Source organism: Flavobacterium gelidicaeli (assembly GCF_013294005.1).
Taxonomy (GTDB): domain Bacteria; phylum Bacteroidota; class Bacteroidia; order Flavobacteriales; family Flavobacteriaceae; genus Flavobacterium.
Map to the genome: position 1 here is coordinate 57,672 of NZ_JABSNK010000012.1, position 46,199 is coordinate 103,870.

At 33.1% G+C, this 46,199-nt stretch carries 40 protein-coding genes and 1 tRNA gene; 19 read left to right on the forward strand and 22 right to left on the reverse strand.

Features of this window, described 5'->3' with window-relative positions:
• Window positions 1-20 precede the first annotated feature (20 nt).
• Together HNP99_RS14845 and HNP99_RS14850 are read left to right on the forward strand one after the other, a co-directional pair.
• Window positions 21-1,319: an amidohydrolase family protein gene (locus HNP99_RS14845; protein WP_173854177.1), complete on the forward strand. Its 1,299-nt coding sequence runs from the start codon at window positions 21-23 to the stop codon at window positions 1,317-1,319.
• A gap of 278 nt (window positions 1,320-1,597) precedes the next feature.
• Window positions 1,598-2,905 carry an ammonium transporter gene (locus tag HNP99_RS14850; protein ID WP_173854178.1) on the forward strand — a complete coding sequence of 436 codons (1,308 nt, stop codon included), beginning with the start codon at window positions 1,598-1,600 and terminating at the stop codon, window positions 2,903-2,905.
• A 68-nt stretch (window positions 2,906-2,973) separates the two neighbouring features.
• Here the strand turns inward: HNP99_RS14850 and HNP99_RS14855 are convergent, their stop codons facing one another.
• From HNP99_RS14855 to HNP99_RS14865, 3 genes are read right to left on the reverse strand one after another with little or no spacing between them, the layout of a single operon-like run.
• A complete protein-coding gene (locus HNP99_RS14855) occupies window positions 2,974-5,022 on the reverse strand; it encodes a protein-disulfide reductase DsbD family protein (protein WP_173854179.1) in 2,049 nt (682 codons plus the stop codon).
• A 36-nt stretch (window positions 5,023-5,058) separates the two neighbouring features.
• Window positions 5,059-6,378 (reverse strand): tRNA lysidine(34) synthetase TilS, encoded by a 1,320-nt coding sequence (tilS, locus tag HNP99_RS14860; RefSeq protein WP_173854180.1) that lies wholly within the window; start codon window positions 6,376-6,378, stop codon window positions 5,059-5,061.
• A 45-nt stretch (window positions 6,379-6,423) separates the two neighbouring features.
• On the reverse strand, window positions 6,424-7,710 hold the full coding sequence (locus tag HNP99_RS14865) for an anthranilate synthase component I family protein (RefSeq protein WP_173854181.1): 1,287 nt from the start codon (window positions 7,708-7,710) through the stop codon (window positions 6,424-6,426).
• 185 nt (window positions 7,711-7,895) lie between these two features.
• Between HNP99_RS14865 and HNP99_RS14870 the strand changes: the two genes are divergently transcribed.
• Window positions 7,896-8,795 (forward strand): DUF4349 domain-containing protein, encoded by a 900-nt coding sequence (locus tag HNP99_RS14870; protein WP_173854182.1) that lies wholly within the window; start codon window positions 7,896-7,898, stop codon window positions 8,793-8,795.
• Between the two features lie 258 nt (window positions 8,796-9,053).
• The gene (locus HNP99_RS14875) at window positions 9,054-9,431 is read left to right on the forward strand and encodes a DoxX family membrane protein (RefSeq protein ID WP_173854183.1); all 378 of its coding nucleotides are present in this window, start codon (window positions 9,054-9,056) and stop codon (window positions 9,429-9,431) included.
• Between the two features lie 57 nt (window positions 9,432-9,488).
• On the opposite strand, the gene HNP99_RS14880 is transcribed toward HNP99_RS14875, so the two are convergent.
• From HNP99_RS14880 to HNP99_RS14890, 3 genes are all read right to left on the reverse strand, one after another.
• Window positions 9,489-10,025 carry a lipocalin family protein gene (locus HNP99_RS14880; protein ID WP_173854184.1) on the reverse strand — a complete coding sequence of 179 codons (537 nt, stop codon included), beginning with the start codon at window positions 10,023-10,025 and terminating at the stop codon, window positions 9,489-9,491.
• A 144-nt stretch (window positions 10,026-10,169) separates the two neighbouring features.
• The gene (gene lpdA / locus HNP99_RS14885) at window positions 10,170-11,573 is read right to left on the reverse strand and encodes a dihydrolipoyl dehydrogenase (RefSeq protein WP_173854185.1); all 1,404 of its coding nucleotides are present in this window, start codon (window positions 11,571-11,573) and stop codon (window positions 10,170-10,172) included.
• A 149-nt stretch (window positions 11,574-11,722) separates the two neighbouring features.
• A complete protein-coding gene (locus tag HNP99_RS14890) occupies window positions 11,723-12,181 on the reverse strand; it encodes an Lrp/AsnC family transcriptional regulator (RefSeq protein ID WP_173854186.1) in 459 nt (152 codons plus the stop codon).
• Window positions 12,182-12,505: 324 nt separating this feature from the next.
• Between HNP99_RS14890 and HNP99_RS14895 the strand changes: the two genes are divergently transcribed.
• The gene (locus tag HNP99_RS14895) at window positions 12,506-13,708 is read left to right on the forward strand and encodes an aminotransferase class I/II-fold pyridoxal phosphate-dependent enzyme (protein ID WP_173854187.1); all 1,203 of its coding nucleotides are present in this window, start codon (window positions 12,506-12,508) and stop codon (window positions 13,706-13,708) included.
• A gap of 708 nt (window positions 13,709-14,416) precedes the next feature.
• Here the strand turns inward: HNP99_RS14895 and HNP99_RS14900 are convergent.
• From HNP99_RS14900 to HNP99_RS14970, 15 genes are all read right to left on the reverse strand, one after another.
• The gene (locus HNP99_RS14900; RefSeq protein WP_173854188.1) at window positions 14,417-14,740 is read right to left on the reverse strand and encodes a LytR/AlgR family response regulator transcription factor; all 324 of its coding nucleotides are present in this window, start codon (window positions 14,738-14,740) and stop codon (window positions 14,417-14,419) included.
• 25 nt (window positions 14,741-14,765) lie between these two features.
• Window positions 14,766-15,182: a hypothetical protein gene (locus HNP99_RS14905; protein WP_173854189.1), complete on the reverse strand. Its 417-nt coding sequence runs from the start codon at window positions 15,180-15,182 to the stop codon at window positions 14,766-14,768.
• 203 nt (window positions 15,183-15,385) lie between these two features.
• Window positions 15,386-16,066 (reverse strand): Lipl32 family lipoprotein, encoded by a 681-nt coding sequence (locus HNP99_RS14910; RefSeq protein WP_173854190.1) that lies wholly within the window; start codon window positions 16,064-16,066, stop codon window positions 15,386-15,388.
• A 42-nt stretch (window positions 16,067-16,108) separates the two neighbouring features.
• Window positions 16,109-16,729: an SIMPL domain-containing protein gene (locus HNP99_RS14915; protein ID WP_173854191.1), complete on the reverse strand. Its 621-nt coding sequence runs from the start codon at window positions 16,727-16,729 to the stop codon at window positions 16,109-16,111.
• A 29-nt stretch (window positions 16,730-16,758) separates the two neighbouring features.
• Window positions 16,759-17,178: a hypothetical protein gene (locus HNP99_RS14920; RefSeq protein ID WP_173854192.1), complete on the reverse strand. Its 420-nt coding sequence runs from the start codon at window positions 17,176-17,178 to the stop codon at window positions 16,759-16,761.
• A 340-nt stretch (window positions 17,179-17,518) separates the two neighbouring features.
• On the reverse strand, window positions 17,519-18,163 hold the full coding sequence (locus HNP99_RS14925) for a response regulator transcription factor (protein WP_173854193.1): 645 nt from the start codon (window positions 18,161-18,163) through the stop codon (window positions 17,519-17,521).
• A gap of 3 nt (window positions 18,164-18,166) precedes the next feature.
• Window positions 18,167-20,200, reverse strand: coding sequence for an ATP-binding protein (locus HNP99_RS14930; protein WP_173854194.1), 2,034 nt, complete (start codon window positions 20,198-20,200; stop codon window positions 18,167-18,169).
• A 175-nt stretch (window positions 20,201-20,375) separates the two neighbouring features.
• Window positions 20,376-20,825 carry a hypothetical protein gene (locus tag HNP99_RS14935; RefSeq protein ID WP_173854195.1) on the reverse strand — a complete coding sequence of 150 codons (450 nt, stop codon included), beginning with the start codon at window positions 20,823-20,825 and terminating at the stop codon, window positions 20,376-20,378.
• A gap of 70 nt (window positions 20,826-20,895) precedes the next feature.
• A complete protein-coding gene (locus tag HNP99_RS14940) occupies window positions 20,896-21,459 on the reverse strand; it encodes a hypothetical protein (RefSeq protein ID WP_173854196.1) in 564 nt (187 codons plus the stop codon).
• A gap of 62 nt (window positions 21,460-21,521) precedes the next feature.
• On the reverse strand, window positions 21,522-22,130 hold the full coding sequence (locus HNP99_RS14945; protein WP_173854197.1) for a hypothetical protein: 609 nt from the start codon (window positions 22,128-22,130) through the stop codon (window positions 21,522-21,524).
• Window positions 22,131-22,346: 216 nt separating this feature from the next.
• Window positions 22,347-22,904, reverse strand: a complete 558-nt coding sequence (locus HNP99_RS14950; protein ID WP_173854198.1) for a hypothetical protein — start codon at window positions 22,902-22,904, stop codon at window positions 22,347-22,349.
• Between the two features lie 436 nt (window positions 22,905-23,340).
• Entirely contained in the window at window positions 23,341-23,721 is a 381-nt protein-coding gene (locus HNP99_RS14955; protein WP_173854199.1) for a YbbC/YhhH family protein, read from the reverse strand.
• A 15-nt stretch (window positions 23,722-23,736) separates the two neighbouring features.
• On the reverse strand, window positions 23,737-24,180 hold the full coding sequence (locus tag HNP99_RS14960; protein ID WP_173854200.1) for a hypothetical protein: 444 nt from the start codon (window positions 24,178-24,180) through the stop codon (window positions 23,737-23,739).
• A gap of 159 nt (window positions 24,181-24,339) precedes the next feature.
• Window positions 24,340-26,271 carry an amino acid permease gene (locus HNP99_RS14965; protein ID WP_173854216.1) on the reverse strand — a complete coding sequence of 644 codons (1,932 nt, stop codon included), beginning with the start codon at window positions 26,269-26,271 and terminating at the stop codon, window positions 24,340-24,342.
• A gap of 269 nt (window positions 26,272-26,540) precedes the next feature.
• Entirely contained in the window at window positions 26,541-29,450 is a 2,910-nt protein-coding gene (locus tag HNP99_RS14970) for an FAD-binding and (Fe-S)-binding domain-containing protein (protein ID WP_173854201.1), read from the reverse strand.
• Between the two features lie 373 nt (window positions 29,451-29,823).
• On the opposite strand from HNP99_RS14970, the gene HNP99_RS14975 reads away from it, so the two are divergent.
• From HNP99_RS14975 to HNP99_RS15040, 14 genes are all read left to right on the forward strand, one after another.
• Window positions 29,824-31,395 carry a glycoside hydrolase family 10-like protein gene (locus HNP99_RS14975; RefSeq protein WP_173854202.1) on the forward strand — a complete coding sequence of 524 codons (1,572 nt, stop codon included), beginning with the start codon at window positions 29,824-29,826 and terminating at the stop codon, window positions 31,393-31,395.
• On the forward strand, window positions 31,388-32,665 hold the full coding sequence (locus HNP99_RS14980) for an MFS transporter (RefSeq protein ID WP_173854203.1): 1,278 nt from the start codon (window positions 31,388-31,390) through the stop codon (window positions 32,663-32,665). The genes HNP99_RS14975 and HNP99_RS14980 overlap by 8 nt, the downstream gene beginning before the upstream one ends.
• Before the next feature lie 115 nt (window positions 32,666-32,780).
• Window positions 32,781-34,379: a glycoside hydrolase family 3 protein gene (locus HNP99_RS14985; protein ID WP_173854204.1), complete on the forward strand. Its 1,599-nt coding sequence runs from the start codon at window positions 32,781-32,783 to the stop codon at window positions 34,377-34,379.
• A gap of 238 nt (window positions 34,380-34,617) precedes the next feature.
• Window positions 34,618-36,078, forward strand: a complete 1,461-nt coding sequence (gene nhaC / locus HNP99_RS14990; protein ID WP_173854205.1) for a Na+/H+ antiporter NhaC — start codon at window positions 34,618-34,620, stop codon at window positions 36,076-36,078.
• Between the two features lie 191 nt (window positions 36,079-36,269).
• Window positions 36,270-36,908 (forward strand): peroxiredoxin, encoded by a 639-nt coding sequence (locus HNP99_RS14995; RefSeq protein WP_173854206.1) that lies wholly within the window; start codon window positions 36,270-36,272, stop codon window positions 36,906-36,908.
• Between the two features lie 159 nt (window positions 36,909-37,067).
• On the forward strand, window positions 37,068-37,376 hold the full coding sequence (locus tag HNP99_RS15000) for a thioredoxin family protein (protein WP_173854207.1): 309 nt from the start codon (window positions 37,068-37,070) through the stop codon (window positions 37,374-37,376).
• 126 nt (window positions 37,377-37,502) lie between these two features.
• Window positions 37,503-37,760, forward strand: a complete 258-nt coding sequence (locus HNP99_RS15005; RefSeq protein ID WP_173854208.1) for a DUF6952 family protein — start codon at window positions 37,503-37,505, stop codon at window positions 37,758-37,760.
• A 185-nt stretch (window positions 37,761-37,945) separates the two neighbouring features.
• Window positions 37,946-38,443: a thiol peroxidase gene (gene tpx, locus HNP99_RS15010; protein ID WP_173854209.1), complete on the forward strand. Its 498-nt coding sequence runs from the start codon at window positions 37,946-37,948 to the stop codon at window positions 38,441-38,443.
• 10 nt (window positions 38,444-38,453) lie between these two features.
• A complete protein-coding gene (locus HNP99_RS15015) occupies window positions 38,454-38,828 on the forward strand; it encodes a diacylglycerol kinase family protein (RefSeq protein WP_173854210.1) in 375 nt (124 codons plus the stop codon).
• 18 nt (window positions 38,829-38,846) lie between these two features.
• Window positions 38,847-41,294 (forward strand): DNA translocase FtsK, encoded by a 2,448-nt coding sequence (locus HNP99_RS15020; RefSeq protein WP_173854211.1) that lies wholly within the window; start codon window positions 38,847-38,849, stop codon window positions 41,292-41,294.
• Between the two features lie 4 nt (window positions 41,295-41,298).
• Entirely contained in the window at window positions 41,299-41,940 is a 642-nt protein-coding gene (gene lolA1 / locus HNP99_RS15025) for an outer membrane lipoprotein periplasmic chaperone LolA1 (RefSeq protein ID WP_173854212.1), read from the forward strand.
• Window positions 41,941-41,948: 8 nt separating this feature from the next.
• Window positions 41,949-43,403 carry an LptF/LptG family permease gene (locus HNP99_RS15030; protein WP_173854213.1) on the forward strand — a complete coding sequence of 485 codons (1,455 nt, stop codon included), beginning with the start codon at window positions 41,949-41,951 and terminating at the stop codon, window positions 43,401-43,403.
• 1 nt (window position 43,404) lies between these two features.
• Window positions 43,405-44,538, forward strand: a complete 1,134-nt coding sequence (ribB, locus tag HNP99_RS15035; protein ID WP_173854214.1) for a 3,4-dihydroxy-2-butanone-4-phosphate synthase — start codon at window positions 43,405-43,407, stop codon at window positions 44,536-44,538.
• Window positions 44,539-44,704: 166 nt separating this feature from the next.
• Window positions 44,705-44,789 (forward strand) — tRNA-Ser (locus tag HNP99_RS15040).
• A 382-nt stretch (window positions 44,790-45,171) separates the two neighbouring features.
• On the opposite strand, the gene HNP99_RS15045 is transcribed toward HNP99_RS15040, so the two are convergent.
• A complete protein-coding gene (locus HNP99_RS15045) occupies window positions 45,172-46,155 on the reverse strand; it encodes an ISAon1 family transposase (RefSeq protein ID WP_173854217.1) in 984 nt (327 codons plus the stop codon).
• Between the last annotated feature and the right edge of the window lie 44 nt (window positions 46,156-46,199).

The following is a 46,199-nucleotide window of genomic DNA, read 5'->3' on the forward strand; positions in this document are numbered from 1 at the left end:
AAAATATAACTCAAAAAAACATGAGCAAATACACTTATATTCTCACTTTGCTTTTTAGTGCATCGCTATTTGCACAGCACGCTCCTGCAAAAAAACAAACAAAATCTATCCTGATTTTGAACGGAACGGCACATTTAGGTAACGGGAAAATTATCGATAATAGCGCAATTGGATTTAAAGATGGGAAATTAACTTTAGTAGCCGATGCTTCTTTAATTAGATTAGCAACTGGAGCTTATGATGAAACAATTGACGCTACAGGAAAACACATCTATCCTGGCTTTATTGCTCCCAATTCTACGTTAGGTTTGGTCGAAATTGACGCTGTAAAATCATCTGATGATCAGAGTGAAATAGGCGAAATGAATCCTAATGTGCGTAGTTTAATTGCTTATAATGCCGAATCAAAAGTTATTGAAACCGTGCGACCTAACGGAATTTTAATGGCACAAATCACTCCTCGTGGCGGAACTATCTCTGGAACATCATCTATAGTGCAATTAGATTCATGGAGCTATCAAGATGGCGTAATCAAAGAAAATGATGGTATCCACTTGAACTTTCCATCTATTTACAACAGCAGTGGTTGGTGGGCTGAGCCTGGAAGTGCTTCCTTAAACAAAGATTACGCAAAAGAAATCAATGAAATTCGTACTTTTTTATCGAATGCAAAAGCATACCAACTAGCTACTGCAAATGAGAGAAACCTTGTATTTGAGTCTACAAAAGGCTTATTTGATGGCACACAAACCTTATTTCTTCATGCAGATCATGAATTACAAATCATTGATGGAATTAAAATGGCTAAAGAAATTGGTATTTCTAAAGTTGTAATAGTTGGTGGTTTTGAAGCGTATAAATGTGCTGAATTATTAAAAAGTAATTCCATTGGTGTTTTATTAAGACGCGTACACGACATGCCTGAGTTTGATGATCAAGATGTAAACTTACCTTATAAAATGGCTAAAATGCTAACTGAGAAAGGTATTGTTGTAGGCCTTGAAAATAGTGGTGATATGGAACGCATGAATACGCGTAACCTCCCTTTTCTTGCAGGTACATGCGCTGCTTATGGATTAGACAAAGAGCAGGCACTGCAGTTAATTACATCAAATACTGCACAATTACTTGGAATTGATTCTTTCTGTGGAACTTTAGAACAAGGAAAAGATGCTACATTATTCATTTCAGAAGGGGACGCATTAGACATGCGAACTAACAAATTGTCAAAAGCTTATATTCAGGGTAGATTATTATCATTAGAAAATCATCAATCAAAATTGAATGACATTTATAAAGAAAAATACAACCAAAAGTAAATCATAAACAAGCAGTTAGGTTTATTATTAATTAAAATAGACAATTTATCTCCTGATAAGTTGTCTATTTTTTTGTTTTATATCTAAAAAAAGCAAAAAATGAGAATACTTTATTTTAGAATAAGCCATAAAAATAGGTTTTAAAACATCCCTAACAAGCATACCCGCAAAAAAATAGGGGTCAAAATGAAAAATACATAAAAATAATGACATTGTAATTAATATCATCAGGGGTGTTGAATCATTTTATACTTTTGTTTAAAAAAACGAACCAACCTATGAGAAAAATTGTTTTAAGTGTTATTCTAATAACTCTTTTGGTACTAACTGTATGTACCAATTTTTTAATGACCAGCAATCCTATTCCTTCTGAACCTATAAAATTTGATACTGGGGATACAGCATGGATGATTGTAGCAACTGCTTTAGTTTTAATAATGACTCCTGGCCTAGGTTTCTTTTACGGAGGAATGGTAGGAAAGAAAAATGTTATTAGTACGATGTTACAAAGTTACATGGCAATGATAATCGTTACTGTTTTATGGGTAATTGTTGGATTCAGTTTATCATTTGGAACTTCAATTGGAGGTATCATTGGTAATCCGTTAGATTATTTTATGTTTAAAAACGTAGGAATAAAAACAGCATGGGGTACCATTCCATTCATGCTTTTTGCATTATTTCAAGCAAAATTTGCAATTATCACTCCTGCACTTATTACAGGTGCTTTTGCAGAGCGTATTCGTTTTTGGGCTTATATGTTATTTATGGTTTTATTTATCCTAGTAATCTACACTCCTCTTTGTCACATGACTTGGCATGAAGATGGGTTATTCTATAAAATGGGTGTATTAGATTTTGCTGGAGGAACCGTAGTTCACATGAGTGCTGGTTGGGCTGCATTAGCAGGAGCTATGTTTTTAGGAAAAAGAAAAGGACAAAAACCAAATCCTGCACGTATTACTTACGTATTATTAGGGACTGGATTATTATGGTTTGGATGGTTTGGTTTCAACGCTGGATCTGCTCTTGCTGCAAATGGTTTAGCTGTACAAGCCTTAGGAACAACTACGGTTGCTGCTGCGGGAGCTGGAATGGCTTGGGTTTTCTTTGATAAAATTCTGGGGCATAAAGTATCTGCAATGGGAGCTTGTATTGGTGCCGTTGTAGGTCTTGTTGCGATTACTCCTGCTGCCGGATTTGTAAGCATACCAAACGCACTTTTTATAGGTATCTTCAGTAGTATTGTAAGTAATATTATGGTTGGTAAATTTCATAAAAGAGATAAAATTGATGATGCATTAGATGTTTTTGCTTGTCATGGTGTAGGCGGAATGACTGGAATGCTATTAACAGGTGTATTTGCTTCAAAAGAAATAAACCCAGCAGTAACTGATCAAGGGCTTATCTTTGGAGAAACCACCTTATTCATCAATCAATTAACAGCTTTAGTGATTGTATCTGTATTTGCATTTACTGCTTCTTATTTCCTTTTCTTTATTGTGAACAAAATCACACCACTAAGAGTAAGTGAAGACAAAGAAGAATTAGGTTTAGACATCTCACAACATGGAGAATACCTATAAAAATTATAATTATACAGCTCCTTTGTAAAACCAAAAAATCCAATCATAATTATATGATTGGATTTTTTTTATTTTTTAAAATTTGCTATTCCTGATTTTAGCCAAGATTCATATTCTGTTACTCCTACGTAACTTATAGTAGGTTTTTCTTGGTTTAAACTATTCCCTTCTAAATCTGTTAAAACGTATAAAGGCTGTGTATTGGTTTTATACGTACTAATCATAAAATCTGTCCACTTATCTCCTATTGTTTCAATTTCTGATCCTGTTTTCTTAGAAACAAATTGCTGTTCTTTAGGCAACTCCCGCTTATCATCTACATACAATGAAATCACTACCACCTCATTTTTTAATAGCTTTAAAACATCAATATCAGACCATACATTGTTTTCCATCTTACGGCAATTTACGCATGCATACCCAGTAAAATCTAGCATGATTGGTTTACTTATTGTTTTGGCGTAAGCCAAACCTTTTTCATAATCATCAAAAACTACAATTCCGTGTGGACCACTTTTTGCTCCTTCTGGTAAAATAACCGCTGAGTTACTCCGAGAAGAATTACCTATTCCAAAAGGGCTTTCGCTGTATTCCATTGGTGGTGGAAAAGCACTTATAATTTTTAAAGGTGCTCCCCAAAGTCCCGGAATTAAATACACCGTAAATGTAAGCACAAGTAATCCCATCATTAATCTTCCTACTGAAATATGTGGTAATGGACTATCGTGTGGTAATGTTATTTTTCCAAATAAATACAATGCTAAAACTCCAAATATAGCAATCCAAATGGCTAGAAAAACTTCTCTTTCTAACAAGTGCAATTGCAGTACTAAGTCGGCATTTGATAAAAATTTAAAAGCTAAAGCCAATTCTAAAAATCCTAAAAACACTTTAACGGTATTTAACCATCCACCTGATTTAGGTAAAGAATTCAACCAGCCTGGAAACATTGCAAAAAGCATGAACGGTAAGGCTAGAGCCAAAGAAAAACCAAACATTCCAACTACAGGAGCTATTCCGCCGTTAGAAGCTGCTTCAACTAATAACGTCCCTACAATAGGACCAGTACAAGAAAAAGATACTATAGCAAGCGCCAATGCCATAAATAAAATCCCGATTATCCCGCCTCTATCTGCCTGATTGTCTACTTTATTTGCCCATGAATTAGGCAACATAATTTCAAAAGCACCCAAAAATGAAGCCGCAAAAACTACTAATAAAACAAAGAAAATAACATTAAACCACACATTAGTTGATAATGCATTTAAAGCATCGGCACCAAAAACCCAGGTTACTAGGAATCCTAGCATCACATAAATTAAAATAATAGCAACACCATAAATGATGGCGTTACTAATTCCTTTTGCTTTTGTTTTACTTTGCTTGGTAAAGAAGCTTACCGTCATGGGAATCATTGGAAAAACACAAGGTGTCATTAATGCTGCTAAACCTCCTAAAAAAGCAAGAAAAAATATTGACAATAACCCTCTTTTTTCACTTTTATTAGCTGTTTTTTCAATTGCTGCTGGAGTATCTGCAATGACTACATTACTCGTTCCTAAACTAGGTTGTAGGGAATCTTTTTTTAATGTGTCTAAAACTGCTGTTTCAGCTATTATTGTTTCAGTTGTTTTTGTATCAGGATTTAAAGCCGAAGATAATGTGTTTACTGGCAAAACAAAAGTGAATTTCTTCTCCATATTAATACACACATCCTTACAAACTTGGTAGTTCAACTCTACTTCTACTTTTGTAAAATTTGGGTTGGTTACTTTAATTTCTTGTGTAATTTGGGCTTTCTTTTCAAAAAACGTTTCGTTAACTTCAAAAATATCGTTGAAAGCAGTTCTCGTTTTACTTTCTTTTGCTTTTCCAACTAAGGTAAAATTCCCCTTTGCATTCTTAAAAATCACTTCAAGAGGCAGCGGTCCACCATCTGGAGTAAATTGAGAATACAAATGCCATTCCTTTTCAATTGTACCATCAAAAGTTAGTAGAAAAGTATTGGCTGATTTTTTTTCAATTTTAGTAGTCCATTTAGCTGGGTCTAACATTTGAGCATTCACATTGGCGAAAGCCAACAACGCTAGGAGCAAAAAATATAGTTTTTTATTCATAAAGCAAGTACTTATTTTATTTGTTATTCAGGAACATTAGCTTTCTGTTTCTAATGCTATTTTTAATTTATTTTGTGTTGTAGTATATATTTTAAAACGTTCGTCTTGGCGTAAGCCTATAATCCAAACAATTTTTTCTCCAGACCATAAAATCCAAAGTTGTTCTTTTTCTATCAGTGATAATTTTTCGTCTTTAAAAAATTTACTAAGTTTTTTCGACTTTCCGTTCATACCAAATGGCTGAAAAGAATCGCCTTCTTGCCAACGTTTTATTTCTAAAGGGAACGTCAATTTATCTGAATCAACAAATATAATTCTATTTGAATCAAAGGCAGTTGCATCTACTTTAGAAAAGGTCATTTTTAAGGGAATATTAACTTCTTGCAGATCCTCATGGATAAAATAACCTTCGGTTGCTGCATCTTCATTAATTTTACTCAAAATTAAAACACCTCTATTTTTTAATAATCTATAATCAGACGCAAAAACTTGTTTTCCTGACAAACTATCTACTAAATTATACACATCATCCCAAGCGGTGAATCCAAATTCATGAAGCCATTGGTATAAATATGACTTGTAGTTAGGTAGTTTTAATAATTCCTTTAAATTAATATGAAAATCATCCTCTTGCTGCGACACTACTTGTTGGTATACCATAATTGACGCATCTTCAACTAACTCAGAAGCTTCCTGTAAATACATTTGTGTTTTTTGAAAAGCCTCCATAAATTGTGGATTGATTTCTTTTAATAACGGAACAACATGGTGGCGAATTTTATTACGTAAATATTTATCTGAGGCATTACTGCTATCTTCTCTCCATTCGATTTTGTTGTCTTTAGCAAATTTCAAAATTTCATTACGCGAAAAAAGTAATAACGGGCGAATAATACTTCCGTTTTCTTCTGGAATTCCTGTTAACCCTTCTAAACCGGTTCCGCGACTTAAATTAATTAAAAAAGTTTCTAGATTATCATCTGCGTGGTGTGCTGTAAGGATATAATCAAAACCTTCCGTGTCTAAAAGTTCATAAAACCAATTGTATCGCAAATCTCTCGCGGCAACTTGTGTTGAAACTTTGTAATCTTTGGCGAAAGCCACTGTATCAAATTGGGTAATTAAAACTGGAATTTGATTACCATCAGCATATTCTTGGACAAATTTTTGATCTTCAAAACTATCTACACCGCGCAACTGAAAATTACAGTGTGCAATAGCAATATCTAAATCCAATTGTTGTAACATGTGCACCATAACCATACTGTCTAAGCCACCACTGGTTGCTAAAAGCAATTTTTTATTGGCTAAAAAAGGAAAATTATGAGCGATATGTTTATTAAGTTTATCTAACATTTTTTATATTTAAAGATTAAAAATGAATCTAATAACTTGAATGTTTTATTGCAAGACTTCATGCATTGCTTTTGCTTTAAGCAGGCATTCCTCATACTCCTTTTCAGGAATCGAAAGCGCTGTAATGGCACTCCCTACTGAAAAAGAAACATATTTATTTTTTTTATTATACAAAATACTACGGATAACTACATTAAAATCAAAGTCTCCTTGAGGAGTAAAATAGCCTACAGCGCCACTGTATAACCCGCGTTTTGTAACCTCAAGCTCTTCAATTATTTTCATAACCGAAACCTTAGGTGCGCCAGTCATACTGCCCATTGGGAACGTTGTTTTTAAAGCATCTACAGCAGTATATTGAAAATCTAATTTAGAGGTAATGGTAGAAATCATTTGATGTACTTGCATAAAGGAATGCATCCCGCACAACTCCGTAACGCTTACTGATCCCTTTTGTGCAGTATGTGATAAATCGTTTCTTACCAAGTCAGTGATCATAATATTTTCGGCACGCTCTTTTGGATCTTCTGAAAGTTCTTTTTTAGATTTCTCATCTTCTTTAATATCAGTAAAACGTTTTGCAGTTCCTTTTATAGGTTGCGAAATCAATACTTCACCTTCTTTTTTAAGATACCTTTCTGGAGATGCTGAAAGTAAAAAATTATGGTGATTTTTAAAAAACACCGCAAATGGAGGTTTCGAAATTTCGTTAAGTTTAAAATAACTATCTAGCGGTTCAATAGTAGCATTTTTGGCATAAAATTCCATGCAAAAATTAGCTTCGTAGCAATCTCCATGATTTATATGTTTGAGCAATTTAGTAATTTTATCTAAATATTCCTCTTTAGAAACGCGGGCAGTAATATTGACTTTATCTACTGTTAGGGTTTCATAAATTGTGGTATTTTGAATGGTTAAAAAATCCTCATCAACCTCATCATCACACATATTTAGGTAAACCATTTCTACAGTTTGTCCCTTGATTAGGAATACTTTTTTAGGTTGAAAAAAAAACAACTCTGGAAAATCGAGTCCGTCAAAATTATTAGATTGTAATTGCTCTACGTCATTTTTTAAATCATAGGACAAGTAACCAAAAATCCAATCCTTAGTGGTTTGTTGGTATTGTTTTAAATCATCAAAGGCGTTGTATGAGTCGGTTTTTATAGCAGTAAAAGCATCAACTGCTAAGACACAGTCGTAACTAGAATAATCTTGCTGGTAATCATTACTGTCTAAAAAACTAACTTCTTGAAACTGTTGTGCCCATATTAAAAGTTGTTTTTTGAAGTTGGCTAAGTGCGCTATGTCTTGTATAAAGGATGTTCTCAAGGTACTATTTTAAAAAAAGTAAAATTACAATAAAAAAAATGGCTTCTCAAGAAGAGTGTACATAAAACTAGTTTATAGTTAAATAATTACCAAAAAAGATTTTTCCTACTAAAACTTAGTAGTATATTTGGTAAATAATTCTCTTAGAAACAAAACAAACATTCCTGTTAAATCCCCAAAAAACCATGACCAAAATCGCAAAATGTAGCTTTTTATTATTAGCAACAATTAGCTTAATGACTAGTTGTAAAAAAAATGAGTCCAGAGAAGAATATGCTGAAGAACAAGCAAGTTCATCAGTGTCTGCTGATAGTATCTCATCATCAGCAGCGGTAGAAAAACCAGGAAGCGATAGGAAATTCATTCGTACTGCCGATATTAAATTTAAAGTAAAAAATGTTCCTCAGTCAACTTATGTAATTGAAAACATCACTAATAAATTTGATGGATTTGTTATTTACACTAATTTACAAAGTAATATTATTAATGAAACTGCCTCTAAAGTTAGTCAAGACAGTACGCTAGAAACCATTCGATATAATGTAATCAACAACATAACTATTAGAGTTCCCAATACACGCCTTGATACTGTTATAAAAAGTATTGCCAAGCAAATTGATTTTTTAGATTATCGTCTTATAAAAGCTGATGATGTTTCACTAAAAATACTTTCGAATAAACTAGCACAAAACCGTGGAAGCAGCACCGAAAAAAGAGTTGAAAACGCAATTGCTACGAAAGGGGCAAAAATCAATGACGTCATGAACGCTGAGGAGACCTTAGCTGACAAAAAAGAACAGAATGACAATGCTAAATTGAATAACTTATCAATGCAGGATCAAGTTAATTTTAGCACACTTACTCTTGAAATATACCAGCGTGAAACGGTGAAGCAAACTATGGTAGCAAATAGTAAAGATTATAATGATTACAAACCTAACATTGGGATTCGACTATTCGATTCGGTTAAAACAGGATGGAATGTTTTATTAGATATATTAGTGTTTTTAATTCAAATATGGTGGTTGATTCTATTGGCTTTAGGTGGTTTTTTTCTTTATAAAAAGTATTTAAAAAAGGAATAGTACAACTTAAAAATAATTACACGGAAATAGATTCCGTGTAATTATTATAATGTACCAAATTGATAATTGACTGATACTCTTAAAAATCAGTTCTTTTTTTGTAAATTTACAATAAGCTACTATATAACAACACGTTATAAATAGATCGTTCCAAGTAGTTTTATTGATTGACACTTTTATAATAGGGTTAATAGTTTGGGTGCCAATTAAAATAGAATAGCATTCGTTTTAGTTAAGTAACCTAAAAACCTATATATTATGAAAATTGCCATTATTATTATCCGAACGTTGTTAGGACTTTTATTCTTATTCACTTCTGTCAGCTACTTTTTCCATTTAAGCCCAGAGCCCGCATCTACAGGAGAGTTTAAAGCCTTTCAGGTTGGACTTATCGCCTCTACTTATTTAATGCCTTTGGCGAAAGCCGTAGAATTATTATGTGGATTATCTTTTGTCACAGGAAAATTTACAACTCTAGCTAATCTTGTTATTTTTCCGGTTACTCTAAATATTTTATTGATTAATTATTTCCTGACACCTGAGAATTTGCCACTAGCAATTTTTGTATTTGTGGGAAATATTTTTTTGATATTTACTCATTGGGAGAATTACAAAGGTCTTTTTAAAATGGAATAATTAATACCTAAAAAAAAAACGACTCTAATTAAGAGTCGGTTTTTTATTTATCCCATATTAAGTATGTTGCACCCACACTAGATCATCTGTTTGATATCCTATTTCTTTTGCTATTTGCAAATACTCCGCGGTAATTTCTAGTGGAATTGATTTTTCACGAGATAAAATCCATAGGTACTTTAGACTATCACCAGATACAAGTGCGTATTTGTAATCCATATCAATTGCAAGCACGTTATACCCCGCATAGAAAGGACCAAAGAATGATACTTTAAGCATCGCTACATTTTCATCGCCTACAAATTTAGCTTTACCAGTGCTTTCTTGCCATTTTTCTTTTTTTAAATTATAACCTCTATTCACCACTTTTATCATTCCGTTATCCTTTAATGAATATTCGGCTGTGGTGTTATTTAATCCTTTTTCAAATTTAAAATCCAGTCTGGCAATTTCATACCATTTACCCAAGTATTTCTCTTTATCAAAATTTTGAACTGCTACTGCTTTTTCAGGAATGGTTTTGCTTGCGCAAGAATTAAGAAGAAGTCCAACTCCAACTAAAGCCAAAGTACCTGCTACATATCTCTTTTTCATAGTGTTTGTTTTTAGTAAAGGTAGTAACTGATCCTAATTAAGTATTTATAGAATTTAATTTGAAGTTTATATAATTTAATCCTAAAGCATAAAAAAACCGCCAAATACAATTTGGCGGTTTCTAATATATAATGATCGTTTAACCTATACGTGTATTGGTCTGTTATCTGTTGCTGCTAATGCCGCTTCTTTTACTGCTTCCGCAAAAGTAGGGTGAGCGTGTGACATTCTAGAAATATCTTCAGCAGATGCTTTGTATTCCATTGCCACTACAGCCTCAGCAATTAAATCAGCACAACGAGCTCCAATCATGTGAACTCCTAGCACCTCATCTGTTTTTGCATCAGCAAGAATTTTTACAAATCCATCTAAATCAGCACTTGCTCTCGCACGTCCTAATGCTTTGAAAGGGAAACTTCCAGATTTATAAGCAATACCAGCTGCTTTTAACTGCTCTTCCGTTTGTCCTACAGCAGCCACTTCTGGCCAAGTATATACAACACCAGGAATCAAGTTATAATCAATATGTGGTTTTTGCCCTGCTAATAATTCAGCAACCATTGTTCCTTCTTCTTCTGATTTGTGTGCCAACATAGCTCCACGAACTACATCACCAATTGCGTAGATATTAGGTACATTAGTTTGTAAATGATCGTTAACTTCTACTTGCCCCCTATCAGTTAATTTTACACCAGCTTTGTCTGCATTTAATCCAGCAGTATAAGGACTACGTCCAACAGCTACTAAAGCGTAATCTCCTTCAAGAGTGATTGTTTCTCCTTTAGCATTTTCGGCTTGAACAGTAACAATGTCACCCGCTCTTTCAACGGATTTTACCTTGTGAGAAACGTAGAATTTCATTCCCTGCTTCTTTAATACTTTTGTCAACTCTTTAGACAATGAACTATCCATTCCAGGAATGATACGGTCCATATATTCCACTACAGAAACTTGCGCTCCTAAACGTAGGTATACTTGTCCTAATTCAATACCAATAACTCCACCACCAATGATGATAAGGTGCTTAGGTACTTCAGGTAATTTTAATGCTTCAGTAGAAGTAATCACTCTTTCTTTATCAATGGTAATAAAAGGCAAAGAAGATGGTTTAGAACCTGTAGCAATAATAATATTTTTAGCTTCAATTGTTTCTGATGTTCCGTCAGCTTTTGCAATAGCAACATGAGTGGCATCTACAAAAGAACCCAACCCTTCAAAAACAGTGATTTTGTTTTTATCCATTAGGTATTTTACACCACCAGATGTTTGGTCAACGACTGCTTGCTTGCGCTCAATCATTTTAGCCAAGTTAACCTTTACTTCACCAGTAAGTTCGATTCCGTGGTCTTCAAAATGCTTAATTTCGGCATAATGATGCGAAGACGATAACAACGCTTTTGAAGGAATACATCCTACATTAAGACATGTTCCACCTAGAGCAGAATATTTTTCTACAATTGCTGTTTTGAAGCCTAGTTGTGCACAACGAATAGCTGACACATATCCGCCTGGACCAGAACCTATAATGACTACGTCAAATGAACTCATAGTATATTTTTTTATGTAAATTAATTTTCGAGATACAAAATTAAGGAATTAAGTTTTGTTTAAAGTTTAAAGTCATGCTTTTTTGTTACGAATTTACTCAAATAGTAATTATTTTTCATTTGGATTCCTATTTAGCAGTCTTATAATTCTCAAATCGTAACTATTGTTGTGTTTTTCACTTCATTAATCATAAAGGTACTTTGAGTACTCCCAATATGATGTAAGGTGGTTAGTTTAGTGACTAAAAACTCGCGATACGCTTTCATGTCTTTAACAACTATTTTTAAAATATAATCGTAATCACCACTTACATGATAGCACTCTAAAACTTCAGGAAGCTGGGTGACCTGACTCTCAAATATGGTTAAAAAATCTTTTGTGTGCTGGATGAGTTTTAAATGACAAAAAACGATAAAACCTTTGTCAACTTTTTCCTTATCGAGTAATACTACATATTTATCGATAATGCCTTCCCGTTCTAATTTCTTGATGCGTTCATAAACAGCAGTAACCGAAAGATTCAGTTTTATCGAAAGTTCCTTTGTGGTTCTTTTACTATCCGTTTGTAGCAAAAGCAGTAATTTCTTATCGGTTGGATCTAAAGTCATTGCGTTCGTTTTATAATAATAGAAATATAATCTATTATAATCTCACTGAGTATTCTTAAATAGAAAATATAATTACAAAAATACACATAAGTAGTTTAAAAATCTATATTTAACACTACTCATTGATTATTAATCTACAAATTCCTTAATTTGATATAAGTTTCTTGATCACACAAGATCCCTAGCCCAGATTGAAGCGGCATCTCCCGATGTAGAAAAACAAAGCTTTTTTTAAGCTGTAGTTTTTATTTATCAGGAATATAGCGTCCCGAAAGCTTTCGGGAGCTGGAAATAGCTACTAAAAACTAATTTAAAAAATAATATATGAGCAATTTTAATCCCGCAGACAACATTCAGGATTTACAGTATTTTGGTGAATTTGGTGGTGTAAACCCATCCATTTCTGACTCATCGACCTATACTTTTTTATCAGCAAAAACAATGTTTGATACTTTTGAAGGGAACATGGAAGGCTGTTACTTGTACTCCCGCCACTCCTCGCCTAGTAACTTGTACCTTGACAAAGCCTTGGCAGCAATGGAAGGAACAGAAACTGCCAATGTTTCGGCTTCAGGAATGGGAGCGATCACGCCTACGCTATTGCAATTGTGCGGTACTGGCGATCACATCGTATCAAGCAGAACCATTTATGGAGGTACATACGCTTTCTTGAAGAATTTTGCTCCTAGAATGGGGATCAAAACAGCGTTTGTAGACATTACAAAACTAGATGTAGTTGAAGCTGCAATTACGCCAGATACTAAAGTGCTCTATTGCGAAACGGTGAGTAACCCATTACTGGAAGTTGCTGATATTGCTGGATTGTCTAAAATTGCCAAAAAACACAATTTAACTTTAGTGGTAGACAATACGTTCTCTCCATTATCAGTAACACCTACTAAATTAGGTGCTGATATTGTGATCCATTCTTTAACAAAATACATCAACGGAAGTAGCGATACTGTGGGTGGTGTCACTTGTGCGTCACAAGAATTCATCAACAGTTTGAAAGATGTAAATAGTGGTGCAAGTATGCTACTAGGTCCTACAATGGACAGTATGCGCTCAGCGAGTGTGATGAAAAACATGCGCACATTGCACTTGAGAATTAAACAGCACAGTTACAATGCGGCTTACCTAGCAGAACGTTTTGAGAAAGACGGACTAAAAACTGTTTATCCAGGTTTAGCAAGTCACCCGAGTCATAAAATATATGCATCGATGATTAATCATGAGTATGGTTTTGGAGGGATGATGACGTTAGATGTAGGTTCTCTGGCTAAGGCCAATGCTTTGATGGAGTTAATGCAGTCTAAAAACCTAGGGTACTTAGCAGTAAGTTTAGGATTTTATAAAACGTTGTTTAGCGCTCCTGGAACTTCTACATCAAGTGAAATTCCGATGGAAGAACAAGCCGAAATGGGATTAACAGATGGTTTGATTCGTTTTTCTATAGGACTTGACAATGATATTGAACGTACGTACCAAATGATGAAAACTTGCATGCAAGAACTTGCTATCCTATAATTTTTTAGTTGTTTTACTGTAGAAAATCCGCTTGGGAGTAATCTTGAGCGGATTTTTTTTATTTTAAAGTTACAGCTTGCCTTGAACGTTTGCGGAATCTTATTTCTCTCAGTTTCCTTATCAAAAACTAAAGATATAATTTCCCATTTGTTATTAGCATAAAAAAGTTGCAAACTGTTTATTCCTCGTCTTACTACCTCTCCTCCTTTTTCTAATCTGGTTTCGTAGGTACTCCAAACATTAGCTATATTACCAAAAATTTTTACTTCTCTATTAATTTCATTTTCATAAAAAGGGGTTTCTAAAACCATTAAATCTGTTTCTTTTTGAAAGTCTTTTAGTGATAATGTTAGCTGTTTAGACTCTCCATTAATCATTGAATAATAAGAATAAATGGCTTTTGAATTATGAAGAGAAGCATCTCTTTTCCATTGTCTAACTTCACCCGCTTCACCTGAGACTACTTCGTAAAAAGCCTTCATTAGTCCTTCAATCGTTGAAACATCCTCAATCAAAGGAAATAAATTATCAGTATTGGGTTGTTCGGTATTCATTTTTTTATTTGGCATAATTAGTATCATTAGTTAAAAATTGTTCTTTTATAAAACTATCTGAGAACAAACTAATGCCATTTAATTCAGTCTGAAAAAAATTTTATTTACTTGGTTTGATTTTTTATTTAGATGACACTACCATTTATGTATCATGTCAAAGCATTAACTTATTAATTCTAAGTGTAAGGCATTCTCGATAACTCTTAGCTACAGTAATCTTACTACCAGATAATAATAAATGATTGTCTTGAAAAGAATCAATAGTAGTAAGATTAACAATATAAGAATTATGCACCCTCATGAATTCATCGGGCAATGTATCAATCAACTCTTTTAAAGATTTGTAATAACTATATTTCTTATTTGTGGTAGTGATAATTTCAACATAATTCCCCAAACCTTTAATGACTTTTATTTCATTAAAATTAAGTTTAATCAATTTTTTATCGGACTTAATGAACGCAAAATTAGTTGCCATTTGTAATTGTTTTTGGTTAGTAAAATTACTGCTTTTTAGTCCAGGTTATTTTATAATTGGGAAACTGCTTTACTAATCGTTCCTTTATTTTTTTTAATGAACTAGAATCAAAATTTTCATATTCGATCTCAATTCCCACCAGATGATCGCTCAGACACCAAGCTTTAAAAATCAACCTCTGATTGGTTTTGGAGGAATAAAAAACACTTTTCTCGCCAAATTCAGTTCCATAATTCATTAAGTTGAGTTCAGTCAGTGCTTTTTGGATTTTAAGTTTAATACGTTTTTCAATTTTTAACTTAATACTATCAGGACTTATTTCATGAAATGACTGAATTTCAAAATCGTTATTTGATAAATTATCTTGTAACTCTATTGAATACTCTTTAGACCAAGAATAATTTCTATCATAAGTGATGAATTTATAAAATAGAAAAACCATTATTAATAATAGTATCAGAAAAATCAACAACTGCTTTATGTACCTTTTTTTCAAGAGAATAAATTTTAAATCATCAATTTAATATTACTAGCTAATTACAAATATATTTTCTTTTACTTTCCCACTACAAACAATATCAAAAAAAAACGCCTCTTTATTTGCATAAAGAGGCGTTCAACTAAAATACGAATGTCTGTTTTATATTATAGTCCTTTTTTTAATTCTTCAATGGTTTTAGCCATTACAACGCCAGGTAATTTTACTGGAGCAGCAACTTCTGCTAAAAATGTTCCTTTAACTTCTCCTGTTTTGTAAGTTGTAAAACCAATACGGTACAAACCAACAGTTAAAGCTTTTGTAGGACTCCCCATTTCGCTTTTGTATCTTAATAAAGAATTGTAGCTTCTTCCACTAGGTTGTTTCGGCATTTCACTACTATCATCATTACTAGCAAGCTTTGTCCAAGTAGCGTTTTTAGCAGCGTCAGCTGTGATATCTTCTTTCTTGAAAATAGTAGAACGCTCTAGAGTAATGTAAGTATCAAAATAATCGTCAGATGAAGCGTTTTCTGTGTAAGCAGCAGCTGTAATTGCATCTTTAACTTTTGTCTTGGCTACTGGAGAAAGCATTCTTACTCCAAGTTCTGGTGCAACAGCAGGAACCCATAGGTAGATATAATAGAATTTTTTGTTGTCTACTATTTCATCTTCATTACCTGCAGCTGCATATCCTAAATAAGAAATAACATCTGTGTAAGGAACTTTAATTGTCTTTGGTCCCACTTTTTTCTCAATTGAACTTCCAAACTTTTTTAATTTTTGTGCTTCTGCGTTAAACATACTGCAGAAAGCAAATACTGATAATACTACTAATTTAATTTTCATGTTTGTTTTAGTGAATTTGTTAATTTATAGACATTCTTGTTTTTATTTTAATTCGTAGGCTACAGTTACTGTATGGGCTTGTTTTGCCGTAGTTCCATAGCCATGTATGAACTGTGCATTGGTGTTTAAATCTGAAATTTTAACGATTTCTCCAATATTTTTATTTAGTTTTTTAGCTATAGTTTCTGCTTTTTCTTTTGCATTAGCAATCGCTTTTGTTGACAGTTCAATTAATTGTTTGTCTGTTAGTTTTGCTGCTTCTATCTCAGTATTACTAATAGACATTCCTGGTGATTTTAATTGTGTCAATTTTCTAAATTCGTCTTTGTCAGAAGTTCTTAAAAAATAATATTCTGACAATTCCTTATTTTGCGAATAAACCATAGCAAACTCGTAATAGCTATTTCTTTTAAACCTGCTAAAATCTATTCCAATTTTTTCTAATTCTTTTATGAAATTTTTCTTAACCACATCAAGTGAAGTTGCTTCTACATCTAGTTGCCCTTCATACGCAAGTATTTGCTGTAAGGCAATTACAAGGGTATAACTATCATCCCCCACTACTTTTTCTGTTTCTCCAACTACTTCAATTGTACTTTTATTTTCCTGTGCAATTGATGGTAATGCAACCAACAATGCGATTAAGCAAACTATTTTTTTCATAATTATTCAAATTAAATTTTAGCTTTTTTTTAAAAGAAAAGAATGTTGGCTACAATCATCCATGCACCTACAAACAACCCAATGATACCTAGTTTACCTTGTTTTGGAGCTAACTTTTCTCTTAGAACCATTGCTTTTTCTTTAGCAGCTTCATTTTTAGATAAAACGTATTTATTAATAAGGCTAAACCCTAACATAAATCCTAAAATAGATTGGATGATGTTTCCTGCTAATAAAGATGCCCACCAAATTGGAAATGAAGTAATCCAACCTAAGTTTAGAATAGAAAAAACAATACCCCAAACACCGTAGAAACATAAAACAAGTCCAATCCAACCTTGGTAAGGCTCTATCTTTTCTAAAAGTTCTTTAGCGTCAGGTTTTTTTGATAATAATAAAGAAGGTACTGCAATGATGCTTAATAAGATTAATGTAATTCCGAAAATCATAATTTTTGTTTTTAATGGTTAAAATTTGTTTGTTTTTACAATTGAAACACCCTAAGTTTTTTATTTTTATCTAGTGGTGTTTCTTATTCTCTTCTGCAAATTTAGACCAATAGTTCCCCTGCTGTAACCCCTTATTTAGTGAAAATGAATACCCTGAATTCAGGGGGCATAAACATAAATAACTCATAATCAATAACTAAAAAAAATAAGATCGTTTTTTTTTAATAATAAACAATGCTAATTATTTTTTTGGGTTAAAACCGCTTACTTAAAATTTGACAAAAAAAAAGCTCTATTATAAAATAGAGCCTTGGTGTATTATTGATTTAGGATAGCTAAGCTATGAAGATACATATCCCTTTTTAATGGCATATTTAGTAAGCCCTGCTAAATTTCTAACGTTAAGTTTAGTGATAAGATTTTTACGGTAACTTTCAATAGTATGTTTACTTAAAAAGAGTTTATCAGCGATTTCCTGTGTTGTAAACTCCTCTGCTATTAGTGAGATCACTTCAATTTCACGTTTTGTAAGTTTAATTTCTTGGTCTTTATTCTTTTCAAATTTATTTTGAAGGTAAATATCTTTTATTTCTTTCGAAAAATATTTCTCCCCTGCTAAAATAGTTGCTATAGCCTCTAGAAATTCTTCCTTTTGAGCATTTTTTTGAAGATAACCATCTACATTGCTTTCTATCAGTTCATCAATAATTCCAGGTGTATTGTGCATACTAACTACTAGCGTTTTTATATCCTTAGCGGTTTCCTTTATCCATTTGTTGAGCATAATACCGTCTACTTCCGGCATAGTAACATCTGTAATTACAAGGTCAATTTTTTCTTCTGTATTTATCGAAATATACTTTTGAACATGACCACCATGCTTTGCTGTATAAAGAATATTATAATTACTCTCTGTTTTAAGAATGCTTAATAAACCATCCAAAAACATTTTGTGGTCGTCAGCTATAATGAGATTATAGTTCATGTGTTATGCTTTTAAAGGGATTTCTATATTGATGCTGGTTCCTCTCTCGAGTTTAGAATCGATATGTAATGTGCCATTATAATTTTCTACTCTATTTTTTATATTCGTTAAGCCTATGCCTAATGTTGTTTTAGACAAATCAAACCCTACACCATCATCCTCATATACAAAGAAGATGCAATCATTTAAAAGATCGAACTGAATGTCTATGGTGGTGGCTTTAGCATATTTTAGGGTATTGGTTGTTAATTCTTGAAAAATTGAGAATAATTCGTTCTGCAGTACCTTGTCTAATGAATTAATATTTTTTTCGTCATAAAATGAAACATTTGTACTTAATTCACTAGCCTCTTCAACAGTATTCATGTATTCTTGAATTAAAAACACAAAATCGTTTTCTCTAATATTTTTAGGTAATAAATTATGTGATAAGTTCCTTACTTGCTCATAAGTATCGTCTAATTGTCTATAAATTAATTTTAGTTTATCAGGATGGTTAGATAGTTGGCTGAACTGTAATTTTATAGCGGCTAGGTTACCTCCTACACTATCATGCATTTCTTGTGCTATTTTTTTACGTTCTTGATCTTGCCCGCTAACAGCTGCTTTAATCAGCTTTAATTCTTGATCTTTTTTTAACGAATTCAGGCGTTGTTCATTAATTTCTTTTTCTTTTAAGTTTAGTAAACCTTGCGCTTGTAGTTTTTGATAATAAATAATTAAAAGAGCAATCGTGGTTACTAATAAAATGAAAAAAGCCACTAGAACAATGTATTTAATTGTCTTTTCTCTATCTAGCTCTAAGGCTTTTAAAACTTCTTTTTCTTTTAGTAGTGCAATTTCATTTTTACGTTTTTGAACGCCGTTTTGTAACAGCAGCACTTGATTTTCATTCTGTTTTGCAATTATGGCTTTTTGAAGTTTGTACTTTTCTATATCAATATCTTTATTCTTAATATTCAAAGTCTTATTAAGGTTTTCGATACTTAAAAATTTTATTTTTTTTTCTTTCTCAAAAGTTTCAAATTTAATTTCTAAACTATCAATCGCTCTTTCCTTTTGAGAACTAGCTATAGAATCCTTTATTTCATGATATCTAATTCCATAGATATAAGCACTATTAAAATCTTTTTTTCGAGCATAAATTTTCTCTAACATAAGATAACTATGCATCAAGATATCTAGCGCTCCCAATTTCATTGCTTTAGGAAAAGCGCTGGTAAATATCAATAAGGCGTCTCCGTCTCTATTTTCATTGTATAATAATGTTCCTATTTTATCTGTAGTCTTAAGTTCTAAACTATAGAACCTGTTTTTAAAACTTAACCTTTTTGCTTCATAATACGATAAAAGAGCTTTATCTATTTCATTATTATCCAAATAATTATCCCCTATATTATCAATAACACTTGCTAAAGCATATATTTTGTTAGCATCCTTCTCACAAATTTCTTTGGCTTTTTGTAAATAATCATTTGATATCTTGTATTTTGAAAGAGAGGAATAGATTGAGCCTAAATTGATGTAGCTGCCTAAAATAATATCTTCATCCTTGGAGTATTTTATACATTTTTCAAAAATAGCTAAAGCTTCTTTATTCTTATTTAGTGCAATATAAGTACTTCCCAAACCATGTAAATGGGAATAATACAAGTTCATTTCTTTTAACTTTTCACTAAGTTCAGCGCCTTTAAGATGCCATTTTTTACTCTCATGATACAAACCTTTATTTTTATTATTTAAGGCCAGCAGCTGGTAAGCTAATATAGTCAATCGGTTGCCTAAAGAATCGTTTACATTCCCTTTACGTGCAAGCGCTTGTTGGGTATAATAAATAGAAGAGTCTATAGCTGCATATTTATTATGATAGTACGCTAGTAATAGATTAGTGTTTGTTAAAGCCTTATTTGTTTTGAACCTGTGTAAGGAAATATGGGCTTCCTTGTATGCTTTTTTATCAGACCCATTATTAAAATCGTAAAAGAGCGCATCGACTTTCTTATCTTCTCTTGCTATAGAAGTCGCCGTTTGTGCCAAACAAAGAGAACTGTAACACCAAAAAAAAAGTGTGAATATTTTTTTAAATTTAAAAAGCATGCGCAAATGTAAGAATTGTAGAAGCGATAACCACCCCCGAAAACAGTGATTTACTATTTTAAAAAAGTAAAATTAATTATGGCCAAACCATAAGATGCAAACCTTAAAGATTATTTTAAACAGCAGTAGTGCTTAATTTTTCAATAAGAGTTAGTAATTCTTGGGGTTTTCGGGTTGCAATAATTATCGTTTTACCATTTAATAACACTATTTCAATACCGTATTTAATTGTAGAGATCTTGTTACTGTTGTAATATTTGTAAAGAGCTAAAAATTTAGTTTCAAAAAAGACTTCGAATTCAATTAATTTGAAAGACTTAATCTGTTTTAATATGATATTTTGATTGCTCTTTATAAGGTTACTATGTTTTATTTTATCCAAATCTACTTTAGTGTCAATTGCCTTAAATGCAACATACCTCATAAAAGTTAGAACTATAATGCCGTAAATTGACGACCAATATAATTCAGGTTTGAATAAAATGGGTACTAAAAAAATCAAATAATGATACCATTTAATACCATATTCTAATTCTTTGAAAACTATTGTATCTTTTTTATTCATTTATAATGCCTTATCTTTTACTAGATTAATCAATTCGTTAAATGTTATCAATCTAAAAAAAATTATTAATTTAAGTAAATTTCTTTTTTTGTTTCACACTATAAATCACTGCGAAAACTAATCCTATAAGTCCTCCTAAATAGCTAAAATTATGCATTGATCCCACCATAATAAAATGATTCACATCAAGTACATTTTCAGGTAAATTCCAATCAGCTAAATTGTCATTTATAAAGAGTTTCCCAAAACCCAAACCAACAATTCCAGTAATTAATGCAATAGCAATTGTTAAACAAAAAGCCTTGATAGTTACTATAAACATCACTTTCCCGTTTTTGTGAATTAGCCCTAGAAAACCCAGAAATAAACCTATAATCATCCCAACCCACCAAGTTGCTAAGAAACCTACAATTGCTGCTCCTAGTCTTGGATTATCAAGTTGAATTTCTGGATTCATATCTGTCCCAATATTTTGTGCCATACCCCAACTGTCAATTCCAAATTGAATAAATTTGAATTTTGTATAATATTCACTAGAAACCGAATACGTTATTTGGTCATGAATCATACCATAAAACCCACCTAAAAGCGGTGCAATAATTAAAATTAATAGTAATGCTATAAATTTATTCATTTAAAAATTAATTATATAAAATGCTAGCTATTCAAATAGTGGTTGCATTGTAAAGCTTGTTACTAATTAGGTGTTTTTTCTAATATTTTTCTATTGAGTTGCTCCTGTTTAACAATTACTTTTTGAAAATCTTTATTTTTAGGCAAATTATCCTCTTGAAATTTTTCAATTATGGGAATCGTTAAAAGCAATTTTAAAATAGTATGATTGTCATTGATACTTTTTTGGTTGTTTGCTATTTTTTCTACGAGACGATTAAGTTCTTTTGATTGCTGATCGTATTTATCTGAACTTAGTTTTATAATCTCTAAAATTTTAATTTGAGTTACACTATCTTTAATTTGATTTGCTAAGAACGTTGCGTCTTCATAAAAATGCTGTGACTTTTCATTATAATTATAAAAAATATTTTGCGTTTTATTCGCCTCAGTTGCAAAGTTATTAAGCTCCGTTTCTAAACTATTTAATTCTGGTTTTTTTTCAACAAGTTCTTGATATAATGCATCTACTAAATTCCCGCCAGGTTTAGAAAACCTAGCTAAACTTGATTTTTCTTGCAGTGCAACAGGATTTTGATCTTCGACTATAATATTTTCATTATTCCCATTATTGCAGGAAATCATAAATATTGCACTAAAAACAGTCAAGAATCTCATCATATAAATTTTCATAAATAGTTATTTTTATTTGCAAGTTATTAAAATTACTGGCGCTAAAGTTTGAATCGAAATCCGTATTAAATCATTTATTTTTGGAAAGTTATTTTTATTGTATTTATTTAAATAGATGTGAATTCATAAAGATTGAGCTTTCTGGTTGACAGAAAAATGATTTTAAAGCTCAATACCACTAAACTCAACCTACTTTGAGATGGCTTTTAACGTTAATTAGTCAACGATATTTTTATAATTCTGTTCTTCTAATTTTCCAAATCGATAATAAATTCTAAGTTCCTCAGAAAACATTTTTATATTTTTGGTTTCAGTTTGAAGAAAAAAATATTTTTTATAACCTCCATCTTTTCTATATATCTCGATATAATTTTTAACGCCATTAGATTTTTTACGTTCCCAAACTCTGGTATTTCCACTAAATTTTCCGCGGAAATTATCACTAAGAATATTTATTTTTTCAATTTCGTAAATTGTAAAAACATCTAAGTCACAAGTTATTTTTTCCGAATCTATAACTAAAAACCCACTTAATTTTCCATTAGCACACTCGTATTTAAAAAAGTTACTTATGATGAAATAAAGAGAATATAAAAAAGCAATTATCACAGCAAAAACACTCCATGAACCAAAATCTTCTTCATATACAGGAAATATTGATTTTACAAAATTAAACATAAAAAGTAGTGACCATAAAACCAATGCAATTAATAAACTACTATCCATTTCAAATGAGTTTTTCGGCTTATATATTTGTAGTTTATTTTCCATCATTTTGTAAATTTTTATTACTCAGTTGGTGCATTAGTGCTAACATTTTAGCTGCTCCAAGAAGTGGCGTCTGGATTGCGTTCATAATCTTAGCAAAGATTTTTTGGCTGAAATAATATTTCTTGCAAAGGATAAGTAATAACTTATTTAGCAAACAGGCAGTATTATAAATACGTTGATTTTAATTAGTTAATTCGTAAAACGGCTCTTTATGCTCAAATGTTTCAAAATTTTCATTTTCAAAAAACAATATAAACGAACCTCCCCATACTTTCTTGGGCTTTAAGTATTTGTTCTAATTCGGTATTTAATGCTTGCATTTCCACTAATTTTAATGCTTCCTTTTAAGTAAACCATTTATATTCTATTTCCTTGTCTGGCGATTGTACTATTTCTCCAGCTATATCAAAACAGCTGTTGATGGCTGGCTTTTTCGTTGTTATTTTCCGTGTGTTAATTTAATTATTTGTCCATTTGTTGAGTCTGAAATGATTAAAAATGTTCCGCCAAACATATTTTGTGGAAGTGTTCCATTTAAAACCCAATAATTGTCTATTTGGTTTATTTCGTAAGGTCTTTGTTTGATTATGTTGTCTTTTCCGTAAATTTTAAATAGAATTGTTTCAGCAATTATTACCGCTGTTTCTTTGTCTGGAATAACTGTGTCAACTAAAATTTGCTTTTTCTTTTTGTTAGAAAGTGCCTCTTTTAGTTCGCTTTTTGCATATTCAACGCCAAATTGCGTTCTGTCACTTTTAGTTTGCCCACAAGAATTCAGACTTATGAAAATTAAACCAATAAAAACGATTTTGAAATTCATATTTTCCTTAATTAATTAATTATTTCGACCAAAAAGCGTTGCTTTTCCTTCTTGATTTTCTGCAATTTGAATTAATTCTTTTTGAAAATTGTCAATTGCTGATGGTTCAATAATTATTTCAAGTTTCAGCTTATCTTTTTCTTCACATCTGTATTCAGTAGAAACATTTTCTTCAAGATTTAATTCAACTCCTAAATGTCCTGCATTGTCAATGCAATGATATTGCATTGAGAAGTATGCGTAACTATCTTTCTTTCCCATTTCGTAAAATAATTTTGAATCATTTTTAGGGAACTCAAATAATGATTTGGCAAAACCTTTTAAAGATTCGCTTGTTTCATAAACTTCAGTAATACCAAAATAGCGACCATTTGAAGCAATTACTCGAAATTCAAACATATCTTCATCTTTCCAAATAACTTCTAATTCCAAATATGATTTTCTGTTATTTAACTCCATTTTTGTTTTTAATTACTGATTATCAGTTGTTTAATATAAGATTACCACCGACTAATACACAACATCAAATATAAACAACATAACTTACATTTTTCTATTTTCGTATTTATAAAAAAACCGCCTTGAAATCATCAAGGCGGCTTTTTTTTATGTTATTTATTACGCTTCGGTAAAATTCAATTTACTATTTTTTCGGCTAAAGCTAAAGTAAATCACTAAACCTATCAGCAACCAAATCGTAAAATAAATCCAGTTCCAAACACTTAATTCGGCCATCATGTACAAGCAACTTACCAATCCTAATAACGGAATCAAAGATAAATTTTGACGGAAAGACCAAACCGTTAATCCAATCAAAACCAATAAGAAAATCCACATTGGTATTTTATGCTTGAACAAACTAAAACCGCTTTCATACTTCAATTCTTTTGCGATAGGCAAACCAGCAACCACTTCGGCATACTTAGCGTCATTTTGTTGGTATTGGATCAGTAAGTTTTCTAAATCTGGTGTTCCAGCAGCCTTATTTTTACTATCAATTGTTATTAGGTAATCATACACTTTTTTAGATTCCTCCTTATTCAAAGAGGTAATAATAGCTGTAGCAGTATTGATTTTAGTTTCGTTAGTTATAAAACCCATTGTAGCTTTGTGATTGTAATTAAAGGCATAAAATAAACCTGCCGCTAACATAAAAGGCACTACATATTTAGAGTTTACATAAGGTGTTTTGAATTTTCCTCTTGGAATATTAGGCTTGTTTTGTAATACCAATACCCCTGCACAAACTAGTACAAAGGCAAACAAAGTCCCAATACTACATAAATCAGTTACCATTGTTAAGTTCAAAAACAATGCGGGAATAGCCACTACAAAACCGGTAACAATAGTTGCGTATGAAGGTGTTTTGTATTTTGGGTGAATTTTAGAAAAACGTTTTGGCAACAAGCCATCACGACTCATACTCATCCAAATTCTAGGTTGTCCCATTTGGAAAACAAGTAAAACGCTCGCCATAGCAATCACAGCACTAACCGCAATAATTCCCGACATCCATTTCAAATCTAATTTGGCAAAAACAAACGCTAATGGATCTCCTACATCTAGCAAACTATAATTAACCATTCCGGTTAAAACTAAAGCGATAATTACATATAAAATGGTGCAAATGATAATGGCCCACATCATTCCGCGAGGTAAATCGCGTTGTGGATCTTTACATTCTTCGGCTGTGGTAGAAATAGCATCAAAACCAATGTAGGCAAAAAACACTGCTGACACTCCTTTAAGCACACCACTAACCCCGTTTGGAGCAAAAGGGCTCCAGTTATCAGTATCAACGTAAAAAACGCCTACTGCAATCACTAATAAAATGATACAGAGTTTTACAACAACCATCATGTTACTAGCATTACGTGATTCTTTCATCCCGCGATACACTAGAGCAGTGATCAAAATAATAATAAAAAGTGCGGGTAAATCAGCCACTAAATGAAAAGAACCTATAGTAGGTGAAGTGGTCCAAGCAGTGTAAGCCGCTTTTAATGCACCACTTAAATTCTCGTATGATTTTCCGCTTTGCATTAATGCCGTAGCGTCTTTAAATCCATTTGATGCGGTAAGGTAATCCATCTGGATCCATTGCGGGAGATGTATGCCGCCGCTCTCTAAAAGTCCCGTAAAATAGTCACTCCAGGAAATGGCTACGGTGATATTCCCAATGGCGTATTCCATAATCAACGCCCAACCTATAATCCATGCTACTAATTCTCCAAATGCCACATACGAATACGTATACGCACTTCCTGAAACCGGCACCATAGAGGCAAATTCGGCGTAAGCAAAAGCAGCAAAACTACAGGCTAATGCCGTAAATAAAAACAGAAAAATGACAGCAGGACCTCCATCGGCACTTGCTTTTCCTATGGTACTAAAAATTCCCGCTCCTACAATGGCAGCAATACCAAAAGCAGTTAAATCCCTGGCGGTTAAATGTCTTCCTAATGCTTCATGTCCGTCAGCTTCATTTTTTTCTACTTGCTTTAATATGTCTTGGACTGTTTTTTTTCTAAACAAACTCGAAACTGCCATAATCAGGAAATTATTAGTATAAATTAATATATCATAAAAAGCAGGTCTTTTTCTTGTAGATACTGCACCTTTATTTAAGAATCCAAATGTATAAAACAAATTCAATTCTCAATGATTTGCACTTATTTTTTTATTGAAATACTTAATTAAGTCAAATTTACTTTTAAGTTAATTATAAAAGTCAAATAGTTATTTTAAAAACTTCTTCAGAAACAATTAAAACCATCCTCCATTAGGCAATAATTCTTTTTTAACACCTAATTTTACTTTTATTGAATACAACTACGCAATATACTTACCGGATGTTGCGCTTTTCTACTTGTTCCGTCAAAAATTTGATGGCGGCAACTTGTTCCTGCAGCAGCAATAGTAGTCGATGGAGCCGTTTTTCTAATTTTAGGAAATAATGTGTCCTCCCCCATTTGCATGCTGATCTCATAATGCTCTTTTTCATACCCAAAAGAACCTGCCATTCCGCAACAACCCGAGTTGTAAATGGTCACCGTGGTATTCTTAGGAAGATTCAACATTGCAAAAGTCGCTTCTACGGAGCTTAGCGATTTCTGATGGCAGTGGCCGTGAATTTTAATTTCGCGAATTTCATCATTAAATTGTTCGGATAGTATTTTACCCGCTGTAATTTCTTTTTTGAAAAACTCCTCAATCGTCAAGCAGTTTTTAGCCAACTTTTCGGCGGAAGCCTTATCATCAGCAAGACGAATATACTCATCTCTAAAAGTCAAAATCCCAGAAGGCTCTAACCCTACTAACGGAATCGTATTTGAAATAATTCCTTTAAAAACAGTGACGTTTTTATTAGCAATAACCTTCGCCTCTTCAAGAAAACCTTTGGATATATAGGCTCTTGCGCTTTCCTCATGGGCAACAGTCAAAACTTGATAACCTAATTTAGTTAGCAGTTCAAAAGCATCAATACCTACTTGAACATCATAATAATTAGTAAATTCATCTACAAAAAGATAGAGTTTTCCTTTATCAAAAGTATTTTCTTTTGGTGTATTTGCAGCAAGCCATTTTCTAAACGTTTTTGGAGCCAGTAGCGGTACTTCACGCTTTGGAGCCACACCCATTCCTTTTTTGACTAAAGCCAAATTAGCAATAAAATTTGTCAGCGCAGGAAAAGTACTCCCCATTTTATTTAACCTGGCATTATTAGCAAAAATTTTATTTCTGAACGAGAAACCATTTGCTTTTTGGTATTGGTATAAAAACTCGGCTTTAAGCGCTGCAACATCCACATTAGAAGGGCATTCGCTAGCACACGCTTTACAACTCACACAAAGTTCAAATACGTCATAGAGTTCTTTATGATTGAATTTATTGTCTTTCTCCGAGTTCGTTAAATATTCTCTCAACGCATTCGCACGGGCACGGGTTGTATCTTTTTCGTTTCGCGTAGCACGATAACTCGGACATAAGGTTCCTCCTGCCGATGGTAATTTACGGCAATCCCCTGAACCATTGCATTTTTCGGCAGCCCTTAAAACCCCCATGCTGTCTGAGAAATCTTGAATGGTTTGAATGTTGGGTTCGTCTCTTCCAGGTTCAAAACGCAAGTTTTCATCCATTTTTAACGCATTGACAATTTTCCCCATATTCAAAACCGAATTCGGGTCAAAAACCAATTTGATGCGTTTTAGCAATTCGTAATTTTTATCGCCTATCATAAATGGTAAGAACTCCCCACGAACAATTCCGTCTCCATGTTCGCCACTCAATGAACCGCGGTATTTTTTCACTAAATGCGCCACCTCAGTAGCAATATTTCTAAATTGGTAAATGCCTTCCGTTGTTTTTAAATTCAAAACCGGACGCAAGTGCAGCTCACCCGCACCCGCATGTGCGTAATAAATAGCTTCCTGACCGTGACGTTTCATCATCGCCGAAAAGTCGGCTATATAATTAGGTAAATCACTCAATTCAACCGCAGTATCTTCAATAGAGTCGGCTGCTTTATTATCTCCTACAATACTTCCTAGCAATCCTAAGCCTGCTTTTCTAAGTTCGTTTACTTTATCAATATCGGCACCGTATAACTTTGGCGAAGCATACCCAAAATTATTTTTCTCTAAATCAGCTATCAACGCATCCGCTTGCTCTTCGGCATCTTTCATACTGCTGTGTGAGGCTACTTCAAAGAGCATAATTGCTTTAGGCTCTCCTTGAATAAAAAAACGGTTTTTACTTTGCTCCTTATTCGTTTTAGTACAATCAAGAATGGTATCGTCAATCATTTCACAAGTGTACAAATGGTGTTTCATAGCTACCATAACGGCCTCTAAACTCTCTTGAATGCTAGTAAAATGCGTGACCACCATAACGTTATTTGTAGGCGGTAAATCATCCAGCTGCAAAGTAACCTCAGTGGTAAAAGCTAAAGTTCCCTCACTACCACAAAGCAATTTCCCCACATTTATCGTAGGTTGGTTTCCTCCAAATAAATCTGATTGCAACAAAATATCAACGGCATAACCCGTATTTCGTCTGTGGATTTCTGGTTTTGGGAATTCTTTTATAATTTCCTTTTGCGTCGCTTCATTCGATAACTCGGCATACAGGCTTTGGTATATTTTGTTTTCAAGTGTATCACCTTTTGTTTTTTCGATAAATTCGGCTGAGCTTAATTCCTTAAAAATTACTTGCGATCCATCACTCAATACTGCTTTTATGGCCACAATTTTATCTCTGGTAACACCGTAACGTATCGAGGTGGTTCCTGAGGAATTATTTCCCACCATTCCGCCAACCATACACCTATTTGAGGTAGACGTATTGGGACCAAAAAATAATCCATGTGGTTTTAAATACAAATTCAGCTCGTCTCTAATCACGCCGGGCTGTACAGTTACCGTTTTTTTGTCTTTATCAAAAGATACTATCTGTGTAAAAAATTTGGATACATCCACAATAATTCCACTACCCACCGTTTGTCCCGCTAAGGAGGTTCCCGCAGTTCTAGGGGTCACCGAAATTTTATTGACGGTAGCAAAAGCGAGAATCTTTATAATATCTTGCTCATTTTTAGGCAATGCCGCCGCAATAGGTCGCAGTTTATACGCTGATGCATCAGTAGAATAGAGTGTTTTATGCAGATCATCATATAAAAGTTTCCCGTCTATTGATGCTGCTAATTGCTGTAATTGATCTTGAGTTGGCATTGTGTAGTGTATTGCTTATGTTTTACAAATATAAGGCAATAGTGTGTTTTGTAATCATAAAATTTCGCTCAAATTCTTGCTTTTTTTAGAGCTATTTCCCAGCATTCGTTGCAAGCTTTTTGGTTTCAAACCTTTTTTACAGGCACCGTCAGGAGCTTCCTCTGGTCGCTCTGCCCGCACCATAAAAAATAGTTTTTAACCTGCAAAGGCTTTCTACTACTGTTGGGGCTAGAGAATCTGTGCATTTCAAAAATACAAAGGGTATATTTGGCAAAGAAATTGCTATAAACAAAACCATAAAATTTTAATGTAGATATATCTCGTAAAATTCGCTAAAAAAACTATTTTTGACCTTTATTAAAATTCCATAATAATGACCCAAAACAACCAGGTACTCACTTTCTTATTCCTCCTATTCCTTTCTTTTTCAAAAGGGAATGCTCAAGATAAAAGCAGCTATCCCAAAAACGAATTTAGAGCAGTTTGGATTGCTACTGTGGCAAATATTGACTGGCCAAAATCAGGAAATGATTCTGTTGAAAAACAAAAAGCCGACTTCCTAGAAATTCTAGATACCTACAAAAAACTAAATTATAATGCGGTAATTGTGCAAATCAGGACAGCAGGTGATGCTTTCTATCCTACACAATTAGCACCATGGTCTAAATACTTAACCGGTAAACAAGGACAACCAACTAAAGGAAATGTTGATTTATTAGCTTGGATGATTACTGAATCGCACAATCAAGGTTTTGAATTTCATGCCTGGCTGAATCCTTATCGCGCCACAATGGACTTGAATACTGCACAATTAAGCAAGGAGCACGATTATTACAAACACCCAGAGTGGATGTTAAAATACGCTGGAAAATGGTATTACAACCCTGCGCTTCCTGAAGTACAAGCCCATTTACTTGCCGTGGTTGATGAAGTCGTTGAAAAATACGATATTGATGCCATTCATTTTGATGATTATTTTTATCCTTACAAAGTAACAGGTGAGAATTTTAATGATGCTGCTTCTTATAAATTGTATGGTAATGGTATGTCTCTTGAAGACTTTAGACGTAATAATGTCAATATTTTTGTTGAGGCCGTTTCTCATTCGATAAAAAAGGCAAAACCATGGGTACAATTCGGAATCAGTCCTTTTGGAGTTTGGCGCAACAAGTCTGTTGATCCTAGAGGATCTGACACCCAATCAGGGCAAACAAATTACGATGATTTATTTGCTGACCCTATGGCGTGGATGGAAAATTGCTGGGTTGATTATTTATTACCACAGCTATATTGGAGTATGGATCACCGCACAGCATCGTACTCAAAACTGCTAAAATGGTGGGCCGAAAACTCAAAAAACACCGCAATATACATAGGAAACGGAAGTTATAAAATCAACACCGACTCTGATAAAAAATGGTTTAATCCTGAAGAAATTCCTAACCAAATTGACATTACAAGATCCTACCCTAACGTAGGCGGAAATGCGTTTTTTAGTGCTAAAGTGTTTGTTAATAAAAACAAGGCGGTAACTCAATTACTTGCTGAGAATCAATACAAATACCCAGCGCTTCCTTATGTAGTTCCTAATTCTAGAAAAATTGTTTTAGACATTCCATATGTATGTGAGAAATTAGAAACCGACAGCATAAAAAAATACACTCTGGATTTCCCTGTACATTCTAAAGTGCGTTATGTGCTCCTTTATGCTGCAAAAGACAGCCTTAAATTAAATACAAATAACCCAAGCCAGATTATTAATAAAATTGCTTTTAAAGAAAAAGCGAACAGCATTAACTTGGTTATTCCTAGTGATCAATTAGAAAAAAACACTACATACGCTGTTTCTTTTATTGATTTTTTTGGTAACGAAAGTCTGCCAACAACATTAAACCCGCCTTACATACCAGCAGTAACCCACATTCAAACTGAAACAGATGAATAAAACAGACACTAATCCTTGGTATTGGATACCGTTATTGAACTTTGCTTCGGGATTACCCTACGCGATTATCATATCGGTTTCAGTAATTATGTACAAGAATCTTGGAATAGGTAATGAAGACATTGGTATTTACACTAGTTTATTGTACTTACCATGGGTTATAAAACCATTATGGAGTCCGTTTATTGATTTGTACGCAACTAAAAGAAAGTGGTTTTTAGCGATGCAATTGCTGATCTCCATTGCTTTTTTAACCGTAGGTTTTGTGATTCCTATGAATCATTTTTTTGTGATTAGTCTTGCCTTTTTCTGGGTTGCAGCATTTGCATCAGCCTCTAATGATGTCGCTAGTGACGGATTTTACTTATTGACTTTAGAAAAAGACCAACAATCCTTTTTCCTAGGGATTAGAAGTACTTTTTACCGCCTGTCTATGCTTACTGGAAACGGTTTGATTGTGATCATAGGTGGTTATTTAGAACAAGAATATGGCGACAAACAAAAAGCATGGTCGTACACCATGATTATTGTGGGATTACTAATGACATTGATTACGATTTACAATTATTTTGCTACGCCAAGAACCGAAAAAGCAATTGCCAAAAACTCTGTTGAAGCTACTAACGCTTCGTTTGCCTCCGTTTTTTCTAGTTTTTTTAAAAAGAAACAAATAGGAATCGTACTTGCCTTTATACTATTATTTAGATTAGGAGAATCACAATTATTAAAAATGCTTACTCCTTTTTTAATTGATGATCAAGCGGTGGGTGGCATGGGATTAACAACGCAAGACGTAGGAGTTATTTACGGGACTTTTGGTGTTATTTCATTAACCATAGGCGGAATCATTGGAGGTATTGTAATTTCTAGAGACGGTCTAGGAAAATGGATGCTACCCATGATTCTAGCCATGCACCTGCCTATCGTTGGTTTTGTGCTACTGGCGCACTTTCACCCTGCAAGTGTGTACTATATTTATGCAACGGTAATTGCGGAGCAATTTGGTTACGGTTTTGGATTTGCCGCTTTTATGATGTATTTAATTTACGTAGCCGAAGGAGAATCAAAAACCTCACACTACGCACTCGCAACAGGTTTCATGGCATTAGGAATGATGCTTCCTGGAATGGCAAGCGGATTCATTCAAGAATATTTAGGTTATGGAAATTTCTTTATTTGGGTTTTTCTAGCAACAGTTCCTGGTTTGATTCTGTCACGATTTTTAATTTTTCCAAAAGATTTTGGAAAGAAGTCGGGAGTTAATAAATAGATCTCGTTTACAGTAAAACATTGCCCTTAAATAATATTCTAAAAATCCATAATTTACATACCCAATACGTAAGACCAGTTCTTGACTAAAAACTACGGATTCAAAATAAAAAACAATGACATTAGAACAAAAAATAGGGCAATTCTTTTTTCCAGCAGTTTTTATTAATGACACCGAAGAAAATATTCAAGCTACGGAACAACTTATTAGAGAATACAACATTGGGGGATTGACTTTTTTTCATAGTCGGGCTAGTGCAGCCACTAATTATGAAACAAAGAAAAAAATTGAATTGAATGATGCTAGTTATAACCGTTTAAAGGAATTAATTATCCGGTATCAAAAGTGTGCTCCCACTCCATTATTAATGAGTATTGACGCCGAATGGGGTTTAGCAATGCGTGTCGAGAAAACACCGCAATATCCCTATGCAATTACACTTGGTGCGCTACCAGAAAGCGAATCACAGTTGGTTTATGAAGTAGGAAAACAAATAGGCCTGGACTTAAAATCGGTTGGGATTAATTACAACCTAGCGCCACTTGCAGACATTAATAACAATCCTAATAATCCAGTAATTGGATACCGCTCTTTTGGTGAAAATAAAGAAAAAGTAAGCCAGTTTGCATTAGAATACTTGCGTGGGATGAGTGCTGTAGGCGTTTTAGGATGCTTAAAACACTTCCCTGGACACGGGAACACTAACGTTGACTCCCATTTAGGATTGCCTATTTTAAACGAAACTTTAGATGAATTATTAGATAATGAGTTGTATCCTTTTATTCAAGGAATTGCAAATGATGTTGATTCGATTATGATAGGACATTTAGCTGTTCCTGCCTTGAATGATGGTAAGAACACCTCGGCTACGTTATCAAAGGCGGTGATTGAAGACCTTTTGCGAAAGCGTTTGCAGTATGATGGTTTAGTAATTTCGGATGCTTTGAATATGCATAGTGTTTCAAAATTATATCCTAAAAAAGGACAATTAGAATGGGAAGCTTTTAACGCTGGAAACGACGTGCTATGCTTCGCTGAAAATGTACCTGAAGGAATTCATGAAATTCTTAAAAATGCCACTCCTGAACGCATTGACGCAAGTTACAAACGCTTGATGAAATGCAAGGAAAAAGTAGGTATCCATAAAGAAAATTCAATAGAAAAACCTACTTTAGACTTTGAAACTGCAGCTAATTTAAACGGTCGCATAGCTAGCAAGAGTATTACAAAAATCAAAGGTACGAATAGTACCAAATTAGTTATAGAAGCATCTAAAAAAGGCACATTAGCATTACTAAGTCTCTATAAAAACAGTACGAATTCCTTTTTTAATAGTTTGGCACCAAAATTAAATGGGAAAACTTTCGCCATAGAAAACGAGGCTACTATTGACAATACTATTTTAGAAAAAAACCTAGAAAATTACGATACTATAATCATTGCCTTGTTTGTTCCAAAAGCAAAACCAATGAATAATTTTGACATTTCCCCAGTAATTTTAGAATTATTGAGCAGTTTATTAGCATCAAAAAAATGTGTACTTTATGTCTTTGGCAATCCGTACGCTTTGCAAGTAATACCAAATTTACATCTCGCTGAAGGAATTATTCTGCTTTACCAAGATTTTACTGAATTTCAAGAAATTGCTGCCCAACAATTAGTGAATGATAGTTTGTGTAGTGGTGTTTTACCCGTACATCTTAATGGAATTTAGCCACACTTTAAAAAAAAATTAAAGTGCACTTTTTATAGAAATATTGGATTTATTTGGCAACAAAAAACAAAAATATAAATTCAAAACAAGCTTAAAATCAAAGTATAAGCTAAAACAAATCATCTCTTCTTCATAAACAGAATTCTGAAAAAACAAACACTATGTAGTTCGTTTCCTAGCATTCACTTTAGGCTTATAGCTACTTTTTTATCTATATTGCAATCTCAAACACGATAGAATGGATACCAAAATTAATAAAAACAAAGAATTATCAATAACCGAAGCCTTAATTCCAGTCATAGCATTAATCCTTATGTTGGGTTACAATGTATACGTTTATGGAGATGAAGCGTTGAGCGGTAGTAATCAATTTGTTTTGCTATTAGGTGCGGCAATTGCGGCAATTGTAGGTTTCTTTAATAAAGTCACGTATAAAAAAATGATCGAAGAGGTGGCCGAAAATATTAAATCTACCGCTGGAGCCATTTTAATTTTATTAATGGTAGGGGCTTTAGCAGGAACTTGGCTCGTAAGCGGCATCATTCCATCGATGATCTATTACGGATTACAAATATTAAGTCCAGCTATATTTTTACCCGCAACCTTAATTATATGTTCTATTATATCGATTGCCACAGGGAGCTCTTGGACAACAAGTGCTACAGTAGGTATTGCTTTAATAGGTGTGGGTGGTGCCTTAGGTTTTGATTTAGGAATGGTGGCAGGAGCCGTGATCTCTGGAGCTTATTTTGGTGATAAGCTTTCGCCAATGTCTGACACTACAAACCTTGCTCCTGCTATGGCGGGAACTGATTTGTTTACGCACATAAGGTACATGACATTAACTACGATTCCAACCTACATTATTACCTTACTATTATTCATTATTTTAGGATTATCAGTAGATATAAAAGGAGATGTAAACATAGCTGATTTACTTAGAGACATTGAAGCGTCGTTTACGGTTTCAGCTTGGTTATTTTTAGTCCCTGCAATTGTAATTGGGCTAATTATCAAAAAAACCGAACCGTTAATTGCATTGTTAGCGGGAACTTTATTAGCAGCTATTTTTGCTATTATATTTCAGCCACAGGTATTGAACCACATTTCAGGCGTTGACAGCATGACTTTTAAGTCGGGCTATAAAGCGGTAATGGATGCTATAACAGGAAAAATTGTTATTCCAACAGAAAATAAAACCCTTACAGATTTATTTACTTCGGGTGGAATGCAAAAAATGCTAGGGACAATCTGGCTGATTATTTGTGCAATGGTTTTTGGAGGAATCATGGATGCTATAGGCGCTTTGGCAAGAATTAGCCAAACTTTATTAAAATTAGCACATACTACCTTTGGATTGTTTGCTTCGACTGTAGGAAGTTGTTTAGCCTTAAACATTACTGCATCTGACCAATATTTAGCTATTGTAGTACCTGGAAAAATGTTTGCAAAAGCGTATAAAGAAAAAGGATTGGCCCCTGAAAATTTAAGTAGAACACTGGAAGATTCAGGAACGGTAACTTCGGTATTGATTCCTTGGAATACTTGCGGAGCTTATCAATCAGGAACTTTAGGAGTATCAACATTTGATTATCTACCATATGCGTTCTTCAATATCTTGAGTCCGTTTATGACACTTATATTTGCTGCTTTCAATATTAAAATAAGACAACTTGTAACTGATAAAAAAACAAATTAAACTAAAGACCAAAAAACCAACAACAAAAAAACCATAAAGTCATAGCTATCTAATAGTTATGACTTTTTCCTTTATTGCTATAATCAAAAACTATCAATCTATAAATATATATAATTGGAAGTAATAGAATAAAACTCTTGTTATTACCTACTTTTACACCATCAAAAAAATTAACAATAAAAAATAAATTTATGTCATTAGTAGGAAAAAAATTCCCAAGTATTGCAGTTGATGCTATTTCAGAAATGGGTGATAACATGAAAATCAACATCTTTGACGAAGCAGTAAACAATAACAAAAAAGTACTTTTGTTTTGGTACCCAAAAGATTTTACTTTTGTATGTCCAACTGAATTGCACGCTTTTCAAGCTGCATTACCTGAATTTGAAAAAAGAAATACGATTGTAATTGGTGCTTCTTGTGATACAAATGAAGTACACTTTGCATGGTTGAATACACCAAAAAATAATGGTGGAATTGAAGGAGTTACTTACCCAATCCTTGCAGATACAAACAGAAATTTATCTAATATTTTAGGTATTCTTGACATTGACTCAACTGAGTATAGTGAAGAAACTGATTCAGTTATCATTGAAGGTTCTAATGTTACTTTTAGAGCTACATACTTAATTGATGAAACAGGTAAAATTTTCCACGAAAGTGTTAACGATATGCCATTAGGTCGTAACGTAAACGAATATTTACGTATGGTTGATGCTTACACACACGTTCAAGAAAAAGGTGAAGTTTGTCCTGCTAACTGGGAAGCTGGTAAAGAAGCAATGAGTGCTGACAGAAAAAGTACTGCTGACTACTTAAGCGCAAACTAAATTATTAAGAGTTACAAGGTCTCAAAGGTACTAAGCTCTTGAGTAACTAGTTACAAAGTTTATAAAACTTTGAGACTTTGCAACCTGTTAAATTTGATACTCAATAAAAAACCTTTGCAGCTTTACCTCTACGTAACTTTGCAACTAAATGAAAAAAACATGTTAATAGACTTAACCGAAGATACATTAGCTGATATCGTTAGCTCAAACAATAAAGTTGTAGTTCAATATTCTGCTTCATGGTGTGGGAACTGCCGAATCATGAAACCTAAATTCAAGAAATTAGCAACAGAAAACGAAGGGGTAACTTTTGTACTTGTAGATGCTGAAAATTCTCCTGAATCAAGAAAACTTGCTAATGTAAGTAACTTACCTACTTTTGCCACTTTTGTTGATGGGAAACTAGTAAATGAAACGCAAACAAATAAACAAGAAGTCCTAATTGAATTAGTAAACGAAATTGTTTAATTGATGTGTTTGAAGTTTAATGTTGATTCGCTTGATTGCCAAGTTTAATGTTAAACTAAATAGCTCTTTAAAGCAACACATAACTTTAAACTTTTAAAACTTTAAACCTTAAACTAAAATAAAAGAATGAAATTACCTGTAATAAAGCATTTAACCCAATTCATAGAGGAGAACGATCAAGATTACATTATTGAAACGATCGATGTTCTAGAAGCAATGACAGAAATTCCTTCACTTAAAGACGAAGAGTTAGATGTTATAGCAGAATTAATTTCCAATATGTACGGCGCTCTTGAAGTTCATAAAATGGTAAAAACGGGCACTGATAAAAAGGAAGCCTTAAATACTTTTATGAAAAGAGTTTTAGGATCTATCGATAAATAAATAGTCCATTTAGTTTTGACTATTCAAAAACGCACTTACTACAAAGTGCGTTTTTTCTATTTTATATAGGCAACTAACTAAAAGCATTCTACTACAATAGATTGCGGTATTTTATAAATATTACGGTTAAATCCTAAATCTTAAATAAATTTCATACTTTTGAACCTTAACAAAAAACAAACAAAATGGCATCAATCACATTAGGAGGAAATCCAATACATACGTCAGGAGAATTACCAAAAGTAGGAACAAAATTAGCTGATTTTAAATTAGTTCAAAATGATTTATCAGTAGCTTCATTAAGTACTTTTGCTGGTAAAAATTTAATTTTGAATATTTTTCCAAGTGTTGATACCGGAACTTGTGCTGCCTCAGTTAGAAAATTCAATGAAACTGCAGGGAAATTAGAAAACACAACTGTTCTTTGTATTTCAAGAGATTTACCATTTGCACAAAAACGTTTTTGTGGTGCTGAAGGACTTGAAGATGTAATCAATTTATCTGATTTTAACTCAGGTGATTTTGGTAAAACAAACGGATTAGAAATTGTAGACGGACCACTTGCAGGATTACACTCTAGAGCAATTATTGTTGCTGATGCAAATGGAACTATTTTATATACCGAACAAGTTAACGAAATAGCTGACGAACCAAACTACGAAGCAGCTTTAGCAGTACTATAATTTTCGATTAATGGAATTTCAAAAAGACAATTCTTTCTTTAAAGGAAGATTAAAAAGTGTTACTTATGCTTTTAAAGGCGCAGTAAAACTAATCACTACAGAGCACAGTGTAATGGTGCAATTCTCTTTAGGAATAATTATGGCAATTGCCGGAATTTATTTCAAAATCACTGCTTCTGAGTGGCTTTTTCAGACCCTAGCAATAGGTTTAGTATTAAGTGTTGAAGGATTGAATACGGCCATTGAAAAAATAGCCGATTTTATCCATCCCAATTACCATGAAAGAATCGGTTTTATAAAAGACATTGCAGCCGGTGCTGTTTTTTTTGCAGCAATAACGGCAATAATTATCGGTTTAATAATCTACGTGCCAAAAATTACATAGGTACAAGTACAATCCAGAATGGCAAAAAAAACAAAAACAGCCCCTTTAGATAAAAAAAATAATACAAAATCTAAAGAAGGTACTACATGGCAATTAACTAAACAGCACAAAATTGTTTTGGGCTCTTTACTTATATTATTTTCTATCGTTTTACTGGTGGCGTTTATTTCTTTTTATATCCACGGACAAGAAGATCAGAGTGCTGTAAATGAATTAGGAGATCGTACTGAAGAAGTTCAAAACTGGTCGGGAAAATTTGGTGCTTTTTTAGCCAATTTCTTCGTTTATAACGGTTTTGGATTGGCGTCATTCCTATTTGTGCGCTTGTTTGCAATGACTGGAGTTTACTTAGTAATTGATATGTCTTTGAAAAAACTAAAATCAGTTTGGTTTTGGGACTTATTTGTCATTATCATCCTATCGATTTTATTTGGCTTTTTTGCCACTTCCCTACCTGAATTAGGTGGAGTAATTGGTTTTGAACTTAATTTATTCTTACAAGATTACATTGGTAAAACGGGAACATTATTATTCCTAATTTTCGGATTGATTATCTATGTGATTTTCAAAATGAAGTTGTCTCCAGATAAGATTCAATCGTTTCTTGATAACACTAAAAAAGAAATGAAGTCAGGTTTAGATGGAAGTAATTCAAACGAATCTAGCGATGCCTATAACTTAGAAGAATTTGCTGTAGCAGAAGATGAAGAGGAATTAGAAGAAATGGTTCTAAAACCAAAAGTTTCTCAATTCGAAATAAACAAGGAATCTTTAAAACCGACTATTTCACACTCATCAGAAATAAAATTAGAAACAACTTCAAAGCAATTGCCTCCTGAATTACCTATTAAACCAGATACAAAGGACGATGCCGCTGATAGTTTTGTGATTGAGACTGCAGCTGAAGAAGAAGTTGTTGAAGAAAATCTTGCATCAAGATTAGTATCTGATTTTGGATTATTCGACCCTACTTTGGATTTATCCAATTACAAATTCCCAACAATCGACTTATTAAAAGAGTATTCTACTGGAGGAATCACGATTAATCAAGCCGAATTAGAAGAAAACAAAAACAGAATTGTAGATACCCTGCGCAATTATAAAATTGAAATTGCTCAAATAAAAGCAACCGTAGGACCATCGGTAACTTTATACGAGATTGTTCCTGTAGCTGGAATCAGAATTTCGAAAATAAAGAACCTAGAAGACGATATCGCCTTATCGCTTTCGGCATTAGGAATTCGTATTATTGCGCCTATTCCTGGAAAAGGAACGATAGGTATTGAGGTTCCTAACAAGAATCCTACAATGGTTTCTATGAAAAGTGTAATTAGCTCAGCTAAATTTCAAGAAGCCGAAATGGAACTTCCTATTGCTTTAGGAAAAACAATTTCAAACGAAACCTTTGTTGTCGATTTAGCTAAAATGCCCCATTTATTGATGGCAGGAGCTACAGGACAAGGAAAATCTGTTGGTTTGAATGCTGTATTAACTTCATTGTTATACAAAAAACATCCAGCTGAAGTAAAATTTGTTTTGGTTGACCCAAAAAAGGTGGAACTTACACTATTCAATAAAATAGAAAGACATTATCTAGCCAAACTTCCCGACAGTGAAGACGCTATTCTAACCGATAATGCAAAAGTGGTTAATACCTTGAATTCGCTTTGCGTAGAAATGGACAACCGTTATACGTTATTAAAAGATGCCATGGTACGTAACATTAAGGAGTACAATGATAAATTTAAGGCTCGAAAATTAAATCCTGAAAATGGACACCGTTTTTTACCTTACATTATATTAGTCGTCGATGAATTTGCCGATTTGATCATGACTGCTGGTAAAGAAGTTGAAGTTCCTATTGCTCGTTTGGCACAATTAGCTCGCGCAATTGGTATTCACTTAATTATTGCAACCCAAAGACCATCTGTAAATGTTATTACTGGTTTGATAAAAGCCAATTTCCCTGCTAGAATTGCTTTTAGAGTAACTTCAAAAATTGACTCAAGAACTATTCTAGACACTCAAGGAGCTGACCAATTAATAGGTCGAGGAGATTTACTTTATACTAACGGTAATGATGTTGTACGTGTACAATGTGCTTTTATCGATACGCCAGAGGTAGAAAAAATTACAGATTTTATTGGGTCACAAAAAGCGTATGCAACTGCTTATTTACTACCAGAATTTGTAGGAGAAGATAGTGGCATAAATCTTGATGTAGATATCTCAGAAAGAGATACTTTATTTAGAGAAGCTGCCGAAATAATTGTAAACGCACAACAAGGTTCGGCTTCCTTATTACAACGAAAACTAAAATTAGGTTACAACAGGGCGGGTCGATTAATTGACCAACTTGAAGCAGCTGGAATTGTAGGAGCGTTTGAAGGAAGTAAAGCTAGAGCGGTACACATTCTGGATTTAAGTGCTCTTGATCAATTTTTTAACAATGAACAAAACAATTAACACCATGAAAAAATTTATTCAAATTGCATTTATTATTCTTTTTAGCTTTTCAGTACAAGCACAAGACCAAAAAGCAAAAGCGCTTTTAGATCAAGTGACTTCTAAAGTTAAAAGTTATAATAACATTGCAATTGATTTTAAATACTCTTTAAACAATGCCAAAGAGAACATCAATCAAGATAGTAAAGGAAATGTAACTTTAAAAGGAAATCAATATGTATTGAATTTCATGGGAATTACAAAAATATATGACGGTAAGAAAAATTACACTATTGTTCCAGAAGACGAAGAAATCACAATTTCTAGCGTAAATGAAAATGATAATAATGCAATCACACCTTCTAAAATGCTAACTTTTTTTAATAGTGGTTATAAATATTACATGGATAAACTACAAAATGTAAAAGGAAGAAAAATTCAATACATTAAATTAATCCCTACAAATTCTAAAGATCAACGTAAAGAGATCCTTTTAGGTATTGATGTGCAAACAAAACACATTTACAACTTGATTGAAATGGGAAAAAACGGAACAAAAACAACATTAACCGTTAATTCTTTTAAAACCAATCAACCTTTGTCAAAAAATCAATTTATCTTTGCGCAAAGTAAATACCCAAATTACTACATCAATAAATTAGATTAAATTATTAGGTGAAAATTCTTGACAAATACTTATTAAAAACATTCATGATTACATTTACTACGGTATTTGTAATCTTATTTTTTATATTCATACTACAAACCGTTTGGCTATTTATAGCTGAACTAGCTGGTAAAGACTTAGATTTTGTATTAATCTTAAAGTTTTTAATGTTTTCTATGCCGCGAATTATTCCGTTAGTATTACCGCTATCAATATTGCTTGCCTCAATTATGACTTTTGGTAATCTTGCTGAAAACTATGAGTTTGCTGCTATGAAATCTTCAGGCATCTCGCTTCAAAGAGCCATGCGTACCCTAACTGTTACCATATTATTGTTAAGTATATTCGCTTTCTTTTTTGCAAATAATGTAATCCCGTACGCTGAATTTAAGTTTATCAATTTCCGTAAAAATATTGCTCAGGTAAAACCAGCTTTGGCTATAGCCGAAGGACAATTTAGCGATGTAGGAATTTACAATATCAAAGTCAACAAAAAATCTGGTGAAAACGGAAACTTTTTAACTGGAATTACGATTCATAAAAAATCGAATGTTGGTGATGGTAGTAAAATTGTCATTAAAGCTGTAAATGGAGAGTTAGTTAGTAGTGAAAAATCGAGTATCTTACAACTTATCTTAAATAACGGAAACTATTACGAAGATATTATTCCAAAGAAATACGAAGACCGTCAGAAGATGCCTTTCGCGAAAAGCGCCTTTAAAAAATATACCATCAACATTGATTTATCAAAATTAAACAAAGTTGATGTAGATGAAGAAAATACAACTAGTTCAACAAATACGATGCTAGATGTAAATGAGTTAAAATATACAATTGACTCTTTGAATAAAAGCTTCAAAACCGAAGTAATCTCTTATTCTGAAAACATCAATCTAAGAACAGGAATTCAAAATACTGCAGTTAATATTATAAAAGATACGCTGTTTAAGAAAAAAAAGACCGTTCCTGCCGAAATACTGACCTTATTCACCAAGGAACAACAAGCAGAAATTTTAAAAATTGCAAGTAGTAATCTAGTGAGTACAAATTACTCTATTGATGCTACTAAAGTAAGTTTAGAAAACAAACAAAAAAACATCAACAACCATTTACTGGCATTCTATGATAAATTTGTCATAGCCTACGCTTGTCTAATGATGTTTTTTATAGGTGCACCATTAGGTGCCATTATACGCAAAGGAGGACTTGGACTCCCTATTATATTTGCTGTTTTGATATTTATAACGTTTCACTTTATAAATACTTTTGGAAAAAGAATGGCACAAGAAAACGGAATTTCTCCTTTTATGGGTGCCTGGATGTCTTCTCTAGTTCTTACTCCACTTGCTATTTTACTGACCTATAGAGCCACAAACGATATAGGATTGATCAATATGGATGTCATTTTAGTACCAATCCAAAAATTATTTAAAAAATTATTCCCACCCAAAAAACAAGCGTAACATGCTGACTGATAAAATACAATTGAATACCATTGAAGAAGCTATTGAAGACATTCGTCAAGGAAAAATAATCATCGTTGTTGATGATGAAGATCGCGAGAACGAAGGTGACTTTCTAGCTGCTGCCGAAAAGGTAACTCCAGAAATGATCAACTTCATGGCTACTCATGGGCGCGGATTAATTTGTGCTCCTCTTACTGAAAGTCGTTGTAAAGAATTAGGACTTCACGTGATGGTTAATAACAATACTGATCATATGGAAACTGCTTTTACAGTTTCGGTAGATTTAAAAGGTCGCGGAGTAACAACAGGAATTTCAGCTGCCGATAGATCACTTACCGTAATGTCTCTAGTTGATCAAGATACAAAACCTCACGATTTAGCACGTCCTGGACATATTTTCCCACTTATTGCAAAGCAAGGTGGTGTTTTAAGAAGAACAGGTCACACAGAAGCAGCAATTGATTTTGCTCGTTTAGCAGGTTTCAAATCAGCGGGTGTTATTTGCGAAATTATGAATGAAGACGGTTCTATGGCGCGTCTACCACAATTAGTAGCTGTAGCTAAAAGATTTGACCTGAAATTAGTTTCTATCGAAGACTTAGTTGCTTATAGAATGCAACACGATAGTTTGATTGTAAAGAAAGATGATTTTGATATTCAAACTCGTTTTGGAACGTTCCGTTTGAGAGCATACGAGCAAACAACTAACAAACAAATACACATTGCTTTGACTAAAGGAACTTGGAATTTAGGCGAACCTATATTAACAAGAATCAATTCGTCTCAGGTAAATAATGACTTGCTAGGTACGTTAACAAACGATGCCGACAAGCAGTTAGACGATATGTTTACAGCGATTAACAAGCAAGGTACCGGTGCTGTTATCTTCATCAATCAAGACATGCAAGCAGTAAATTTATTAAGCCGCTTGACTGAATTGAAAGATTTGCAAGAAGGAGGCCAAATGAAAGCACCAAAAATCATTATCGACAGTAAAGATTTCGGAATTGGAGCGCAAATTTTGCACGACATCGATATCTCAAAAATTAGATTAGTGAGTAATTCAGTGCAAGAAAAACGTGTGGGAATGATAGGTTACGGCTTAGAAATAACAGAATACGTCAGCTACTAAGTACAATTTTAAAAATTATTTTATTTTTTCTGTTTGCTAAAAGCTAGAAAATGAAACGATTAAAAAATAATTAAAATATTAGCTCATTTTTTTATTCCAAAAGAGTAAAAAAACCAAAAAAGCAACTTATATTTGCACTCGCAATCAGCAATGATAGCGAGTTACTGGAGAAATGGCAGAGCGGTCGAATGCGGCAGTCTTGAAAACTGTTGACTGTAACAGGTCCGGGGGTTCGAATCCCTCTTTCTCCGCAAAAAGCCCCTCACAAAGGGGCTTTTTACATTTCAATACTTTCCTTTATTTACAAAATCCTATATTTTACAGTACTTAAGCACCGATGTTGATTCAACTGGCGAATGACTTCTATTTTCATTTTACCCCTTAAATCGGATTCGACAAGTACCCTATTTGGTACCCTATAGTTTTAGGTGCCAATTTTGGGTACCAAAAGTTGACAATTGTTAACTATAGCAGGGGCTGAGCAACTTTCAGAAGTACGTTTGTATCACATTAATCTAAAACGTAGCAAATGAAAAAACTAAAAGTGAGCTTCTACTTGAAATGAGACAAAAAAATCAGAGTGGTGAAACGGCAATCTATGGATCATAACGAAAACCTGTGGAGTGGGACATATTAAGCATATATATTAGTTAGCCTAAAAAGGAAGTATCCTATATTTCTAACACCTCTAAATTTTAATCTGAAGGCTTTTATTTTTGCATTGAATGATTCTGCAGAGGCATTAGTACTTCTATTGTCAAAATAATTTAATATGGTCTGATAATGATTTGTAATTGTACGAGAGATTGTTCCGAAAGATTTGAATCCGGATTGATCTACTTTTTCATGCCATTTGGCTAGTTTTGCAAACCCAATGATTTTGTCAGTTGTTTTGTCAAAGATAGTACGCAAGTCTTGTGTTAAATCGTATGCTTTTAAAATGTCTGGATATAATTTAAACAATAAAGTGGCACGTTGCGTTTGGTTTTGCGTCCATCTTGATTTGTTTTTGTATAGAAAATAACGACTTCTTGCGAGTAATTGCTTAAGTGTATCTCCATTTGAAAGTATTTGAGATTCGAAATTTGATTTGCCTTTTTTTGCTTTTTCAATAGCGTTATTTTCTTGATCAATAGCTTCCCAACGATAATTAATCCTGATTTCCTGTAAAGCCTCTGTAGCTAGTTTTTGAACATGAAATCGATCTGTAACACGAGTTGCATTAGGAAAGCATTTTTTGGCAATCAAATTCATATTTCCCGCCATTTCTAAAGTTATTTCTTTAACTAGATTTCGTTGTTTAAGAGCAATTTTTTCTATAACTGCAATAACTGTATCGGCTTTAGTACCTGCAATCATAGCTACAATAGTTCGCTTTTTTCCTTTTCCAGATTTGTTTGTCAAAATAGTATAGAGTTCGCCATTTGAAAGAGACGTTTCATCTATTGATAGATTCATTCCAATGTTTTTCTGAAAAATAAGACATTCTTCTGAATGTTTTATTTGATCCCAAGCTTTAAAATCACTTAAAAAGTCTTTGTATTGACACTGGAGGTTTTTACCAGAAACTCCATAGAAAGAAGCAATAGTATTACAATCATTTGGGCTAGAATCTATTGATCTCTTTTAAAAAAGACGCAAACTCCTGTGTTACATGAGTT

Excerpts from the sequence above, each read along its gene's own strand:
- HNP99_RS14845 (WP_173854177.1), top strand. The coding sequence starts at position 21 with ATGAGCAAATACACTTATATTCTCACTTTGCTTTTTAGTGCATCGCTA.
- HNP99_RS14850 (WP_173854178.1), top strand. The coding sequence starts at position 1,598 with ATGAGAAAAATTGTTTTAAGTGTTATTCTAATAACTCTTTTGGTACTA.
- HNP99_RS14855 (WP_173854179.1), bottom strand. The coding sequence starts at position 5,022 with ATGAATAAAAAACTATATTTTTTGCTCCTAGCGTTGTTGGCTTTCGCC.
- tilS (WP_173854180.1), bottom strand. The coding sequence starts at position 6,378 with ATGTTAGATAAACTTAATAAACATATCGCTCATAATTTTCCTTTTTTA.
- HNP99_RS14870 (WP_173854182.1), top strand. The coding sequence starts at position 7,896 with ATGACCAAAATCGCAAAATGTAGCTTTTTATTATTAGCAACAATTAGC.
- HNP99_RS14875 (WP_173854183.1), top strand. The coding sequence starts at position 9,054 with ATGAAAATTGCCATTATTATTATCCGAACGTTGTTAGGACTTTTATTC.
- HNP99_RS14880 (WP_173854184.1), bottom strand. The coding sequence starts at position 10,025 with ATGAAAAAGAGATATGTAGCAGGTACTTTGGCTTTAGTTGGAGTTGGA.
- lpdA (WP_173854185.1), bottom strand. The coding sequence starts at position 11,573 with ATGAGTTCATTTGACGTAGTCATTATAGGTTCTGGTCCAGGCGGATAT.
- HNP99_RS14890 (WP_173854186.1), bottom strand. The coding sequence starts at position 12,181 with ATGACTTTAGATCCAACCGATAAGAAATTACTGCTTTTGCTACAAACG.
- HNP99_RS14895 (WP_173854187.1), top strand. The coding sequence starts at position 12,506 with ATGAGCAATTTTAATCCCGCAGACAACATTCAGGATTTACAGTATTTT.
- HNP99_RS14900 (WP_173854188.1), bottom strand. The coding sequence starts at position 14,740 with ATGGCAACTAATTTTGCGTTCATTAAGTCCGATAAAAAATTGATTAAA.
- HNP99_RS14905 (WP_173854189.1), bottom strand. The coding sequence starts at position 15,182 with ATGGTTTTTCTATTTTATAAATTCATCACTTATGATAGAAATTATTCT.
- HNP99_RS14910 (WP_173854190.1), bottom strand. The coding sequence starts at position 16,066 with ATGAAAATTAAATTAGTAGTATTATCAGTATTTGCTTTCTGCAGTATG.
- HNP99_RS14915 (WP_173854191.1), bottom strand. The coding sequence starts at position 16,729 with ATGAAAAAAATAGTTTGCTTAATCGCATTGTTGGTTGCATTACCATCA.
- HNP99_RS14920 (WP_173854192.1), bottom strand. The coding sequence starts at position 17,178 with ATGATTTTCGGAATTACATTAATCTTATTAAGCATCATTGCAGTACCT.
- HNP99_RS14925 (WP_173854193.1), bottom strand. The coding sequence starts at position 18,163 with ATGAACTATAATCTCATTATAGCTGACGACCACAAAATGTTTTTGGAT.
- HNP99_RS14935 (WP_173854195.1), bottom strand. The coding sequence starts at position 20,825 with ATGAATAAAAAAGATACAATAGTTTTCAAAGAATTAGAATATGGTATT.
- HNP99_RS14940 (WP_173854196.1), bottom strand. The coding sequence starts at position 21,459 with ATGAATAAATTTATAGCATTACTATTAATTTTAATTATTGCACCGCTT.
- HNP99_RS14945 (WP_173854197.1), bottom strand. The coding sequence starts at position 22,130 with ATGAAAATTTATATGATGAGATTCTTGACTGTTTTTAGTGCAATATTT.
- HNP99_RS14950 (WP_173854198.1), bottom strand. The coding sequence starts at position 22,904 with ATGATGGAAAATAAACTACAAATATATAAGCCGAAAAACTCATTTGAA.
- HNP99_RS14955 (WP_173854199.1), bottom strand. The coding sequence starts at position 23,721 with ATGAATTTCAAAATCGTTTTTATTGGTTTAATTTTCATAAGTCTGAAT.
- HNP99_RS14960 (WP_173854200.1), bottom strand. The coding sequence starts at position 24,180 with ATGGAGTTAAATAACAGAAAATCATATTTGGAATTAGAAGTTATTTGG.
- HNP99_RS14965 (WP_173854216.1), bottom strand. The coding sequence starts at position 26,271 with ATGGCAGTTTCGAGTTTGTTTAGAAAAAAAACAGTCCAAGACATATTA.
- HNP99_RS14970 (WP_173854201.1), bottom strand. The coding sequence starts at position 29,450 with ATGCCAACTCAAGATCAATTACAGCAATTAGCAGCATCAATAGACGGG.
- HNP99_RS14975 (WP_173854202.1), top strand. The coding sequence starts at position 29,824 with ATGACCCAAAACAACCAGGTACTCACTTTCTTATTCCTCCTATTCCTT.
- HNP99_RS14980 (WP_173854203.1), top strand. The coding sequence starts at position 31,388 with ATGAATAAAACAGACACTAATCCTTGGTATTGGATACCGTTATTGAAC.
- HNP99_RS14985 (WP_173854204.1), top strand. The coding sequence starts at position 32,781 with ATGACATTAGAACAAAAAATAGGGCAATTCTTTTTTCCAGCAGTTTTT.
- nhaC (WP_173854205.1), top strand. The coding sequence starts at position 34,618 with ATGGATACCAAAATTAATAAAAACAAAGAATTATCAATAACCGAAGCC.
- HNP99_RS14995 (WP_173854206.1), top strand. The coding sequence starts at position 36,270 with ATGTCATTAGTAGGAAAAAAATTCCCAAGTATTGCAGTTGATGCTATT.
- HNP99_RS15000 (WP_173854207.1), top strand. The coding sequence starts at position 37,068 with ATGTTAATAGACTTAACCGAAGATACATTAGCTGATATCGTTAGCTCA.
- HNP99_RS15005 (WP_173854208.1), top strand. The coding sequence starts at position 37,503 with ATGAAATTACCTGTAATAAAGCATTTAACCCAATTCATAGAGGAGAAC.
- tpx (WP_173854209.1), top strand. The coding sequence starts at position 37,946 with ATGGCATCAATCACATTAGGAGGAAATCCAATACATACGTCAGGAGAA.
- HNP99_RS15015 (WP_173854210.1), top strand. The coding sequence starts at position 38,454 with ATGGAATTTCAAAAAGACAATTCTTTCTTTAAAGGAAGATTAAAAAGT.
- HNP99_RS15020 (WP_173854211.1), top strand. The coding sequence starts at position 38,847 with ATGGCAAAAAAAACAAAAACAGCCCCTTTAGATAAAAAAAATAATACA.
- lolA1 (WP_173854212.1), top strand. The coding sequence starts at position 41,299 with ATGAAAAAATTTATTCAAATTGCATTTATTATTCTTTTTAGCTTTTCA.
- ribB (WP_173854214.1), top strand. The coding sequence starts at position 43,405 with ATGCTGACTGATAAAATACAATTGAATACCATTGAAGAAGCTATTGAA.